59 protein-coding genes (2 of these 59 cut by a window edge) are annotated in these 57,671 nt (G+C 36.9%); 30 read left to right on the forward strand and 29 right to left on the reverse strand.

Annotated elements, in window-relative coordinates; translation table 11 throughout:
* The 7 genes from ACXAGJ_RS02550 to ACXAGJ_RS02580 all read right to left on the reverse strand — a co-directional run.
* Window positions 1-2,290, reverse strand: the 5' portion of a protein-coding gene (locus ACXAGJ_RS02550; RefSeq protein ID WP_474836830.1) for a glycoside hydrolase family 31 protein. The gene continues 113 nt to the left of window position 1, outside the view; the window shows 2,290 of its 2,403 coding nt (coding positions 1-2,290); the start codon lies at window positions 2,288-2,290; the stop codon falls past the left edge of the window.
* 186 nt (window positions 2,291-2,476) lie between these two features.
* On the reverse strand, window positions 2,477-4,387 hold the full coding sequence (gene glgB / locus ACXAGJ_RS02555) for a 1,4-alpha-glucan branching protein GlgB (RefSeq protein WP_474836831.1): 1,911 nt from the start codon (window positions 4,385-4,387) through the stop codon (window positions 2,477-2,479).
* A 53-nt stretch (window positions 4,388-4,440) separates the two neighbouring features.
* Window positions 4,441-5,718, reverse strand: a complete 1,278-nt coding sequence (locus ACXAGJ_RS02560) for a glucose-1-phosphate adenylyltransferase (RefSeq protein ID WP_474836833.1) — start codon at window positions 5,716-5,718, stop codon at window positions 4,441-4,443.
* Window positions 5,715-7,130, reverse strand: coding sequence for a glycogen synthase (locus tag ACXAGJ_RS02565; RefSeq protein WP_474836835.1), 1,416 nt, complete (start codon window positions 7,128-7,130; stop codon window positions 5,715-5,717). The genes ACXAGJ_RS02560 and ACXAGJ_RS02565 overlap by 4 nt, the downstream gene beginning before the upstream one ends.
* A 347-nt stretch (window positions 7,131-7,477) precedes the next feature.
* Window positions 7,478-7,798 carry a hypothetical protein gene (locus tag ACXAGJ_RS02570; protein ID WP_139241905.1) on the reverse strand — a complete coding sequence of 107 codons (321 nt, stop codon included), beginning with the start codon at window positions 7,796-7,798 and terminating at the stop codon, window positions 7,478-7,480.
* A 129-nt stretch (window positions 7,799-7,927) separates the two neighbouring features.
* Window positions 7,928-8,632 (reverse strand): helix-turn-helix transcriptional regulator, encoded by a 705-nt coding sequence (locus ACXAGJ_RS02575; RefSeq protein ID WP_073313930.1) that lies wholly within the window; start codon window positions 8,630-8,632, stop codon window positions 7,928-7,930.
* Window positions 8,632-9,951, reverse strand: coding sequence for a cation:proton antiporter domain-containing protein (locus tag ACXAGJ_RS02580; protein WP_474836838.1), 1,320 nt, complete (start codon window positions 9,949-9,951; stop codon window positions 8,632-8,634). Before ACXAGJ_RS02580 ends, ACXAGJ_RS02575 begins: the two co-directional genes overlap by 1 nt.
* Window positions 9,952-10,151: 200 nt before the next feature.
* On the opposite strand from ACXAGJ_RS02580, the gene ACXAGJ_RS02585 reads away from it, so the two are divergent.
* Window positions 10,152-11,030, forward strand: coding sequence for a pirin family protein (locus ACXAGJ_RS02585; protein WP_474836839.1), 879 nt, complete (start codon window positions 10,152-10,154; stop codon window positions 11,028-11,030).
* Between the two features lie 7 nt (window positions 11,031-11,037).
* Here the strand turns inward: ACXAGJ_RS02585 and ACXAGJ_RS02590 are convergent, their stop codons facing one another.
* Window positions 11,038-11,604 (reverse strand): hypothetical protein, encoded by a 567-nt coding sequence (locus ACXAGJ_RS02590; protein ID WP_474836841.1) that lies wholly within the window; start codon window positions 11,602-11,604, stop codon window positions 11,038-11,040.
* Between the two features lie 297 nt (window positions 11,605-11,901).
* Complete coding sequence (locus ACXAGJ_RS02595) at window positions 11,902-12,813, reverse strand: DUF6268 family outer membrane beta-barrel protein (protein ID WP_474836843.1); 912 nt, start codon at window positions 12,811-12,813, stop codon at window positions 11,902-11,904.
* 167 nt (window positions 12,814-12,980) lie between these two features.
* Between ACXAGJ_RS02595 and ACXAGJ_RS02600 the strand changes: the two genes are divergently transcribed.
* The 3 genes from ACXAGJ_RS02600 (at window position 12,981) to ACXAGJ_RS02610 (ending at window position 15,807) form a co-directional block, all read left to right on the forward strand.
* The gene (locus tag ACXAGJ_RS02600; RefSeq protein ID WP_474836845.1) at window positions 12,981-13,856 is read left to right on the forward strand and encodes a LamG-like jellyroll fold domain-containing protein; all 876 of its coding nucleotides are present in this window, start codon (window positions 12,981-12,983) and stop codon (window positions 13,854-13,856) included.
* 47 nt (window positions 13,857-13,903) lie between these two features.
* Complete coding sequence (locus tag ACXAGJ_RS02605) at window positions 13,904-14,992, forward strand: adenylate/guanylate cyclase domain-containing protein (RefSeq protein ID WP_474836847.1); 1,089 nt, start codon at window positions 13,904-13,906, stop codon at window positions 14,990-14,992.
* A 140-nt stretch (window positions 14,993-15,132) separates the two neighbouring features.
* Window positions 15,133-15,807, forward strand: a complete 675-nt coding sequence (locus ACXAGJ_RS02610; protein WP_474836849.1) for a DUF4494 domain-containing protein — start codon at window positions 15,133-15,135, stop codon at window positions 15,805-15,807.
* A gap of 52 nt (window positions 15,808-15,859) precedes the next feature.
* On the opposite strand, the gene ACXAGJ_RS02615 is transcribed toward ACXAGJ_RS02610, so the two are convergent.
* Window positions 15,860-16,009, reverse strand: coding sequence for a hypothetical protein (locus tag ACXAGJ_RS02615; RefSeq protein ID WP_474836850.1), 150 nt, complete (start codon window positions 16,007-16,009; stop codon window positions 15,860-15,862).
* Between the two features lie 5 nt (window positions 16,010-16,014).
* Window positions 16,015-16,236 (reverse strand): (4Fe-4S)-binding protein, encoded by a 222-nt coding sequence (locus tag ACXAGJ_RS02620; protein WP_474836852.1) that lies wholly within the window; start codon window positions 16,234-16,236, stop codon window positions 16,015-16,017.
* A gap of 106 nt (window positions 16,237-16,342) precedes the next feature.
* On the opposite strand from ACXAGJ_RS02620, the gene ACXAGJ_RS02625 reads away from it, so the two are divergent.
* A complete protein-coding gene (locus tag ACXAGJ_RS02625; RefSeq protein ID WP_474836854.1) occupies window positions 16,343-17,698 on the forward strand; it encodes a glycoside hydrolase family 113 in 1,356 nt (451 codons plus the stop codon).
* A 118-nt stretch (window positions 17,699-17,816) separates the two neighbouring features.
* On the opposite strand, the gene ACXAGJ_RS02630 is transcribed toward ACXAGJ_RS02625, so the two are convergent.
* Window positions 17,817-18,140, reverse strand: coding sequence for a GIY-YIG nuclease family protein (locus ACXAGJ_RS02630; protein WP_474836856.1), 324 nt, complete (start codon window positions 18,138-18,140; stop codon window positions 17,817-17,819).
* Window positions 18,141-18,506: 366 nt separating this feature from the next.
* Here ACXAGJ_RS02630 and ACXAGJ_RS02635 point away from each other — a divergent pair, with 366 nt between their 5' ends.
* From ACXAGJ_RS02635 to ACXAGJ_RS02650, 4 genes are all read left to right on the forward strand, one after another.
* Window positions 18,507-18,929 carry a hypothetical protein gene (locus ACXAGJ_RS02635; RefSeq protein WP_474836858.1) on the forward strand — a complete coding sequence of 141 codons (423 nt, stop codon included), beginning with the start codon at window positions 18,507-18,509 and terminating at the stop codon, window positions 18,927-18,929.
* 660 nt (window positions 18,930-19,589) lie between these two features.
* A complete protein-coding gene (locus ACXAGJ_RS02640; RefSeq protein ID WP_474836860.1) occupies window positions 19,590-21,434 on the forward strand; it encodes a cystathionine beta-synthase in 1,845 nt (614 codons plus the stop codon).
* A 615-nt stretch (window positions 21,435-22,049) separates the two neighbouring features.
* On the forward strand, window positions 22,050-22,448 hold the full coding sequence (locus ACXAGJ_RS02645) for an alkyl hydroperoxide reductase (protein ID WP_474836862.1): 399 nt from the start codon (window positions 22,050-22,052) through the stop codon (window positions 22,446-22,448).
* The gene (locus tag ACXAGJ_RS02650) at window positions 22,439-22,816 is read left to right on the forward strand and encodes a DoxX family protein (RefSeq protein WP_474836864.1); all 378 of its coding nucleotides are present in this window, start codon (window positions 22,439-22,441) and stop codon (window positions 22,814-22,816) included. Before ACXAGJ_RS02645 ends, ACXAGJ_RS02650 begins: the two co-directional genes overlap by 10 nt.
* A gap of 79 nt (window positions 22,817-22,895) precedes the next feature.
* Here ACXAGJ_RS02650 and ACXAGJ_RS02655 read toward each other — a convergent pair whose 3' ends face one another.
* Together ACXAGJ_RS02655 and ACXAGJ_RS02660 are read right to left on the reverse strand one after the other, a co-directional pair.
* Window positions 22,896-24,455, reverse strand: a complete 1,560-nt coding sequence (locus ACXAGJ_RS02655; protein WP_474836866.1) for a hypothetical protein — start codon at window positions 24,453-24,455, stop codon at window positions 22,896-22,898.
* Window positions 24,456-24,676: 221 nt separating this feature from the next.
* Entirely contained in the window at window positions 24,677-25,516 is an 840-nt protein-coding gene (locus ACXAGJ_RS02660; protein ID WP_474836868.1) for a hypothetical protein, read from the reverse strand.
* Window positions 25,517-26,080: 564 nt separating this feature from the next.
* On the opposite strand from ACXAGJ_RS02660, the gene ACXAGJ_RS02665 reads away from it, so the two are divergent.
* The 13 genes from ACXAGJ_RS02665 (at window position 26,081) to ACXAGJ_RS02725 (ending at window position 34,518) form a co-directional block, all read left to right on the forward strand.
* Complete coding sequence (locus ACXAGJ_RS02665; protein ID WP_474836870.1) at window positions 26,081-27,904, forward strand: tetratricopeptide repeat-containing sensor histidine kinase; 1,824 nt, start codon at window positions 26,081-26,083, stop codon at window positions 27,902-27,904.
* Window positions 27,905-27,916: 12 nt separating this feature from the next.
* Window positions 27,917-28,585: a DNA-binding response regulator gene (locus ACXAGJ_RS02670; RefSeq protein WP_474836872.1), complete on the forward strand. Its 669-nt coding sequence runs from the start codon at window positions 27,917-27,919 to the stop codon at window positions 28,583-28,585.
* Between the two features lie 106 nt (window positions 28,586-28,691).
* Window positions 28,692-28,874 carry a YegP family protein gene (locus ACXAGJ_RS02675; protein ID WP_474836874.1) on the forward strand — a complete coding sequence of 61 codons (183 nt, stop codon included), beginning with the start codon at window positions 28,692-28,694 and terminating at the stop codon, window positions 28,872-28,874.
* A gap of 186 nt (window positions 28,875-29,060) precedes the next feature.
* Window positions 29,061-29,216: a YegP family protein gene (locus ACXAGJ_RS02680; RefSeq protein ID WP_474836876.1), complete on the forward strand. Its 156-nt coding sequence runs from the start codon at window positions 29,061-29,063 to the stop codon at window positions 29,214-29,216.
* A 74-nt stretch (window positions 29,217-29,290) separates the two neighbouring features.
* On the forward strand, window positions 29,291-30,067 hold the full coding sequence (locus tag ACXAGJ_RS02685; RefSeq protein ID WP_474836878.1) for an ion transporter: 777 nt from the start codon (window positions 29,291-29,293) through the stop codon (window positions 30,065-30,067).
* 4 nt (window positions 30,068-30,071) lie between these two features.
* Window positions 30,072-30,323 (forward strand): DUF4236 domain-containing protein, encoded by a 252-nt coding sequence (locus tag ACXAGJ_RS02690; RefSeq protein ID WP_474836880.1) that lies wholly within the window; start codon window positions 30,072-30,074, stop codon window positions 30,321-30,323.
* Window positions 30,324-30,335: 12 nt separating this feature from the next.
* Complete coding sequence (locus ACXAGJ_RS02695) at window positions 30,336-30,680, forward strand: excalibur calcium-binding domain-containing protein (protein ID WP_474836882.1); 345 nt, start codon at window positions 30,336-30,338, stop codon at window positions 30,678-30,680.
* 23 nt (window positions 30,681-30,703) lie between these two features.
* Window positions 30,704-31,111, forward strand: coding sequence for a hypothetical protein (locus tag ACXAGJ_RS02700; RefSeq protein ID WP_474836884.1), 408 nt, complete (start codon window positions 30,704-30,706; stop codon window positions 31,109-31,111).
* A 3-nt stretch (window positions 31,112-31,114) separates the two neighbouring features.
* Window positions 31,115-32,377, forward strand: a complete 1,263-nt coding sequence (locus ACXAGJ_RS02705) for an ABC transporter permease (RefSeq protein WP_474836886.1) — start codon at window positions 31,115-31,117, stop codon at window positions 32,375-32,377.
* 4 nt (window positions 32,378-32,381) lie between these two features.
* Complete coding sequence (locus tag ACXAGJ_RS02710) at window positions 32,382-33,290, forward strand: hypothetical protein (protein WP_474836888.1); 909 nt, start codon at window positions 32,382-32,384, stop codon at window positions 33,288-33,290.
* Window positions 33,287-33,670: a hypothetical protein gene (locus tag ACXAGJ_RS02715; protein ID WP_474836890.1), complete on the forward strand. Its 384-nt coding sequence runs from the start codon at window positions 33,287-33,289 to the stop codon at window positions 33,668-33,670. Before ACXAGJ_RS02710 ends, ACXAGJ_RS02715 begins: the two co-directional genes overlap by 4 nt.
* A gap of 42 nt (window positions 33,671-33,712) precedes the next feature.
* Window positions 33,713-34,222, forward strand: a complete 510-nt coding sequence (locus tag ACXAGJ_RS02720; RefSeq protein ID WP_474836892.1) for a thermonuclease family protein — start codon at window positions 33,713-33,715, stop codon at window positions 34,220-34,222.
* A 26-nt stretch (window positions 34,223-34,248) separates the two neighbouring features.
* Complete coding sequence (locus ACXAGJ_RS02725) at window positions 34,249-34,518, forward strand: hypothetical protein (protein ID WP_474836894.1); 270 nt, start codon at window positions 34,249-34,251, stop codon at window positions 34,516-34,518.
* Window positions 34,519-34,680: 162 nt separating this feature from the next.
* On the opposite strand, the gene ACXAGJ_RS02730 is transcribed toward ACXAGJ_RS02725, so the two are convergent.
* The 3 genes from ACXAGJ_RS02730 to ACXAGJ_RS02740 all read right to left on the reverse strand — a co-directional run bounded on the left by ACXAGJ_RS02730 (window position 34,681) and on the right by ACXAGJ_RS02740 (window position 38,723).
* The gene (locus ACXAGJ_RS02730; RefSeq protein WP_474836896.1) at window positions 34,681-35,235 is read right to left on the reverse strand and encodes a hypothetical protein; all 555 of its coding nucleotides are present in this window, start codon (window positions 35,233-35,235) and stop codon (window positions 34,681-34,683) included.
* Window positions 35,236-35,933: 698 nt separating this feature from the next.
* Window positions 35,934-37,379: a glycosyltransferase family 2 protein gene (locus tag ACXAGJ_RS02735; RefSeq protein WP_474836898.1), complete on the reverse strand. Its 1,446-nt coding sequence runs from the start codon at window positions 37,377-37,379 to the stop codon at window positions 35,934-35,936.
* A gap of 897 nt (window positions 37,380-38,276) precedes the next feature.
* Window positions 38,277-38,723 carry a hypothetical protein gene (locus ACXAGJ_RS02740; protein ID WP_474836900.1) on the reverse strand — a complete coding sequence of 149 codons (447 nt, stop codon included), beginning with the start codon at window positions 38,721-38,723 and terminating at the stop codon, window positions 38,277-38,279.
* A gap of 182 nt (window positions 38,724-38,905) precedes the next feature.
* On the opposite strand from ACXAGJ_RS02740, the gene ACXAGJ_RS02745 reads away from it, so the two are divergent.
* Together ACXAGJ_RS02745 and ACXAGJ_RS02750 are read left to right on the forward strand one after the other, a co-directional pair.
* A complete protein-coding gene (locus ACXAGJ_RS02745) occupies window positions 38,906-39,577 on the forward strand; it encodes a hypothetical protein (RefSeq protein WP_474836902.1) in 672 nt (223 codons plus the stop codon).
* A 96-nt stretch (window positions 39,578-39,673) separates the two neighbouring features.
* Window positions 39,674-40,807 (forward strand): PQQ-dependent sugar dehydrogenase, encoded by a 1,134-nt coding sequence (locus tag ACXAGJ_RS02750; RefSeq protein WP_474836904.1) that lies wholly within the window; start codon window positions 39,674-39,676, stop codon window positions 40,805-40,807.
* Window positions 40,808-40,809: 2 nt separating this feature from the next.
* Here ACXAGJ_RS02750 and ACXAGJ_RS02755 read toward each other — a convergent pair whose 3' ends face one another.
* The 4 genes from ACXAGJ_RS02755 to ACXAGJ_RS02770 all read right to left on the reverse strand — a co-directional run bounded on the left by ACXAGJ_RS02755 (window position 40,810) and on the right by ACXAGJ_RS02770 (window position 46,371).
* On the reverse strand, window positions 40,810-42,411 hold the full coding sequence (locus tag ACXAGJ_RS02755) for an FAD-binding protein (RefSeq protein WP_474836906.1): 1,602 nt from the start codon (window positions 42,409-42,411) through the stop codon (window positions 40,810-40,812).
* A 7-nt stretch (window positions 42,412-42,418) separates the two neighbouring features.
* Window positions 42,419-42,781, reverse strand: coding sequence for a hypothetical protein (locus ACXAGJ_RS02760; RefSeq protein ID WP_139241906.1), 363 nt, complete (start codon window positions 42,779-42,781; stop codon window positions 42,419-42,421).
* 183 nt (window positions 42,782-42,964) lie between these two features.
* Window positions 42,965-44,395: a Si-specific NAD(P)(+) transhydrogenase gene (gene sthA, locus ACXAGJ_RS02765; protein WP_474836908.1), complete on the reverse strand. Its 1,431-nt coding sequence runs from the start codon at window positions 44,393-44,395 to the stop codon at window positions 42,965-42,967.
* An 8-nt stretch (window positions 44,396-44,403) separates the two neighbouring features.
* On the reverse strand, window positions 44,404-46,371 hold the full coding sequence (locus tag ACXAGJ_RS02770) for an adenylate/guanylate cyclase domain-containing protein (RefSeq protein ID WP_474836910.1): 1,968 nt from the start codon (window positions 46,369-46,371) through the stop codon (window positions 44,404-44,406).
* A gap of 161 nt (window positions 46,372-46,532) precedes the next feature.
* Here ACXAGJ_RS02770 and ACXAGJ_RS02775 point away from each other — a divergent pair, with 161 nt between their 5' ends.
* The gene (locus tag ACXAGJ_RS02775) at window positions 46,533-46,823 is read left to right on the forward strand and encodes a hypothetical protein (RefSeq protein WP_474837125.1); all 291 of its coding nucleotides are present in this window, start codon (window positions 46,533-46,535) and stop codon (window positions 46,821-46,823) included.
* A 185-nt stretch (window positions 46,824-47,008) separates the two neighbouring features.
* Window positions 47,009-47,260, forward strand: coding sequence for a hypothetical protein (locus ACXAGJ_RS02780; protein ID WP_073313983.1), 252 nt, complete (start codon window positions 47,009-47,011; stop codon window positions 47,258-47,260).
* Window positions 47,261-47,263: 3 nt separating this feature from the next.
* Here the strand turns inward: ACXAGJ_RS02780 and ACXAGJ_RS02785 are convergent, their stop codons facing one another.
* The 3 genes from ACXAGJ_RS02785 to ACXAGJ_RS02795 form a co-directional block, all read right to left on the reverse strand.
* On the reverse strand, window positions 47,264-48,097 hold the full coding sequence (locus tag ACXAGJ_RS02785) for a DMT family transporter (protein WP_474836912.1): 834 nt from the start codon (window positions 48,095-48,097) through the stop codon (window positions 47,264-47,266).
* Window positions 48,098-48,159: 62 nt separating this feature from the next.
* Window positions 48,160-49,446, reverse strand: a complete 1,287-nt coding sequence (locus ACXAGJ_RS02790; RefSeq protein ID WP_474836914.1) for a type II toxin-antitoxin system HipA family toxin — start codon at window positions 49,444-49,446, stop codon at window positions 48,160-48,162.
* Window positions 49,440-49,763, reverse strand: coding sequence for a helix-turn-helix domain-containing protein (locus ACXAGJ_RS02795; protein WP_170864545.1), 324 nt, complete (start codon window positions 49,761-49,763; stop codon window positions 49,440-49,442). Before ACXAGJ_RS02795 ends, ACXAGJ_RS02790 begins: the two co-directional genes overlap by 7 nt.
* Before the next feature lie 382 nt (window positions 49,764-50,145).
* Between ACXAGJ_RS02795 and ACXAGJ_RS02800 the strand changes: the two genes are divergently transcribed.
* The gene (locus tag ACXAGJ_RS02800) at window positions 50,146-51,114 is read left to right on the forward strand and encodes a carboxypeptidase-like regulatory domain-containing protein (RefSeq protein WP_474836916.1); all 969 of its coding nucleotides are present in this window, start codon (window positions 50,146-50,148) and stop codon (window positions 51,112-51,114) included.
* A gap of 12 nt (window positions 51,115-51,126) precedes the next feature.
* Here the strand turns inward: ACXAGJ_RS02800 and ACXAGJ_RS02805 are convergent, their stop codons facing one another.
* On the reverse strand, window positions 51,127-52,860 hold the full coding sequence (locus tag ACXAGJ_RS02805; protein WP_474837127.1) for a SulP family inorganic anion transporter: 1,734 nt from the start codon (window positions 52,858-52,860) through the stop codon (window positions 51,127-51,129).
* Between the two features lie 154 nt (window positions 52,861-53,014).
* Here ACXAGJ_RS02805 and ACXAGJ_RS02810 point away from each other — a divergent pair, with 154 nt between their 5' ends.
* From ACXAGJ_RS02810 to ACXAGJ_RS02820, 3 genes are all read left to right on the forward strand, one after another.
* The gene (locus ACXAGJ_RS02810; protein WP_474836918.1) at window positions 53,015-53,770 is read left to right on the forward strand and encodes a sulfite exporter TauE/SafE family protein; all 756 of its coding nucleotides are present in this window, start codon (window positions 53,015-53,017) and stop codon (window positions 53,768-53,770) included.
* A gap of 139 nt (window positions 53,771-53,909) precedes the next feature.
* A complete protein-coding gene (locus ACXAGJ_RS02815) occupies window positions 53,910-54,710 on the forward strand; it encodes an MBL fold metallo-hydrolase (RefSeq protein ID WP_474836920.1) in 801 nt (266 codons plus the stop codon).
* Between the two features lie 91 nt (window positions 54,711-54,801).
* Window positions 54,802-55,404: a pseudouridine synthase gene (locus ACXAGJ_RS02820; protein WP_474836922.1), complete on the forward strand. Its 603-nt coding sequence runs from the start codon at window positions 54,802-54,804 to the stop codon at window positions 55,402-55,404.
* Window positions 55,405-55,533: 129 nt separating this feature from the next.
* Here the strand turns inward: ACXAGJ_RS02820 and ACXAGJ_RS02825 are convergent, their stop codons facing one another.
* The 4 genes from ACXAGJ_RS02825 to ettA all read right to left on the reverse strand — a co-directional run.
* Window positions 55,534-56,016 (reverse strand): hypothetical protein, encoded by a 483-nt coding sequence (locus ACXAGJ_RS02825; protein WP_474836924.1) that lies wholly within the window; start codon window positions 56,014-56,016, stop codon window positions 55,534-55,536.
* A 13-nt stretch (window positions 56,017-56,029) separates the two neighbouring features.
* The gene (locus tag ACXAGJ_RS02830; protein WP_474836926.1) at window positions 56,030-56,659 is read right to left on the reverse strand and encodes a CatA-like O-acetyltransferase; all 630 of its coding nucleotides are present in this window, start codon (window positions 56,657-56,659) and stop codon (window positions 56,030-56,032) included.
* A gap of 74 nt (window positions 56,660-56,733) precedes the next feature.
* Window positions 56,734-57,426 carry an HAD family hydrolase gene (locus tag ACXAGJ_RS02835; RefSeq protein WP_474836928.1) on the reverse strand — a complete coding sequence of 231 codons (693 nt, stop codon included), beginning with the start codon at window positions 57,424-57,426 and terminating at the stop codon, window positions 56,734-56,736.
* Between the two features lie 11 nt (window positions 57,427-57,437).
* A protein-coding gene (gene ettA / locus ACXAGJ_RS02840) for an energy-dependent translational throttle protein EttA (protein WP_073314006.1) crosses the window boundary here: on the reverse strand, window positions 57,438-57,671 show its final stretch. It continues 1,458 nt past the right edge of the window; the window shows 234 of its 1,692 coding nt (coding positions 1,459-1,692); the start codon falls outside the window, past its right edge — the gene reads right to left on this strand; it ends in the stop codon at window positions 57,438-57,440.

Genomic DNA, 57,671 nt, shown 5'->3' on the forward strand with positions numbered 1-57,671 from the left:
TGATTTTGAAAGGAAGTCCCACAAACTCAATTTTGATGGTTTCATATTCGGTAATAAAACTACCGGTTTTATGATGCTGTATAATGGCTTCGTTTTCTTTTCCGGTAAATGAGAAGCTTCTCAGGCTAAATCGACCTTTTGCATAATCGTAACCGTCTTGAGCGTCTTCATAGACTTTGGACTCTTCTTTATTACCCAATTTGTAATATACTTCCAGTTTCAGCTGATCGATTTTCTTTTCACCAACATACTGTTGTATAGGATATTTAGGAATAATAGCACCTTCTTTTACAAATAAAGGAATAATATCCAACTCCGCATCTACCCACTGTTCCATTCCTCCTTTTACATACTCTCGAGTCCAGTAATTATACCAATTCCCTCTAGGGATATACATACGTCTCCCTTTAGAATTAGGTTCCTGTACTGGGCAAACCAAAATTTGGTTTCCGAAAATAAATTCGTCGGTTCTATAATGTGTTTGCGGATCGTTTTGATCGTATAGCACCAATGGTTTCAGCATGGGGATACCCTCTTCGGCATACTCCCAAAACATAGTATACAAATACGGCAATAATTGATAGCGCAGCTCAACAAACTTTCGGGTTACATCAACTACCTCATCTCCAAAAGTCCAAGGTTCTTGATTACCGTGATCTCCAGAAGAGTGCGTACGACAGAACGGATGAAAAACTCCTAACTGTATCCATCGAGCATATAACTCTCCGGTAGGATGTTCTGCAAAACCACCAATATCACTTCCTGTAAATGACATCCCGCTCATACTCATACGTTGCGCCTGAATATTCGCGATCCATAAATGCTCCCAGGTAGCTACATTATCCCCTGTCCAGGAAGATGTATAGCGTTGCGCTCCAGAATAAGCAGATCTGGTAATAATAAAAGGTCGTTTTGGATAAGCAAACTTCTTAACTCCCTCGTAGGTAGCTCGTGCCATTTGAGTTCCGTAGATGTTATGAGCCTTTCTATGACTACAAGGGTTACCATCGTAATTATGACGTACATCGTTTGGGAATGTTTTTCCTGGCACTTCCATCACGGCAGGCTCATTCATATCATTCCAAACTCCTTTTACTCCTATTTCTGCGATAATTTCTTTAAACAATTCTGACCACCATTCTCTTACCTTTGGATTTGTAAAATCCGGGAAAAAACATTCTCCTGGCCATACTTTTCCTCTCATATAGGGGCCGTCGGCACGTTTACAGAAATAATCCTTTTCCATAGCCTCTTGATACACCCAATAATCATCATCGATCTTTATCCCTGGGTCAATAATCACTACAGTTTTAAAACCATCTTCGGCCAACTCTTCGACCATACGTTTTGGTTCCGGGAAATATTCTTTGCTCCACGTAAAACAACGGAATCCTTCCATATAATCAATATCCAGATAAATAGCATCACAAGGGATTTGCAATTCTCTAAACTTGCTCGTCACCTCTTTTACTTTACTCTCTGGATAGTAACTCCATTTACACTGGTGATACCCCAACGCCCATAGGGGTGGTAATTCAGGTTTACCGGTAAGGTCCGTATATCTAGTAATCACATTCTGCATATTTGGACCATAGAAAAAGTAATAGTTCATTTCTCCTCCTTGCGCCCAAAAACTGGTTACATTTCTCCGCTCATTGCAAAAATCAAAAAATGTTCTGAAGGTATTATCAAAAAAGATTCCATACGCTCTCTCTTCGTACATACCAATATAGAAAGGAACACTCTTATATAGTGGGTCCTGGTCTTTACCAAAGGCATACTGATCAGTAGCCCAGTTTTCAATTCGTTTTCCTTTTAGATTCAAATGCATCGGCTTATCACCCAAACCGTAGTAGCACTCTCCCTGAGGAGCAGCTTTGCTCATTTTTACAATGTTTCCACCATATTCATAGCTCTGCTCCCAATGAAACCCCCAATCATCTTTACAAATTACATTACCTTCTAAATCAAAAATGGTAGTCTTTAGATCATTCTTGTTGATATGCAATTGAATTCTAGCTGTGATGACCTCATAATGTGTATCTTTCTCTTCTACTTCTAATTTGCTGTATCCTCTCGCTCCATCTTCGCTAATAGCATATGAAAAATCATTTTCGAAATTATTATCCGTGGCATATCGAAAACGAATAACACTCCCCCGAATAATGGTGAGTTGTAAAATAACGCCATTTTCGGTAGTGAAGTTTAATTTGTCAACATTTTGAGAGAAGGAAACTATCTTGCCAGGAAACAAATTTCCTTTATGCTCTAATTCAGTATTGGTGATCATATGTATCTCTTTTGTATTGGACTTGGGATTATAAAAAAACGATATCTAAATCAAATTCGGAATCATTTTTACCACTATTTATTAAGAAAATTTTACGAAAACGTTTGAAACGAAAATTATTAACACTTGTTTAAAATGCTAACGGTTCCAAATTGTACTTTTGGGATAATCAACTACAATTGTTTTCTATGTAATAATCTCAAAAATCACTGCTCCCAATGGTGGAATTGTGATCTCTGCGGAGTGTTCACGATAGTGCCATTGTTTATTTTCAATTTTGATTTCTTTGGTATTAGAAACTCCTCCGCCTCCATAGCTTCTTGCGTCACTATTAAACAGTTCTTTTAGCTTCCCTTTTTTGGGTAGTCCTATTCTATAATTTGTTCTGGGAATTGGTGTAAAGTTACAAACCGTAACGAGCAGGTCTTCTTCCCTATTTCCTTTTCGGATATAGGCAATTACAGAATTTTCATGATCATCGTAGGTGATCCATTCAAATCCAGATATGTCAAACTGTCGATCATATAGCGCAGGATAGTTTCTATATAGACCATTAAGATCGGTCACAATTTGCTTGATCCCTTTATGGAAATCATATTCTAGAATATACCAGTCCAGGCTTTCCTGAAAGTTCCATTCTGCATGTTGCCCAAACTCGGCTCCCATAAACAGTAAATTGGTACCCGGATGCGTAAACATATAACTATAGAGTAACCTGAGATTAGCAAACTGCTGCCACTCATCTCCTGGCATTCTACCGATGATACTTCGTTTACCATACACCACCTCATCATGCGATAGTGGAAGCATAAAGTTTTCGGTAAAGGCATAGGTCATACTAAACGTAAGGTCGTTTTGGTGATGTTTGCGATAGATAGGTTCCTTACCTATATACTGTAGTGTATCGTGCATCCAACCCATCATCCATTTCATTCCAAAACCTAATCCACCTACATAGGTTGGTTTTGACACCATTGGGAAAGAGGTGGATTCTTCTGCGATTGTCTGTACATCAGGAAAACTGGCATAGATCTCCTGATTCAGATCTTTCATAAACGAAATGGCATCCAGATTTTCTCTTCCTCCATACATATTAGGTTCCCACTCTCCGTCTTCGCGAGAGTAATCCAGAAATAACATCGAAGCTACCGCATCAACCCGTAACCCATCAGCATGGTATTGATCCAACCAAAAGATAGCATTACTAATCAAGAAACTACGCACTTCATTTCTTCCATAATTAAAGATCAGACTTTTCCAGTCAGGGTGATACCCTTTTCTTCTATCGGGATGTTCATACAGATGAGATCCATCAAAAAACCCTAATCCGTGGCCATCTTCAGGAAAATGCGAAGGCACCCAATCCAGGATGATTCCAATATCATTTTGATGTAATTTATCTACCAAGAGTTTGAACTCTTCTGGATATCCAAAACGAGAAGTCGGCGCAAAATACCCAGTGATTTGATACCCCCATGACGGATCATAAGGAAACTCCATTACTGGCATTAACTCTACATGGGTAAACTGCATTTCTTTGACATAGGCAACTAGCTCATCTGCCATTTCGGTATATGAAAGGGACCTGTTCTCTTGTTCTTTTCGTCTCCAGGAACCTAAATGCACCTCATATACCGAAAAAGGAGCATTGATCGCATTATGCTTTTTACGTTTCTGCATCCACTCTTCGTCTTTCCAGGTATAGGTATTATCCCATACCACCGAAGCTGTTTTTGGTGGATGCTCACAACGTCTGGCATATGGATCTGCCTTTTCGGTTACGATACCATCGTTGTGAGAGTGTATTTTGTATTTGTACACGCTTCCTTTTCCCGCTCCGGGAATAAAACCTTCCCAAATTCCGGAAGCATCCCATCGAACATTCAATTGATGTTCTCCTTCTGTCCAATAATTAAAATCGCCTATCACCGACACCGATTTTGCAGAAGGTGCCCAAACGGCAAAATAAGTTCCTTCTACACCATTTAAGGTGAGGATATGAGAACCAAATTTTTCGTAAAGTCGATAATGTTTACCGGATTTAAAAAGGTCAATATCAAAATCTGAAAAGAGGCTATGTACAATTACTTTATTCATTAATATGGTTAGTGTTGTTCTTGTATCGTTTTATTGGGTTCTAAAAAGAGTTGTTACTTGATCACAAATCCATCAGGAATCACCGATCTGCTTTTGATCACGACTACTCCTTCTTTGATCACATAGGTCTCTTCTTCTCTATTTTCAAGATGTTCACCACCTTCGATATGTACATTGTTTCCAATTCGGGCATCCTTATCGATAATAGTATTTGAGATAAAACAACCATCACCAACGCCAATTGCAGGAATCCCTTCATCTTTATTTTTGGTTAATTCTGCTATGTCCTGGTAGGAATTACTACCAATCATATAGGTGCTTTTGATCACCGTATCTTTTCCGATTCTAGATCGAATCCCTATCACCGAACGCTCTATTTCTTTGGCGTTGATAATGCAACCCTCAGCAATCATAGAACGATTTAAAGAAGTTCCCGATATTTTTGAAGGCGGAAGAATTCTAGGGCGCGTCAACACATTGTCTGTACTACTAAACAAATCAAATTCCGGCACCTCGTCCGTCAAGTTAATATTAGCTTCAAAAAAGGCGCCTACATTTCCGATATCCGTCCAATATCCTTCATACTGATAGGCCAACACCTTATGCTTGTCGATAGACTGTGGAATAATTTCCTTTCCGAAATCAATAGCATCTGGGTTAGATAATAAAAGATCGATCAACAGTTGCTTGTTGAATATATAAATCCCCATTGAAGCTAGGTAGTGTCTACCTTCATTTTTCATTTCGTCACTTACCTCTGATTCTAGACCTGGTAACTTATCCGCACCAGGTTTCTCGATAAAAGATGAAATAAATTTTTGCTCATCCGTCTTTAGGATTCCAAATTCTGTAGCTTCTTTAGCTTTTACGGGTAATGTAGCAATAGAAATCTCCGCTCCTTTGGTAATGTGATCATTGAGCATATCATCAAAATCCATTCGATACAATTGATCTCCAGAGAGAATCAACGCATATTCAAACTCATGATTCAACAAATGATGAATAGACTGTCTCACCGCATCTGCAGTTCCCTGAAACCAGGTTTTGTTATCGGGAGTTTGCTCAGCAGCTAAAATATCAACAAATGCATCACTAAAAGAACTAAATCGATAGGTGTTTTTAATATGTCGATTTAAAGAGGCAGAATTAAACTGCGTTAATACAAACATTCTTTTAATATCACAATGGATGCAATTAGAAATAGGAATATCCACCAATCGATATTTACCAGCGATAGAAACTGCGGGTTTAGAACGTTTTTCGGTTAGTGGAAACAGACGAGTACCTTGCCCTCCTCCCAATATAATTGCTAAGACTTTTTTGTTGATCATTTTTGTGTAATTAGGGTTTTATAAATAGTCATATATTCTGTTGCAGACTGCGTCCACGAGTGGTCAATCTTCATAATCCGTTTTTGTATATCACGGTATCGTTCCTGATCTTTATATAGCTTCGCTCCTCTTTCTATTGAGTAGCACACATCCCATACAATGGCTTGATTATGGCAAATTCCGAATCCGTCCTCTCCTATATCAATAACGGTGTCTTTGAGTCCACCTGTTCTTCGTACGATCGGTATTGCTCCATAGCGCAATGCATACATCTGATTCAATCCACAAGGTTCTACCCGAGATGGCATCAGTAAAAAATCGGTTCCTGCATAGATGATATGAGATAGTTTCTCACTATACCCGATATACACATTATACCTACCAGCGAATTCTTCCTTTAATGCATTGAGTTGGTATTCTACCTCATCATGTCCCGAACCTAATATCAATATATTCACATCCATATGCTGCAAGGTATCTCGAATGATACCAGGCAAGAGGTCGGCGCCTTTTTCTCCTACCAACCTACCGATAAAACTAAATAGCGGTAAGTCTTTATCCAGATTAAACTCTGTACACAACCAATTTTTATGTTCTTTTCGACCCGAAACAACATTGCTTACCTTATAATTCTTAAGAAGCATGGGGTCCGTCTCCGGATTCCAGGTTTCGGTATCGATACCATTGAGCACTCCAAAACACTTCGCCTTTTCGTGTCGTAACAATCCTTCTAGTCCACTAGCTTGTTCTTGCAACTCCTCCATATAACTTGGCGAAACCGTGGTTACTCTCCAGGCACACTTAATCCCAGTGGCTAATGGATTGATTTGACTGCCCCAATCCAACAACCCGATATGATTTTTGTCAAAATCAGGTAAATAATGCAATTTATCATATGGGATCTGTCCTTGATACTGGGCATTATGGATCGTAAATATGCTTGGAACCCTATTTAATCGATGATAGTCAAAGGCATACTGCATCATAAAAGGAATTAATCCAGTATGATGATCATGACAATGTACCACATCGGGTAACTGCTCCAAAGTATTCATCCAATGAATAGCCGCTAACTGAAAACTCAAAAACCGTTCTTCATTGTCTGGGTGATCATATATTTCTTTGCGATCTAAAAGATGTTCTATATAGATCAGAAATACAGTAAACCCAAGATCTGGAGTGACAACTTTTCGTACTTCGTACTCCTTATTCTCATTACCAAAGCGTATTGATCCTTTATGGATGATTTCAAGTTCGGCATCATCAGTAAAACTGTTGCTGTAATATGGGACTATGGCATCAACAGTATGATCTAGGTTTTGTTGATATTTGGGTAAAGCTCCTACAACATCGGCTAAGCCTCCAGCTTTTGCAATAGGATAACATTCGAAACTTATGTGAGTAATATGCATTAAAATTAAGCGTATTAATGTTGCATGAAAAGCGATTTTTAAAATCGATTAAAGCTATGAAAAACCACTTAAAAACGTGTTGTAATTATCATAAAAAGAAGCGGGATTAATAATTAAATAATAAAAATTTAACTCAAAAAATGCCTTTTTGTCATTGAAACTTAAAAATACGTTTAAATATCCTCAACGATCTGGCTTTTCCATCTTAAAACCAACGTTACCCGTGCATGACCGATATTGTCTTTTTTCAGGAAACATATTCTTGATTAAGAGTTAACTATAAAAAAAAGATGCTATCATCGCATTTGGTTGATAGCATCTTCCTTTTCATGAAGTTGATTAGGAATTTACTCCTCGAATTCATTAAAAGCATCAAAGTGATACATTTGTACCGATTCTGGTTTGATCACTTCAAAAGCTTTGGCTGCTTTTTGATTTTGCATCACATCGGCAGCAGCATCTTTGGCCGATTTCATATCTGTCCAATACACAATATCCACATACTTTCCGTCTCCGTTATATGCTGTAGTACGTTTTACAAATCCGTAGTATAGTTTCACTACATCATTAAGCGATGATAGTGCTTTTTCGACATCTTGTGGACTATATCCTGGATTCGCTTCAAATAAAACGACTTCTACTACATTTGGTTCTTGGAGGGTTTGCATAGATCTTGAATTAGGTTTAGTGGTACAATTAAATAATAGATTTACCATGATGATAAGAATTAACTTGTTCATATGAATACTTTCACCAAAACTAAATCAGGAGAATGACAACCCTATGTCAGTAGAATTTTAAGAAGAAGAATTATTTGTTCGATATTGCTGTAAACGGCGATTATAGTAGTCTTCAAGAGTAAAACGCTGCGAAGTGAAAATCTCATGACACTCTACCAAGCTTTCGATTCTATCCGTTCTAAATTCTCTATAATCTTTTCGCAATTTACAATACGCAATTACGATCCATGTATTATTGGTAAAATACACCCCGAGAGGTTCTATACGCCGTTTACTAGCCTCTTTATTCATATTGGTATATGAAATCTCCAACACTCTAAAATCTGTAATGGCTTGCTGTATTACGGATAGCGTATTGCTTGGATGTGCAGCTCTTCTATTATAGGTAAACACCCTTTGATCCAACAACTCTAATTTTTGCTTTTGCGAGGTTTTGAGTACCGCAATTACCTTGTCGATAGCTTCATGATATGCATCGATCAAAGATTGATCGTTATTGGTTTTGATAATCTTTGAGGCTGTTAATAGGGCATTAGCCTCCTTTTCGGTAAACATTACCGGAGGTAAAGAATATCCATCTACCAAAAAATAGCCTGTGCCCGCTTCTGCTCCTATAGGTACACCTGCATCTGTGAGTGCCTGCATATCTCTATAAATAGTTCTAAGGCTCACTTCGAACTTATCTGCAAGTTCTGATGCTTGAACAATCTTCTTGGATTGTAGTTTTACTAATATTGCCGTAAGCCGATGCAAACGTTTCATTATTCCCCTGTATTTTCCGGATTAGCGGTACTACCTCCATCAATATCACTTAGGTCGGTTGCGTTATTGATAAAAAACTCGGCCTCACCAGTAGCTTCTTCCAATTGTTCATCTTCTTCTGCTACAAGTTGTGGATTCTGTTTTTTATCTCGTATCATTCCCCAAGTCATGATCAGACTGGTACCTATAATTACAAATAATAATACTCCTGGTTCAAAACCTTCTACCATCGCTTCAGCAGGTATTGCATAAAACAAGAGTACGGTAATTAACCCTCTTGGTGCAATAAACAACTGTGGGAAGATATCTTTTCCTAAGAAAAGTCGTAACAATCCATATCGAATGGCATATATCGATACCAAAATCAAGATACTGATCAAGGTTACCTTCAAACTCAATAAAGAGGATAGTACAATAGTGATCCCAAAAATGACAAAGAATAGGGTACGAACTACAAAAGCAGTTTCTGCAGTGATTACATGCAATTCGTGATAGATATGTTTGGCTTTTTCTACATTCAAGTACTCTTTAAGAGGCCCTTGAAAGAACAACTTCATATTAGCGATCACCAATCCAAAGATTAGAATGATGATCAACGAAGACATATGTAATTTCTTGCCAATAGCATACAACAATAACAATACGGCAATCAAAAGAAACAGTTTTACCTGGCTTTTGATCTTTTGAAAAATTAGAATAATCGCATAACTTGCTACGATTGAAATCACAATGGTCAAGATCAGATTCAAAAAGAATCCTCCTACTCCACCACTTTCTGCAGGATTTAATGTGCCGGCCAGGAAATAGAATAACATAATCCCTAAAATATCAGAGAAGGTACTCTCATAAATATGAAATTCCTTTTTGGCTTCTGACAAACCTGAAACACTAGGAATAATAATAGCGCTCGATAGTATAGACAAAGGTGTAGCATACAACCAAGCCGACTGCATACTCATATCCTTTACTAATGCTTTTAAAATTACCGCGGCAATAAAGGTCGAAGCGACTAATCCTATCAAAGCAATGGCCAGAGATTTGAGAATTGGCATTAACTTATCTCGTTTCAATTCTAATTCTAGCGCCGCTTCCAGTACAATCATAATCAACCCCACAATCCCCAATACCTCTAGCATGGGTAGGAAATTAATGGTATCCCCACCTACGGCTTTCAAAATGTATTGTAGAATAATCCCCAATACAATAAGCATTAATACCGCTGGGATATTAGTACGTTTGGCCACACCATTAAAAATGAATGACAAAATAATAGTCAAAGAGATTCCAATAATGACATTGTATGAAGAAAAAATTTCCATGCGTAGGTTTTTGGTTGTTGTTAGTTTGTTTAAACGATTGAAAAGATAGTAAATTATTTTAAGTAAAACCGATCCGCTGGGCTTTCTCTGTATCTTGCTAAAACCTAGCATCAAACATCTTTTTTGACCTTAATATTTATTTAACGGATTGTTATTTTAAAAGCTATATTTTTAGGATATCGACAAAAAAACAAAGTAACATGTCCAACGAATCCTTAATCATTCCAGAAAGAAGTAGAGATATTGGTGACTTTTTGGTAGGTAGACTTATTCCTTTTAGAAAAAAACGAATGGTAGGTCCTTTTATATTTATAGATCATATGGGCCCCACAGAACTCAAAGATGGGCATTATATGGATGTTGACCAACACCCACATATTGGTTTATCTACCCTTACTTATATGCTAGAAGGTGAACTAATGCACAAGGATAGCATAGGTACCGAGCAACGTATCTCTCCAGGCTCTGTGAATTGGATGGTTGCAGGTAGCGGGGTGACCCATACCGAGCGTACTCCAGATGATCTGCGAGGAACTAACTTTACCGCACATGGTTATCAGATTTGGGTAGCATTGCCTGCAGACCAGGAAGAAATTACTCCAGAGTTTCATCATATAGATGGCAACGAACTTCCTTTTTGGAAAGACGGCACTACCGAATTTAGACTTGTAGCGGGGCAAGGGTATGGTAAATCATCACCACTACCTGTGCATTCTGATTTGTTTATGGTAGAGGTAACAACTACAGATTCGTACGAACTTGCTATCAAAGGAGAGCTACAAGGGGAAATAGGGATTTGTATCATAAAAGGTAGTATTACCGCTTGTGATGATACTATTGAAGCCGGAAACATGCTGATTTCAAAAACTGAAGATAGTTGTACCATCTCCTTACACCCCAACACCCATGTACTGTTGTTTGGTGGGGAACCTTTTCCTGAAGAACGACATATCTTTTGGAACTTCGTTTCCGCCAGCAAAGAAAAGATCGAGGTTGCCAAGGAGCGATGGAGAAACAAAGCATTTCCCAAAGTTCCTGGAGATGACTCGTATGTGGTGATGCCAGAGCCTAAGTTTTAAACAACGGTTATAACTCTCTTCGCAGTTCGTTGAGAGAGATATTGCTATTGATCAATCTAGTCACTACTTCCTCTCGGAACTCATCCAAATCCTCATAGTCATAATACTTAGCCCATTTGTGGGTTTCCAAAAGGTTCTTGATTTGTTTGATCAACTTTCGGGTAGCATCTGCAGACCGCAGCACTGCGACTTCATCATAATCAGGATTGTCTTTGTGCTTATAGCTTACCTTTTTGATTTCGAAATCCACAGAAATGTAATAAGCATCAACTTCGGGATCTAGATTCTCTCTGAAATCTGCCCAATCTGCATATCCTAATCGCAAATCATCGATCTCTGCCGGAAAATCAGATACCAAACGCCATTGGCACTTGGCGATCCTTCCCCAATGATTAGACATGCGATATACCCCATGCTTGGTATAATAGTATGTACTTCCCGATTCGCTGCGGTAATTCGGTTTTCTTCTGGTGATCTCACGTAGCGTCGCTCCTCTAAAAACGCAATACGTTTTATTAAAGAAATTATACCGCGTATAGGCTTTCTTTTGCTCTTGTTCTACTTGCTGTTCCAATGAATATGTTTTTCCCAGCCGCAAATAAATCACAAATTTTTGAAAATGTAAAGGCGAGTTTTTAACAAAATATCACCAATGCACGATGATGCTATGAATATTTATGCAATTGACTCAAAAAGGGGATTTTACCTGTATAGAATTGGTTATTACACTCTTTTTCAAAATGTTACCATCACATATTTTTGTAACACTTTCCATAAAATTTAGAGTTAATTTTAGCCAATCTAAAAAGCATCTTGCACTACAATTACAAGATGCTTTTTTGATCATTATCCTATACTTTGATTATAATGACTAGGACTTATTCAAATGAAATCGATAGGTCAGTCCTAATTTTACAAAGATGTTTCCTGTCATTTCGGGATTGAGTAATGTACGTCCGTCCCCAAATTCGAATGCTGAAAGGCGAAAAGGTAAGGTATCCCCTTCTTCAAAAACCTCGTACGATGCTGTAGAATATCCAGTTTGTAGTTTTATCAACAGACTTTCATCCAAAAGCGCATACTGTAGATATGGACCGATTTCAATATTTGCCATTTGCGTGTATAACTCTGGTGCATTGTCCTGTCGCTCCAGACTAAAGGTTCTTACAAATGCCTGAAACGCTAATCCTGCTTTAAACTTTCCTGCTAAACGTCGGTTGATATCTGCATTGATCGGCAAGGTCGCCGATACTTCCCATTTTTGATCTTCGCTTTGATAATACAATCCAAGAATGGGAGTAAAAAAGGTTCCAAAGCCCTCGCTACTGGCATAGGCTCCAAAACGATATTGCAAGCGTTCTGTTTTTTGATATTTCAACAAGGCCAAACCACCGAAGAAGAAATGATCTCCATCGGTATGTAAATCCTGACTCGCAACTTTGGGTAATAGCACATAGGTTCCAGACCATTTTTCGCCATGTTTGATATTCAATCCAGCTTTCAGCGTAAGGTTATTCAAAGAAATTTGATCTCCGTTAGGTACCAAATCCAATTGATGCTGTACATAATCCACACCCGTTATAATGGCGATCTTTTCATTCAGTTTTATGGGATACGTAAGACTCACATCCAACTGCGGCACATTAGTAGTGGCATCACTATTCTCGAATCCAGCATCGAGAATAGACCCATAACTTACTTTTACAATGTCTATATAATCTTGTGCTGTAATTGAGGATGAGCATATTACAAAAAATAATAAGAAGTATAATCGGTATTTCATAAAACGGGTTACAGTGATTTTTTATTCAATAGGCAAACAAGTATACAATATTTCTTTTGAATGTTGCCAAGTCATATCCCTTCAAAAAATCTTAAAATTAAGTAAATCATAGGCTACACCAATCCATATAACTGTATATTTAACACCAATAACTACAAACACAAATCATGTCACAACATCATAGATTTTACACATTCTTTACAGCAATCACCATCATCGCTTTAAGTTTCAGCTCTTGCGCAACAGATACCACACAACAGGATCTAAAAGCCGCACTTACCTTTTATGCTTCGTTTGATCAAGGAACTGATGCTGATTTTGCTTTAGGTGATAAGCAATTATATACCGTACCTTCGCGCCAAGCCAGGGACTCTGCAAAAGCGGGATTACACAAACCGGATATCAAAGTAGACAAAGGCAATGGTCGTTTTGGAGATGGTTTGTTCTTTACAGAAAGAAGCAAAGGATACATCTACTACCCTAGTGAAAAGAATATCGCTTATAATACCAAGGATTGGAGCGGTGCTATATCGTTCTGGATGAAATTAGATCCTAACAAGGATTTGGAGCCAGGCTATTGCGATCCCATACAGATTACTGATGTAAGCTATAACGACGCCTCGATCTGGGTAGATTTCACTAAAGAAAACCCGAGAGACTTCCGTTTGGGAGTTATCGGTGATCGAGCGGTTTGGAATCCAAACCCCGAAGGTCCAGATAATGAAAACCCCATATTTATGGAGAAACTGACCGGAGTAAAAAATCCTCCTTTCTATAGTGATCAGTGGACACATATTTTGATTAATTTCTCGAACCTAAATACTCCAAATGGTAAAGCGAGTTTGTACCTGAATGGAGAGCACAAAGGAACACGCTCTGATATTGCTACGCCTTTTACCTGGGATTTACCCTTATCTAACATTTATTTAGGATTGGGATATATCGGTCGTATGGATGAATTATCTATTTACAACAGAACTCTTACCGACAAAGAAATCAATACCTTATACCAATTAGAAAACGGAGTGCATTCCTTATTATAAAGTAGAAAAACTACTACATTTGTAGGCAACAACCACTAGTTATAACGATGATGAAACGTAGTATGCAACAATACCTACAACTGCTTTGGCAATCTGTATTGTTTTGGTCTATAGCTATGGCTATGTATTCTATTTTTAGATACTACGGTATCGATGAGGAAGAAGGTTTTACCGTGATTCGGGAGTATAGTGGGACTCAGGGTACGATAAGAGGACTTATGGGCTTTGGAGCTATAGGAGCATTGGTGGGGGTTCTATATGCCACCATCGATTTTATATTCGACAAATACCTATCCAATCGAATACTGTTATTTTATGACGTGCTCTTCAGAACCCTGTTATACTTCATCACTAGTGTGATTGTGTTTACGATCATTATGAATATTTTTTCTGAATTGTATGGTCTTAATCTAGATACACAACCGGGTTGGTGGCAACATAACAAATCCTTTTGGGCCAGTATTCTCTATATGGTCTTGGTGTCCTTTGTGTTTACATTTATCAATATTGCTAAAGAGAAGTTTGGAAAAGGAGTATTCCTTAAGATGTTGATGGGAAAATACAGAACCCCAAAAGAGGAAAAACGCATTTTTATGTTTCTGGATTTGAAGGACTCTACAACGATTGCAGAAAATCTGGGGCATTTTAAATACAGTCAGTTCATCCAGGATTGCTTCTATGATTTGAATGAAGTTGTGCCGAAGCATGATGCCGAAATATATCAATATGTAGGTGATGAAGCAGTGTTGAGCTGGTCGTACAAAAAGGGATTGGCCAATAACAACTGTGTGGATCTGTTTTTTGCATTTCAGCAGAAAAAACAGCGCAAATCCCAATATTATATGGATAAGTATGGTGTGGTTCCCGAATTTAAAGCGGGACTACATGGAGGTAAACTTATGGTGACCGAAGTTGGGGTGATCAAAAAGGAAATTGCCTACCATGGGGATGTAATCAATACTTCTGCTCGTATACAAGCCCAATGTAATAAACACAAAGTGCGGTTCTTGATTTCAGAAAAATTACTACAAGATTTAAAAATCAAAACACATCTCACTACGGAGTTTTTAGGAAGTGTGCTCCTGAAAGGAAAACAGGAAGAAGTAAAAATTCATACCATCAATAAGGTAAGATAATCCATCATCTTTTCTATTAAAATACTGATTCTGAATTCGATACTACTACCCTATTAAAAATGTGAATATCTATTGCTATAAATTACATTGTCGATAGTTGATATCCAGTATATTTGCCGCCCTAACAAATACAAAAAGAAATGAGTGCAACCTGGTATGAATGCAAGATAAAGTATAGAAAAATAGATGAGTCTGGAGCTCAAAAAATGACAACAGAACCTTATTTGGTAGATGCCATCTCCTATACAGAGGCCGAATCGAGAATCAATGAAGAAATGTCGGCTTACATCAGTGATGAGTTTAAAATTACTAATATTAAAGTAGCCAACTTTGCAGAGATACATCCTTTTGAAAATTCGGATCGTTGGTTCAAATCCAAAGTATCGTTAATCGCTTATGATGAAGAGAGTGGTAAGGAACGTAAATCAAACATATACCTACTGATCCAAGCCAATGACGTAAAAGAAGCTTTTGACAATACCAATGTGGCCATGAAGAATACTATGGGAGATTATACCATCCCAGCCATTGCAGAGTCACCGATTATGGATGTATTCCCTTATTTTTCTGGCGAAGAAGAAGATTTAGGAAAGATCGAACGATTTAACGCGATCAAAAACTCTGTTCCAGAAGTTGAAGAAGAGGTTGTTGAAGAAGTTAATGAAGTAACTGAAGAGCTGGTAGTAGAAGGAATTCAAGAAGCAACTATAACAGAAGAAACAGACGAAGCCGTCGAATCAGAAGAGACTCCATTTATCGAAGAAGAAGAAGAAGAAACCGAATTTGTACCGGTAGCTTTTGACGAAGAAGAGTAAGCAATACAACACATACAAAAAAAGAGGGCTTAATAAGGCCCTCTTTTTTATGCTATCTACGGTCGATCATACCGTCTTCTATATTTTTTCTCCGTTGTTCAAGATCGGCTTCTACCGTCTGACCTCCTGTAACTTTTCTAGCGGCTATGGATTTGAGCGCAAATTGGTCAAATCCTTTTAAACCCTTTTGTTGATGTTTCATGTGTGTTAGTTTTTATAATAACTCAATGCTCCAGACGGACACTGATCAATTTGATTCATTAATGCTTCACTACTTGCGTTTTCTGGAGTGATCCATGGTTTTGCTTTGGGGTCATACACTTTTGGTAAAGTCTTAACACATACCCCAGCATGAATACATTTCCCAGGTTTCCAAACAACGGTAATTTCACCGTTGCTATATTCTTTTCTAATTTCGCTTTCAGCCATAACAATAAGAATAAGAGATTGATTTGTATAAATATACAGTTTATTTTGATCAATATCAATGTAACATTTTACGCTTTACTTCTTCTAATACACAAACTACCAGCACATGTTCAAAAAAAGGGAACTCATTATTGCATTACGGATCTACATCCTCCTTTGGGTGCTCGTTATGGGATTTTTATCCATCTACCTATTGCGATTCTCATCCTTTACAGAGACCAAAGATTCGTTAGCAGAACTCCTTACCGATGCTCCTTTTTTGATGGTCATGCAAATACTCTTTGTATTGGTGTATTTATGCTTTCTATTGGTACGTTACTTTATACGAATCTATCGTTCTCGAGGTACACAATATATAGGCAAGCGATTGATATTGGGTGTTATTCTTCCTGTTGTACTGATCATAGGAGTTTTAAAAACCATTATTTATATCAATGGTAATGAGGACTTTGATTATACCTGGGATCACACCGTTGAAAATAATACTGGTATTGCCACCAATAAGTATCAAGCCGATGGAAAACATCGCGGAATGAGTGTATTTGGCTGGAGCAAGAATAATGAAGGGAGAATCGATCCTCTGATCCAAAACAATATTGAATGGATAGCGGTAATTCCTTTTTTATATCAAAAAGATGAACGCACCGTAGCGATGCGTACTCCAGAAGCTATTGGTCAATGGTCTCGTAGAGATTCTGTTTTTCTATCTACCATAACAGAACTACATGATAAAGGATTGCGCGTGCAGCTTAAACCCCATTTATGGACCAGAGACGGTTGGCGATCCAATATCAATCAACAATCAGATGAGGATTGGGACCTATGGTTTGATAGTTATCGCAAAAACATGTTGCATTATGCTACCATGGCCCAACAAACCGGAGTAGAATTACTGTGTATAGGCACGGAGTTGCGTACCTCCTTAAAGCACCAACCCGATCGTTGGAAAGAACTCGTAAAAGAAATAAAAGCAATCTATAGTGGTAAACTCACCTATGCTGCCAATTGGGATGGGGAGTATGAATTGATCGATTTTTGGGATCAATTGGATTATATCGGTCTGCAAGCTTATTTCCCACTTACCCAAAAGACCAATCCCGATTTAGCAACACTACAAAAAGGTTGGGAGGAACATATCCCTATGCTCAAATCCTTATCACAACAACATAACAAACCCATTTTGTTTACGGAAGTAGGCTATAAAAGCGAAGCCGCTGCAGCCATCAAACCTTGGGAATGGGGATCGTATCTAAGCATCTTTTACCAAAAGAAATCTGATCGCACTCAGCAACTGGCCTACCAAGCCCTATTTGATCAGTTATGGAAAGAAGATTGGTTTGCTGGTATGTACATCTGGCAATGGAACACCCGCACCGATCCATCCGATGCCAAAAACAGTCTTAATTTCTCTCCGAGATTTAAACCTGCACAGAATACGATTGCTAAGGAGTATGGGAGGTAGTCCTTCGGCAAGCTCAGGAACCTCCTTTTCGACCCCTTCGGCTCCGCTCAGGGTCCGAATTCACGACGGGTTGCCCTTCGGCGAAGCTCAGGAGTCACAGAGTCGAAGTCCGGTATAGTTAGGAACATGAATCGAAGACTGAATATCTTTGTAAACAGTGTGATTCATTCTTGCATTCAGAAAGTTGATGTAACTCCTCCAAATCCCCACGCATTAACGCTTCTTTTTTGGCTCTGCTCCATCCTTTTATCTGTTTTTCTCTATAGAAAGCGGTATCCATGCGAGAGTACTTTTCGTAATACAACAATTTAACAGGTAGTCTTCTTTTGGTATGGTTGGCTCCTTCTCCATTTTGGTGTTGGGTTAATCGTCTCTTTAGGTTTTTAGTACTTCCGGTATAATAACTTCCATCACTGCATTCTAAAATATATAGGTATCCCATTGGTGTATTGGTTTTTGCAATATTAGGTGGTAGGAGTTTTATTTTTTGGAACTCCCCTTCGGCGAGCTCAGGGACCTTACTTAAGCGAGCTCAGCCCACGCCCTCGAACCCTGAGACGCTGCACTGAGCTTGCCGAAGTGGAAGTCGAAGGGTGAACTATATACTGACATTGTCGGGCTTCGAGAGCCTCAGCCCTCGTGAAATTTTTACCCTAATCATCTTAGGGGTTCCTGAGCCTGCCGAAGGAGCCCCCCGAAAACAGGGTATATTTTTTTCACGGAATATAGTGTTCTCTCGCCTGTAGGAATGCTACATCTTTGTATCAGTAAATAATTATAAAAACAACTAATCGCTAAAAATCATATCATGAAAAGATCTATTTTACATTTCGCACTTATCTTATTAATAGGGTTCTCTTTCTCTTGTAAGGATAACAACGCTGCAAAAGCAGAAGAAACTGCTACTGAAGAAACAACCACCAAAGAAGAACCGAAAAAAGAAGAAACAAAAGCAGAAACTACATCTGATAGTGGTACTCCATCTTTTGGAGATGCCAAAGTACAAGAGTATGTAGACGCTTATGAAGCCTATATCGCAGACTATAGAAAAGCAGTAGAGAGCAAAGACATGACTGCTTTTGCAACATTAGGTCAAAAAGGACAAGAACTAGGAACCAAAGCCCAAGAATTATCAAGTAGTATCTCGGCTTCTGACGCTGAAAAGCTAAACGCTTATATGCTAAAGAAGAGTGAGGAAATTCAGGAATTATCTCAAAAGTTAATGCAATAATCGTTAGTAATAAATAGTTAGTTAGTTTAGGTTGCATTATTGTGTTGCTTAATGAAAACACCTCGTGAATGGGCATGAGGTGTTTTTTTTTGTTATGATAAACGAGAACCACCCTTCGAGAGCCTCAGGGTTCGTATTCGAGGGCTGCCCTTCGGTTTACTCAGGAGCCGCGGAGTCGAAACCCGGAATACACCCTTCGGCTCCCACTTCGGCAAGCTCAGTGCAGCGTCTCAGGGTTCGAGAGCGTGGGCTGAGCGGAGTCGAAGTCCAAATAATGCGAGTTACTATGTTCCGATCCTTCTACCCTTCGAGTACCACTTAGGCAAGCTCACCCTTCGACCCTTCGAGTACCATCACCCTTCGAGAACCTCAGGGTTCGTATTAGAGGGCTGTACTTCAGCAAGCTCAGCACACATCTCGAAGCCGGACGTTCAGGGTTCGAAACGCTATCGAGGGTTGAGCGGAGTCGAAACCCGGAATACACCCTTCGGCTCCGCTCAGGGTTCGGTAGCGCGGACTGAGCGGAGTCGAAGTCCTACGCTCAGGGTTCGGGAAACACGCACTGCCAAACCTTTCTTAAGAATTTCTAAAAACATCATATTACATTTTTAAAATACATCGAATTGATGTATACTAGCGGCCTATCAAAAGGTAATCGCAATGGAAGACAATAAAATGCTCAAGTATATTGACAAGGTATTAGAAAATATGCCCAATGACTGGTTGAATCTAACTACCCATCGACTAGATATTTATGATGAAAAATTGGCCAAAGTTCAATTCTTAGAGCAGTTTGAAAACTTGTTTAATAATAATACTTCTGAGTCATCGGCACTAAGTGAATTACCTACGGCTTTTGACTATATTCGATTAGGGCATCCATTGTCTTGTGTACTAGAATGGGTAATTGCGCATTCAAACAACCTACCACCGGATAATGTGATCAGTTTTGGATCGAAAACGGTTCCTATCTTGGCCGTTTTACGAAAAAATTTATTAGACAATAAAAACACTCAGATCGTTTATACCGATGAGTTACCAGAATCTTTTGATGCTAAAATGCTAAGGAACGTTTATGGGTATACATTCGAACTGAAACCTATTGAAGAAGCATCTTCGGTTGCGGCCTTCGACGGAAGTACGATTTTTGTTTCACAGCAAGATGAAATTGGTACCATTGATTTCAACCCAAATATTGACTTTTATATCAATACTTATGAGGGTTTAGGAAGTCTTATATTGGTGAATGGCAAACAAAATGAAAGCTATATTTCAGAGATTCAGCATGTTCGAAGAAGAGAGACTGTTGCAATGACACCTGCCAATTGTTTTACCGCTTTAAAGCTTTTGATAGACAAGTCATATACCGAACCCCGTAGAAGCGATCTTGAAACGAACAAAACAAAGGTTTTGGATGCAATTGCGACGGTTACCGGCACAAATACAAAAGCATTGGTAGGTTCTAGCGGGTTATCGATTCAATATGCCATTTTGATGGGACTCGTGGACTATGCCCTGGAAAACCATACTGGAAAAGATATCAAAATTATAGTGCCTCCAAATTGTTATGGTGGAACAAATGACCAGGCAAGACGTGTTGCTGCCTGTATTGATAATGTAGAAATCGTGGATTTACCCGTAGATAGTGGTAATGATATGGTGGAAAGTATTGATTCGGTTTTGGCAAAAATTGCCCATCAAGATGCTGTCCCCTATATCATTGCAGAAATCCCAACCAACCCGAGAGTTGAAGTTCCTGATCTTCTAAAATTAAAAGAGGTATTAAGTGCTGTGCGTACAACTGCAAGTGGTACTACTGCTGTAGATCCTGTTTTTCTCCTAGATCAAACCTTCTGTCCTAATGTACAATTTTTGGGCGAAGGAGAAATACTCTCAACTATTAGAACCATTTCTTTTTCTAGTGGTTCAAAATTTCCAAGTGGTGGACTATGTACTGCCGGATATTGTGTAGGAAATACAAAAACAGACGCTTTGATGCATAAGATAGAAATGCATCTAGGGCTTTGTGATAATGAGGCTACACCTCTTCAATATGAAATATTGGCAAAACAATTGCCTTCTATGAATCAGAGAATTCATGATGCTTATAAAAATACTCGTGAATTTGTAAACTTTATCCATAATACCTTGCCCGAAGCAAAAATCAATTTTGTTTCAGAAGCATTGGCTAGCAAAGGTTTTACACCATCTGTTTTTTCATTAGACCTTCCGACCAAAGGAGCTACTGACGAAGAAAAGGAAACGTACAAAAGAGCACTTAATCATAAATTAATCAATTTAATGATTACCGAAATCCCAAACGAAAGTAAGTACTGTGTGAGCTATGGACAATTAAAAGGATGTTACTGGACGATCCCTGCTACATCAACCCAAGGAACGACCAAAGAAGGCGACAAAGATTATATTGCTCGTGTAGCCCTTTCTCCTAATATGAACCTTGAACGTCATAAAGAGGTGTTTGCGAATTTTGTGGAGGGGATTTGACCCTTCGACTCCGCTCAGGGTTCGGTGGCGAGGGTTGAGCGGAGTCGAAGTCCAGATAATGCGAGTTACTATATTTCTCGACTCTTCGATCACCACTTCGACTACGCTCAGTGCGGCGGCTCAGGGTGCTCAGGGTTCGAATGAAAAAAAGGTACTTCCGAAGTACCCCTCCCCCTGTTCGATAATAGGTGTGACTTGTGTACAACAGAAGTGTTTCCTGTGTTGAACATAAGTGTCACTTCTGTTTGGACATAGTTGTTCCTCTGTTTGAAGTACCCCTATCCTGTGTTTGTAGTACCCCTTACGGGGTTATAACACTAATCGACCCACTGTGATAAGTACCTCCAGCGACAGTTTTCACTTAAACTACCCACTTATAGAAGTACCCCTAGGTAGGAATCGAAGTGGGTTATGGTGGTTTTTGAGTAATTTTTCTTAAAAAACATCAAATTTTATGATGCTGAATACGTATCCTCGCTTTCAAAAAAAAGATGGTGATTCGCATAACTATAAGTAACTCTCCCACTCGATTTTAAAGAAAAATTATAATTTGATTAATCCGCAGCACAACACATTTTATATACCTTGGTTCAAAATATTATATAATCATCCTATATGAGTAATCAACAAATGTCTACCGTTTTGAGAGTCGCCGCGATTTATAATCTACTATGGGGAGCTTGGGTGGTATTGTTTCCTAACCATTTTTTTGAATTGGTCGGTATGGAACCCCCTACACACCCTATGATTTGGCAAGGTATGGGGATGGTGATTGGCGTATATGGTTTAGGCTATTGGTGGGCTGCTCAGGACCCTACTACCCATTGGCCTATTGTAATGGTTGGGTTTTTGGGTAAACTATTTGGTCCTTTAGGTTTTCTGTTTAATTATGCCATGGAGAAAGTCCCACTAGAATTTTTCTACACCCTTATTACCAATGACTTTATTTGGTGGATTCCGTTCTTTTTGATCCTAAGAAAAACCTATCAACAGAAAAAAATAAAATGGGTATAAAACGTCTTTTGTTATACACATTCTCAGGTTTCTTCTTCATCGCAGGTATCAATCACTTTATCAATCCTGATTTCTATCTACCATTGATTCCTAAGTATTTGAGCTATCCTAAATTTATCAATTACAGTAGCGGTGTGATAGAAGTACTACTTAGTATTGGGTTACTTTTGAATAGTACCCGAAAAATCACAGCTTATTTGATTATAGGGTTATTAATCGCCTTTATCCCATCCCATGTTTATTTTATAACAATTGGCAGTTGTATACCCGGTGGTTTATGCATTCCTGAATGGGTAGCGTGGTTACGATTGTTTGTTATTCATCCGTTGTTTATGTGGTGGGCTTGGTATGTGAGGGTCTGTAAATAGATTAGATGTAAACCCAATACTTTAATTAAAAAATATATCCTCACCCCAATGTTACGATAGGGTGAGGAAGTTTTTAAAACTAAATCTTTTTACTAATATTAATTGGCAATCCTACTTTGAAACCTATTCTTAGGTCTTTATCCTCACCATTTGGAGCCTTATTAAGATCTTGTCGATCCATAAATAGTTGTAAGGTCAAAATGTTCTTTTCTTCATCTTTAGATTTTAAGTTAAGTAACAACCCTAGTCGTATCGGGAATCGTTCTACATCTTTTACCCCAGAATCCTCAGCAAATCCAAGTTTGTTGTATCCTACATTACCAAACATACCTATGTATTTTATAAAACTATAATACACTTCAAGATCGTAACTTTGTTTAAAACCATAGGTATACGCTGCATCCCCAATATACCCTTTTTTACTATTCGCTATAGTTACCGGAACTCCATCAATTACATCTCCAGTTGGAGTATTTACAGTAATCGTTTGTTGTTTAAACTGGCTGATATTAGAACTTCTAGATGCAGATGCCAAGCCTCTGAAAATTAAATACTTTTGCCCCTTTCGTTGCCATATATAATTAAATGATGCTGTAGCCCCATATACATCGCCCGTAATCTCTTCAAATAATTTGTTAAATGGGGTGTTTTCTCGAAATTCATATAATGTGGTACTCTCCCGTTGATAGAAAGGTGAAAAACCAAAGAATGCTATTTTTTTGGAAGTCCAGGATTCTTGAGCAATTGCTATTTCTTTGTCCTTAGTATTTTCTACAATATTATCTAGTGCTTCTTTTGCTTTTTTATAATCTTCTAGAAGCTTGTATACATTTATATCCCCTGGCAAGTTTTGTACATAGTGCTTCTTTTTGTTCTCATCTTCCTCTTTTTCATCAGTAACTTTTAAGGTTCTATCTGCTGCTTTAATGGTTAGTTTATATTTGGAGGCATCTACTTTAATAAAATGAGTTATATCGATCTTAATCACATCTTCATATTCCTTAATCTTTTCGATTCTTTTATTGTAGTATGAATCTATATCTGAACACTCTTTATCCTTGCAGATGATATCTGTAAGATTATTTTGTTTAATATACTCTACGAACCCCTTGAACCGATAAAAATATGTGGGTACAGAATCTGCCAAATACAAATTCTTTTTTATAAAGGCCATACGTGTATTGTATTTATTGCTTAGATATTTTCTTTTCTTGTGATCATCCTTTTTAGCCCCTATTGTTTCTTTACCCCCGTTCATAGAGTAAAAACTTCGCTTTGCACTACCTATTCCGATATACGTATTAAAAGTAAACTTTGATTTTTTACTTCCCTCATTTTCATCAAAGAAATACACTCCGTTATCTACGGCAAACTCCCCATCAATTGTGAAGAAACTATAGTTCTTATTTCCCAAATAACCACTAGCTTCTATTGTGGTATTATCATCATTTAACTCAAAGGCCAACCCTTGTTGCGGAGCAGCATCCCCTAGAATCATAAAGTTTAAGTCCTGAAAGACTAATTTGTTAAAAGCACCAGGAGTTACCAACTGGTTACTCTTGTCGGTAAGATTTGTGGGTTGTTGTGCATAAAACAAAGCACAAAAAAATAGGAATACAATACTAGTAATTTTTCTCATGATATATCAATTAGTTGTTAATTACAAACTTGGCAGAAGCATACTCTTCCCTACTCTTTTCTATAAAAGAGTGCTTTAATGACGAGTGATATGTTTACGTTTGTGAGGTGTAAGGTATGTGATAGTAATTGGGGAGTACATACCCGGTAGTGGGGATATTTTATACCCGAATTTTAAAAATACATAACTGAAGTAGTATTATCCGAAGTTTATGCTTTTTTTTATTCTTCTCCAAACACATATTTACGAATAATAGGTTCTGTAACCGGTTTTAGCTTTTTACCATTAGTTGGATGATTTCCGGACATATTAAAGAACTCTATATTTCCTCCCGTTTTATCATACCATACTTTAGCAATTCCATTATCATCAAAGAAAACATAACTAGTATCTACAGTTATTTTCTTGAATTCATTTAAAAGTTCTTTATCAACAAGAATAATATTTGGAGTATTGCTTTTAGGGCAGGAAGCTAATTCATAATGATCCTCTTTCCATGTCATACATTCTTTTTGTTGCCAATCAATACCAAAATAAAGTAATATCGCTGATGTAATGGTTATGCTAATTGTGATAGCTATCTTAATTCGATCCCAAATTGGTTTAAAATCTGGTGGAGGATAGCTTACATAGAATTTTGTTTTGTTTTCACCTGGTTTGCCAGGTCCTGGTGTTGGTAAACCGTTTGTCGATTTACCATTATTTGTTCTAAACAGCTGATAAGGTCTCGGTTGAAAATCCAATAGCCAAGCGGCAAATTCTACAACATTCTCACCTGGCTTTTTAGTTGTTTCTTCTAGAAATTGTAAAACAGGAATAAATTTATCCGCATTTATAGTATTCAATAACTTCAAGAAATTCTTATCTGTCGCTACCTTAAAATAACTAGATAAAGTTAGAATATCCTGAGTATCATTTTTCCTTTCAAAAACAACCTTGCTAGCTGCTTTAATTTTTCCGGGTGTAATCTCAAATAAGAAACGATTTATTTCAAAATTCTCATCTCCTTTAAGTCTACTGTAGTGTTTAATTATACCCCTTTTGTAATCTTCAAATGTCATCACAGGCATCTTTTTATTAAAATTTAAAATCGAATTTGACCTAATAATCCGAATTCATCCGAATGATCCGAATCACTTGCCTGTAGTGGGGTAACGTGGTTATATCTTGCGAAAGAATTTAGTTTAAGTCGCGATTAGATATCAAGACAAATGTATACAATCTAATTCAAAACCGGAAATACAAGACAGAATCAGGTAACTGAAACTGGGAAGTACGATTAGCTTTTTCTGTTCTTGTCTTTCCTAAACATACTTCCCAAAACGAAGAGGCGCCTCTTCTCATTTAACCGTGTTGTTGACGGCCATTAATCTCTGGATTCATAACCCGGACAGCAACACTATTGTTCAATTTTTAAAAACAAAAAAAGATGAGAAGATCACTTTTAATAATCGCAATAGTTATGTTTAATATGTCATTATTTTCATGTACAACTTCAGACCTTGCTGAAGAAATCGGTATCGAAGAATTTGCTACTGAAGGTGAAGATGGTGAAATTCTTCCAGAAGAGGAGGATGAAGACTAATTGTTGATTGAAATATTATCAGTTTTATTAATTTAGAGGGATGAAACAGTTAATTGTTACATTCCTCTTTTTTAGTTTTTTTATTTTATGCTCACAAGAACATATTCCAAATGATTTAACTAAAACTAACCTCAAGAGCATTTCAAAAAAAAGCTCCTTCTTCCGTAAACGAAATAATTTGGATAGCGCAATATATTATGCTAAAAGGCTTTTGAAAAAATCAGAGTCTGTAAATGATACTATTTACATTACGAAAGCCTATAAAAAACTAGCCCTGTACCACAAATTGGATAACAAGCCAGTTGAAGCGGTCAGATTTTACAACTATTTGAGTGAATTATCACTTTATATGAAAGACACCTTGACTGCTGTCGATGCGATCAGACATATAACAAGTATTCAAAAAAAAATAGGAGACCTTAGTTCAAGTGAAAGTAAAGCAATAGAAGGTCTAAATTTGGTTGAATCATTGCCTTATTCCTCAAGAAAAAAACACCAATTAGGATTACTAAACCATCTTGGAATAACTACTAAAGAACTAAAAAATTATAAGGACTCTAAAAGATGGTATTTAAAAGCTTTGGAACTTGTCGAGGATTCTATTAATATCGTAAAAATTAATAACAATATTAGTGTTGTTGATTTAAAACAAGGGAATTATAAGGAAGGACTGGACAGATTGTTAAGACTTAATGAAACTTTTGCTCTATCCTCATTTCCTATTATGGAAGCAAAAGTATTGGATAATATAGCTTTAGCAAAGTCAAAACTTAAAGACCCAACCGCAGAAAAAGAATTATTACTTGCTTTAGAATGCAGAAAGGACCTCCAAGATCTTTCTGGACAATTTGCTAGTCATATTCATCTTACTGAGTATTATAAAAATAAAAACCTTAATAACAAAGCAATAACTCATGCTAATCAAGCTTATCGAATTGCGGCAAAAATGCAAAGTAAAACTTCAGAACTAGAAGCTCTATCCTATCTTATGGATCTTGAGAGTAATCCAGAATCTGTCGCATCCAAATTCAAAAAGCTAATTGATAGCATTTATTCTGCTAGAGAGCAAGCCAGAGGTGAATTTGCTAAAATAAAGTATGAAACAGATAAAACAAGAGCTCAAAATCTAATTCTGAAAACTGAGGTAACTGAAAAAGACTTAAAACTTACAGAAGAAACCTCCAAGAGAAACATTTTTATCCTCTTGTCCGCCCTCCTACTAATTAGTGTTGGGTTTATTTTGTTTAATTGGCAACAACGAATAAAATTCGCTCGTATTCAAGAGCGCCATCATACCAATAAAAGACTTTCGAAAAAACTTCACGACGAAGTGGGCAATGATCTCTATTACCTTTTGTTACAATTAGAAAAGGTGTCTGGTTTTGAGAATAATCAAGAAAATCTTAAGATCCTCAAAGGATTTGATCAAGTGTATCATAAAGTAAGAGATTTCTCAAGGGATCATAAAATAGAAACTGGAGAGGAATATAGTGATGAACTCTTATCCCTTCTTGATTCTTATGGAGACGAAAAAACTAAAGTAATTACCAGTGAATTGGAGCCTGACTTTTGGTCCGAAATCGCTCCGGTAAAAAAAGAAGAACTGTATTGGGTTCTTAAGGAACTACTTACCAATATGAAACGGCATAGTCAAGCCAACATAGTTGCCATCACTTTTGCCAAAGAGAAGAGAAAAATAAAAGTAAATTATATTGATGATGGTATCGGTATGAATTTCAGTAAATCCGCTTCAAAAAACGGCCTGGTTAATGTGGAAACCCGCATGAAAGACATTGGAGGAACTATTACTTTTGATTCAAAACCGGAAGAAGGTTTTAAAGCAACAATTGTTTTTAGCCCCTAATTTGAAGAACCTATGTTTACAAAAATTTTGATTGCAGAAGATGAAGACAGCGATAACTTAGGTATTGTTTCTGCTATAAAAGATTTCACCCAAGCACAAATTGACACCGCACAATTTTGCGATAAAACATTACTCAAAATAAAGGAAGCTCTACGAAATAACACTCCATATCAGTTACTCATCAGCGATCTTTCTTTTGCTTTAGACTATAGAAGCCACAAAATAACCACAGGTAAAGAGCTTATCAAAGAAGTAAAAAAGATACAACCTGAAATTAAGATTATTGTGTTTACTGGCGAAAAGAAGCCTGCTGTTATTAGGTCTTTTTTTACTAATCAAAAGATCGACGGATATGTTTGCAAAGGACTGTATGGTCTAAAAGAATTATCCAAAGCAATTACATCAGTAAACGATGGTAATACATATACTTGCCCTGTTTCTAAAGATGCCTTACATCAAAAAAATGTACTACAGCTGAATCAATACGAGATACAATTATTAAAACTACTGACACAGGGATATAAACAAGATGAAATAAGCCTTCATTTTATTGAACACAACATCACTCCAAATAGCAGACGCTCTGTAGAAGATAAAATACGAAAACTACGAGAAGACTTCAATGCCAAAACGAATATACAATTAGTCTATTTGGTGAATCAGTTAGGGTTAATTGATTGATCTACCAATGTTTTTAATTTAACACTCTGCCCTTGTGATTTTCCACAGGGGATTTTTGTTTGATCAAGGTAATTTTGAGGTATTATTAATCTTAAATCAAAAAATAATGGCAGATCCAAAATTTAAAATTCATAAAAGTAGTAATGATCAGTTTTATTTCAATCTACATGCTGGTAATGGTCAAGTTATTGCGTCTAGTGAAATGTATACTTCCAAACAAAATTGTGAAACCGGAATCGAATCTGTAAAAGAAAATGCTCCAAAAGCAGAAATAGAAGATCTCACCTAAAAACTTATTTGGAATTCGCATAAAGCTTGTTATGGGGTAACGGGCTTTTATATTCAGACCTGTCAGATTCTAAGAATCTAGCAGGTCTTTTGTTTTATAAAATAATTATGGTCTGTGGAAATCCACAAGGTATTGGTTATCAATGGTTATAAGTTTGGATTGTATTAATCTTAAAACTTTAATATCATGAATGATAAATGGGAATTCTATAAAGATGCTAGTGGTAAATGGAGATGGAGACGAATAGCTAGAAATGGTGAAATCGTTGGAGCCTCTGCGCAAGGGTATGTTAATAAATCTGATTGCGTTGAAAATGCTAGACGCCACGGTTATAGTGGATAAATGAATCTAAAAAAAAACGAACTCACCACAGTGAATGAGTTCGTTTTTTATTAGCAAATGATAATGAAGTATTCATGAAACAAAAATTACATAATATAATTAACCAAGATGAGAAATTTACTCGACTGATATATGGTCTTATAATTCTAAATGTCATTTGTTTAATTTTAGAGTCTTACAAGTCCTTGTATACTAATTATATTATAATATTTGATATAGTGGAGTATACATCTGTAATAATCTTCACATTAGAATACATTACAAGAATATGGGTTTCAGACCTAGATTCTAAGAAAAGGGATAGAAAATACTCAAGTAAACTTCGATATACTTTTTCAACCTACGGAATCATTGATTTAATTGCCATATTACCTTTCTATCTACCAATGTTTATCCCATTTGATTTGAGAGTAATACGGATTTTAAGACTCGTTAGATTAGTAAGAATTTTAAAACTTGGTAGATATTCGAAATCTATTAAAACAATTGGAGTAATAATTAAAGAATCGAAACCAGAACTTACAATAACTTTTTTCGTAGCATTTATTTTACTAACCCTCTCTTCCACATTAATTTTTCATGTAGAAAATCAAGCGCAGCCAGATAAGTTCGCAAATATAGGTGAAGCATTTTGGTGGTCTGTAGCTACATTAACAACGGTAGGTTACGGAGATGTTTACCCAATAACCGGATTTGGTAAGTTTCTCAGCGCCGTAATTGCTTTAACAGGTATAGGTTTCATTGCTTTGCCAACAGGAATTATTAGCTCTGCTTTTATTGATAAAGTTAAAACGGACAAAAAGGAAAATAAATGTACATGTCCCAATTGTGGTGCAAATGTAAATTATTAATAACATGGGATTCAAATACAACAAACGAATAAAACTTGGTAAAGGTTTTGGAGTGAATATCAGTAAATCTGGAATTACTCCAAGTTATCGAACCAAACGAGGGTCTCTAAGTTCTAAGGGGTATTCTATAAGAACTGGAATCCCAGGATTAACGTATCGAAAGAGCTTTAAAAAATCTAAAGGAAGTGGATGTGTTATTCTTTTATTCATATTACTATCCTCAACTTCTTTTTTACTCATCACTCTAATAAACTAATACAATAAAGAAATGAAAAGTATCAAAACAATAGTCTATGGTTTTTTATTTATCGCAACACTAATCTCTTGTTCTGAAAGTGAAGAAGTACCTATTGATATTTCATCTAACTGTAGAGATACTAACTGTGCAAATTACACTTCACAATCCGCTGCTCAAGCTGCATTTGAAGCAGATCCAGAATGTCGAAATGACTTGGATAGAGATAATGACGGTATAGCATGTGAAGAACCTGGAAACAGTGTAAGGACATGTGCCACAACATCAAATTGTGGATGCTCAAATAAAAGAAAAGCCGAATGCGAAAATGATCCATGCTGTAAGTGGGTTGTAGGTTCAGGTTGTGAGTGCAGTTAAACGATAATCTTTAAACTACTAATATGGAAAACTATACAATCTCAGCCGAGCTTAAAAGTCACTTTCTAAGGCTTTATAGGATGGCACTTTCAGATGATGATTTTGATGTGCTGGAACTAAACATGTTATATCATTTTGCTGAAGAAAGAGGAATACCCAAGGAAGAACTTGAAAAATTACTACTTAATCCAATTGATCATGAATCAGCCATTCCTGAAAGCTTAGATAAACGTATTGAATATCTCTATGATTTAGCAAAGATGATTTGGGCAGATGAAAAAATCACTGAAGATGAAAGAAATACATTAAAAAAGTATTGTAAAAAGTTTGAGTTTTTGGACGAAAACGTGGAAGAGCTTACTAAGTACCTCTTAACCTGTGCTCAAAAGGGAGTCAAAGTGGAAGAAATTATCAACCAAATAAATGCTTAACCTATGGAATCTATAAAAAAGCTATTTACTCTCAAAAAAACAGAATTAAAATCCCAAATATTTAATACCGATGAAGACGACAGAGAAAGAATTAGAATCACATATTATCAAAGTGGGTATGGCGCCTCTAAAAAGGCATCTGGAAATCCTGTTGTATTAAAAACTGGACTTCATAACTTATACAATAGCTTTGAGGATCAATGTAGAAAACAACTCGCAGAGCAAGAACGTCTAAAACAACCATATAAAGAAGAGCAAGAACGTCAAAGAACCGAACTCAAGAAAAGAGAAACTGCTATCTCCATCTATAATGAGCAAGAAAAAAGCATTGACGCCAATATTGAAACTAAAAAATTTGAAATGGTTGACGTAAAGCAGAATCCCGATAATTACGGAATTGATGTTGACAAAAGGCCCAAAGCACAGTTCTATATTGGTTTATTGTTATTGGTTCCAATAACTATTTATTTATTCGTTTTTTATATTTCCGCTTCCTATTCGGGTTTCTTTAAGGATTTTGAAAGTGATAGCGTAGCAGCTGCTATTTTTGACGCAAATGCCTTAAGTAAGGCAATTTCTGATGGATTATTAGAAGCAGTTTTTGTAGGTACCCTACCCTTCGTATTTATGGGATTAGGTTATTTGATTCACATGTTCCAAAAAAACAAAAACAGATTATCATTTTTGAAGATTGGTGCCTTGTTTCTTTTAACCTTTGTATTTGATGTTATCCTGGCATATTTAATCGAAAGAAAGATATTTTTATATGACGCTGTATTGGGTGAAAAATTCACTCCAGAATTAGCAATCAAAAGCGTCAATTTCTGGGGAATCATCTTCGCTGGTTTTGTTGTATATATCATTTGGGGATTGGTATTTGATTTTGTTATGCACGAATATGAAAACCTAGATAAAATCAAATCCTTTATTCGAATTAAAAAGGAAGAACTTAAAAATCTATTACATAAAAGAACTGAACTTCATGATAGTATTGATAAGATAAAACATCAAATAACAGCCGTAAAAGGAAAAATTACAGAGTTACAATCAAAAATAGATGGGTTCGTATTCCCAGTTAAAGAATATCTGCATTATCATTATCAGTACAAAGAAGGCTGGTATCAGGCAATTAGTGCAGAACTAGCATTACCACATAAAGAAAAAGATGAATTATTAAATAGATGTGAGGAAGTGTCAAACACGCATCTTTCGGAACATAATCTTAATGAAATGGATTTCCAACATCTATTATTTACAAAAAACTAGAATCATGAAACATTTCTATAAATATGTAACGCTTGCCCCATTTCTTTTTTTACTATTCGCATGTGTAAGTGAGTCAAAAGAAGAAAAGGTGGTTACTAAAATAACTACTGAACAAATAAAGGCATCCGAAAATCTTAATATTAGTTTTTTACTTGATCTCTCAGATCGCATAGATCCCCAAAAATACCCAAATCCATCAATGGATTATTATAAAAGAGATGCTGCTTATATAAAATCCGTTGCAGAAGCTTTTAAACAACATTTGCAAACAAAAAAAGTAAGGCAAATGAATGATAAAATTCAACTTTACTTTGATCCTGAACCACTTAATACAGAAATTAATTCAATTTCAACTAATCTAAAATTCCATATTAGAAAAAAGAATGCATCCATTGAACTTTTGGAAAAAATTAGTGAAGAATATTCAACACAGCCTGAAAAAATCTATAGTTTAGCAATTAAGGATAATAAATATATTGGTTCTGATACTTGGCGTTTCTTTAAAAATAAGATTACGGATTATTGTATTGAAGATGGTTTCAGGAACATATTAGTCATCCTAACAGATGGATATATTTATCACAAAAACACAAAGATAAGACAGGATAACTTTACTACTTATATTACTCCTCAAGATATACGAAGTTTTAAATTGACTTCTTCAAATTGGAAAACCAAAATTGAGAATGAGGGTTTTGGTTTTATTCCAGCAACTAATGACCTATCCAATCTAGAAATTTTAGTATTAGGTATTAATCCAGATAAAAAGAATCCATACGAAGAAGACATTATCAAGACCTATTGGAGCAATTGGTTTGAGTCTATGAATGTAAAACGATTTGAAATCAGAAATGCAGATTTGCCATCCGATATGGATAAACTTATTAAAAACTTTATTCTACAAAAGAGATGAAAAAACTAATACCCCTATTCCTACTAATCATTGCATCTTACCAATGCAACTCACAAAGTGTAGAGGCAAGTCTTTACCTAAGAGAAGAATTAGTAAAACAAAGAGATGATCTATTAACAAAGGCTCAAGAACTACAAGTTCGAATTGATGCTATTGATAAAAAGTTAGGTAATCAACCAGCATCTACACATACGGTTCAATACTTAACCAAAAGTGCTACACACAACGATGGTAGTTATACAAGATCAATAGAGAAGCAAAGCAATAAACAGTATAAATCTAGATCTACAAGAACCTATCATCGAGGTCCTCGTGGTGGTTGCTACTATATAAATTCTAATGGTAATAAAACCTATGTAGCCAGAAGCATGTGTAACTAATTACTTAAAATCAATATCTTTAAGTATCCTAAAATCAACTATATGACCAAAAACTACTTTGTCTACTTATTAGTTCTAATCATATGTTTCTCCTTTACCTCTAGCGATAAACTCCCTAACGAATTCTTCGCCAAAGTTATCGGAATAAAAGACGGAGATACTATAGAAGTTTTATTTAAAAAAGACCCCATTATCATTAGATTAGAGCATATTGATTGCCCAGAGAAAAAACAACCATTTGGTCAGAAGGCCAAACAATTTACGTCAGACTTTTGTTTTGCTAAAAAAGTAAAAGTGATTAATAAAGGAAAGTATGATCGGTATAGACGACTCATTGCCACTATAGAATATGAGGGGAAAATATTAAACAAAGAATTAGTCAGTAATGGATATGGGTTACACTTTAAGAAATACTCAAAAGATTCCTCCTATACAATTCTTGAAGAGCGGGCAAAGCTTCAGAAAAAAGGAATGTGGTCACAGGAGAAACTAATTGAGCCATGGTTATACAGAAAAAGAAAAAAAACAAAAAATAAAAAAACACTGCAGTAATTATATGATTCTAAAACTACGTCAAAATGAAAATAACACTACTAATTTTAATAATCTTTTCCTCTTTTTCTGTTTATGGTCAAAATAATACTACAGACCAACAAAAAAAGGAACAAAAAGTATACATCTGCAATAGTACAACGAGTAAAAAGTATCATTATTCAAAGGATTGTAAAGCATTGACAAAATGTAATGATACTGTTGTCTCAATTAACCTAAGAAAAGCCAAATATGTTTTTGGAAGAACTATATGCGGTTTCGAAACACATAAGGAAACTTCAAAAAAGCAAAACTAAATTTTAGCATAAAAAACACCCCCAACAGTTGTTTGTAACTGTTGGGGGTGTTTTGGTGTAATTGGCATTCGACCAGTCAAAAATATCACCCTTCGAGAGCCACTTCGGTAGGCTCAGTGCGACGCTCAGGGTTCGGTACTACCGAGGGCTGAGTCCTTCGGCCTACTCAGGAACCACGGAGTCGAAGTCCGTTTCGCTATTAGTGGTATCACCACCACCCTGATCATTCGTATCATCCGTAGTCTCATCGGCACTAGCATTACCGGCATTGGCAAAACGTTCTTTTAATCTACTATGTAAAGCTTCTGCTCCGGGTACACCACTATTGGCGGCTACACCAAACATTTTGTAGGCCAGTAACGAGGTACTATAGGCTTCGGATCCGGCAAGGATACGGGTATCGTTTACTTTTTCGGATAACTCTGCCAGTTCTAAGGCTAGTATCTTCAAATCGTTGTATAACGAATAGTCTTTCTCTACTTCTTCTACCTTAATAAAATTAGGAACAATCTCTCCGTTTTGTCGGAGGCTGTTTAAGGTATCTTCTACAAAGACCTTATTACTACGATTGATCTTGGGTAGCTTTTTACGCTCATCTTTGGTTAATCCTGTTAAGAAAGGTAATAGCGTATTGATCTCGTCGATTTTTGTTTTTACTTCATTGATCACTTGTGGATCTACGGTAACCGATAATCGGTTGTTTAATACATTACTCATACTTTTTTGTTTTTAAATTCAACAATTGTTTGAGCAGGTATACGGTCAATTACAATACCGACATCCAAAAAATCCACTACTATTGATGATAATGTTCTGTTAAACTAAAATCCCAAATCCTTAACTATCAAATACTTGAAAAACTCAATTCACGATGACAAGAATATCAAAACACCCTACTGTCATGCTGACGGGCTGTAGTTCAAGGATTTATCACCACTTATCAACGATTTCTTGATCAAGACAAACGCTTTTATTTTTCAGGAATACGGATCCTCATTCAATGGATACTGACAAGGGATAACTAGTGGTATGGCGTTGTGTCACCTTAGTTACCTTACTAGGGCTGTACTTCGACAGGCTCAGCACACGTCTCGAAGCCCAGATAATGTTAGTTACTATGTTCGACCCTTCGACTACCACTTCGGCAGGCTCAGTGCGACGCTCAGGGTCCGATTTCACGAGGGCTGTACTTCGACAGGTTCAGCACACATCTCAAAGCCCAACGAGCTGATCATCAATAACGCTACCGAGGGTTGAGCGGAGTCGAAACCCGGATACTAATTCAAATCAACATTCAAGTTCTAAATTCACCCTTCGACTACCACTTCGGCAAGCTCAGTGCGACGGCTCAGGGTTCGGGGGCGTGGACTGTACTTCGACAGGCTCAGCACACGTCTCGAAGTCCGATTATATTATCAAGACCCAGCAGCAACAGCCACCACCTGCGGTTGTGGTTGAGGTTGTGCGTTAGTTTCTTTTATGGATTCTTTTGGGAGTTCTCTTGTTAACCAACCACTTCTTCCTGCGGTGGCGATGGCGTATGGTGTGATCCAAAACAATGTGAATGCAAAGAACAAACTATATGGATATGCCCATAGAGATTCTGCTGCATTGTGTTTCTTGGCATAAAACAAGGCCTGGATACTTGAGAATATTAATATACTGGCAAATGTAGACGTAAAGAATAATAAAGGATATGTGAGTATAAAAAAGAACATCAATAATAATGCAGGGTATGCCATTACCATTTTTAACCATTGATTCAATAGTAAAATTCTAGCTCCTACTTTTGATCCTTCTCTAAAATCGGTAAACGCAAAACGACTCATGGCGATGTTCTCGCGAATATTACTTCGCTCCCATCGGATGAACATCTTGTATAGATTCTTGTACTTTTCTGGAGTGTTGGTATATACCAAGGCATTGCGCTGAAAGAACACCTTATACCCTTGTTTTAAGATCATATTGGTCATCGCACGGTCCTCTCCTATTTTTGAGACTTGTCCCAAAAAAGTCTGGGTGATCCATTGTTCTAAACAATTAAAAACAGCTTCTCTGCGGTAAGCAGAAAGTGCTCCTGGGGTACATAACACAGAGCCTATGGTACTTTGTGCAGAACGGATAAACTCAAAACTAAAGGCAAAACTCACGTTCAACATACGTGGAATGAGGGCTTTTTCTTTGTTCAACACGCGTACATTTCCTGCTACGGCTCCACATTTCTCGTTCTTTACAAAAGGTGTAGTCATTACCCGTAGCGTATCCTCATCTACTATAGAATCACTATCCACAGTGATAAACACATCGCCACTACCTAATTTGAATCCGCGATATAGGGCATGTCTTTTCCCCATGTTTTTGGGTTGTTGGTAGATTGCCACTCGATCTCCTAACTCGGCTTTGGCTTTACACATCCATTGCCAGGTATCATCCTTACTACCATCATCGATAGAGATAATTTGCAGTTTTTCTACCGGGTAGTCGCTGGCTACCAAGCTCTTTAGGGTTTTATATACCAATTCTCCTTCGTTGTAGGCTGGGACGATTACCGTACAAGAAGGCAGCTCTTCATCAGATACCGAGTTCATGGGTCTGTATCTAAGGTATAATCTGAAAATGAAGATCAAGAAAGCGACTTTGAGAGTAAGTAGTGTTAATCCAAGGATCATCAAAGCAATACCTGATGGGGTGTTCATTCTTTCCAGGCGAATGGCTTCAAAATAAGGATGTAAGAAATAAAATAAAGAAACGGCTCCAAAAAGTAATACAAAAGTACCTAGCAGTAGGAAGTTCGGAGAAGCAGTTGAAACAAATTTAATGATACGGTTGGTTAATCTAGTTGCATTTGGTTTTGATCCCATGATGTGTGTTTTGGTTATTTCCTCCACAGCAAGACCAATATTGATACCATTTTACCGTATCCTTGAAAAACAAGGGATTATGAATTATGCCTTTTTCAAAAGTGTTGATATTTTACACACATTAGGTGTAATTTCCCCACTTTTTTGGGGACACTTCCACTTCCACTTCGGCAAGCTCAGTGTGCAGCTCAGTGTTCGTTTCATACTCGTACGCTGAGCGGAGCCGAAGTGTACGTTTTTCCCGGATCACTTCGGCTTTCATTTCGACTCCGCTCAATGTGCAGCCCAATGTGCATTTCCTACTCGTACACTGAGCGTAGTCGAAGTGTACATTTCCCACATAAAAAAAGAGACAATCATAATAATCATCTCCTTTTTCTGGCATTGCACCATGACCTATGTACTTTAACTATGCGTTGTATGTTGATGGCTACTGGGGTATGTAGCACATCTTTTTTTAGGGGTTACTACTTTATAAACTTTATTCTTTTGCTATTTGCGCATGGCATATCTAGAAGCGCCGGGTAACTCACTTATGAAATTAAGAATGTTAGACATACTGATTCCGAAAATATTGTAAAAATTTCTCATGACGGTTTACTTTAAATTAATAATTATTTGCACTGACTGTATTATTTATTATAGGTATAATCTGGGGCATCTGGTGTTTGAACAATCAAACGAACTATACTTAACATACTTATTCCGAATATATTGTGAAAGTTTCTCATAACTACATCTTTTTTTGTTTCCTTGTAGTAAAGGTAGCACCAGAATACAGTTGTTTTTGTAGTTTTTCGACGAGTGGTTTTCTGAGCTAGTTAAATGGTAAGAAGGCTTAGATTAATGAATCCAACGATATTAAAAGCAATCAATAATCTCCTAAAAACGCTCAGATTATGCGCTTTTACCGTTAGATTTGCTTTCGGTAGTATTGGTGATTTCTTTGGCCCAGGCAATCGCCTCTTCCAAATTATCAAAACTTTGGAAGGTACTACGCATAAAGAGTTTTTCGATCAAAGAAGTGATAAATCCTTTTCGAGAATAGGTAACAATAGCATATCCTTTTAACTTATAATCACTTTTGAAGAATTTAATCCAGTCGCTGGGTTTTACCGAATACGAATGTACTCGATTGGCAATAAGTACCAGGTTCTCCCCTTTTTGATCATACAACTCACTTAGCTCCTTGACCACGGGAGCAGCATGGTCATCCCAGGTGTAGACCACTCCTTCTTTAATTTCAGAAACAATGTAAGTGCTAAACATGTAATAATCCCCCCAGGGGTATTCTAATATTTGTATAGCGTCGTGATAAAAAGAAGAGTCTTTTACAAATCCCATAGTACAATCATTATATCATTCAAAACATGGTTCAAAGCCTTTGAACTACAGAGAAGAATTCGTTGGCTTCAAAATTACTGATTAATTCTTTCTAAAACCAAGGAAAAAGCCCCATTTCTCTATCTTAATTTTTCAGTAATAATCTGTTTATTTGTACTATAGAACCAAACAACAGTTGATCAATGATGCAAAAACACCACAACCAAAAATGGTTTACTTTTATTGTAATGTGTACCGTTTGCTTTTTTTCTTCCTGTTCACAAAACAAGAGTTCTTTTTCCAAAGAAGATATAGAAGCGCAACAGGCCTTTATTGATCTTATTGATTTGACGCACCATACAATTGATAAGACTGTACTTATTGATTCGATACGCACTATGAAACTCCCTGCAAAAGAGCAAGTCGTTACATCTTATGAAACTGGGGGTTATGTAGACAAACACATTACGATTAGTGAAGAAGAACGACGTATCTACATGTATCATGACATCATTGCGCTTATTAATGTAAAAGCAAAACAGTGTTTTCTACCCTCGGTAGATCATAATTTTAATGCAGGAGATTTTATCTATAATATAGAACATTGCCTAGGTGGATTGTATCCAAAAATAAAAGATGATTTTTGGGCCAAATTTACCAAAGGGTATCCCATTGATAGTAGGATATTTTCTGAAATAAACACACTACTGGCTCCACATGGTTCAGAAATGGGGATTGTACATCTGTATGATGATCAGTTTTATTTTATCTTTTTTGAAACCAAAAACAAACCAAAAGTATATGCTAGTTTTGATCGTCTAGGTCTTCAAATCGGAGATCAAAACACGTTTTTTGAAGATTTTAAAAGAGACTAACACCTTTTTCTATGATCTTTCTTCCTCTTTCATAAAATAAATCTTGAAAGAATTGGTTATCAATATATAGGAGTTCACAACCAAATCTAAGAAACTATGAATAAGCTATTCACTTTTTTAGGTATTGTTCTTATCACTTCCATGTTATTGTACTGTTCTAGTGACGACAACGCTACCCCAAACCCAGATCCCGATCCAAATCCAACCGATGCTACCACAACCTTGATTAGTACCCTAAGTGTGCCTTGGGAAATCCTATGGGGACCCGATAATTTTCTTTGGGTAACCGAGCGTAACGGACGCATTAGTAGAATTAATCCTGATACCGGCGAGCAAATAGAACTCATTCGTATTGCTGCAGTAGAACAAGTGCAGGAAAGTGGACTGTTAGGTATGGTATTGCACCCCAACTTTGATTCGAATCCTTTTGTATATGCAGTATACACCTATCAAAGTGGTAATAACTTGTTAGAACGTTTGGTACGTTTTACCTATGCCAATAATACATTGTCTGATGAAACTACCCTACTCGATAATATTCCTGCAGCAGGAATTCATAACGGATCACGATTGATGATCACCAATGATCTACATCTTTTGATGACTACCGGTGATGCTGGAAATACTAGTTTATCTCAAAACTTAAATTCTCTAGCCGGTAAGATCCTAAGAATTAGCCTAGACGGAAGTATCCCTGCTGATAATCCTTTTACCAACAGTTATGTATATAGTCTAGGACATAGAAACCCTCAAGGCCTGGTACGACATCCTAACGGAAATATCTATAGCTCAGAGCACGGTCCACAAAATGATGATGAAATCAATAGAATTGTTGCAGGAGCCAATTATGGCTGGCCAGAAGTAATGGGTGTTATCAATACTCCAGCCGAAGAAGCCTTTGCGGCAAGCACCACGGTGACCGAATCTATTTTTAACTGGACACCGACCATAGCGCCATCAGATCTTGCATTTTATACGGGAACTGCAATCCCGCAGTGGACCAACAAGTTTTTGATGACTGTTCTAAAAGATCAAAAAATTGTTGCCCTTACACTAAGCGATGATGGCAATACGATCACAGAGGAAGAATCCTTTTTTACAGGAACCTTTGGAAGGCTACGAGATATCGCCATATCACCCGGCGGTAGAATTTTTATTGCCACCAACGGAGATTCTTATGGAGATACCAGCGCTACTCATCGTATTATCGAGATCAATAGTATTCCTTAATGTCATACAATAGGTGCAGGACCACCACCTGTAGGAGGTGATATTTTTGATAAACCGATATCCTTTAAAAATTTATTAGAAAATAGCACTGCCATCTCTGGTGATAGCAAACGAGCACGTTGTTGCTCCCATTCTTTGGCTTTGCTACCAAACATATGATCCACTAGCCCAGGAAATGTCCAGGCCGCGTTCTTACCCCAATGTATGGTAAACGGAATATTGTTCTGTTTCAACACCTGTATCATTCGAGCAGAGAACTCTTTTAAACTCATCAGCTTATTGCTTTTTTTCCATAGTACACCATCAATCTCTATCACACAAGTAATAGGAAATTTGGTAAACGCCAGGGTCGCCTCCGATTTTTTTACGAATCGCATTGCAAAGATTCCAGGTATTGGTCCTTCGTTTTTAGTTAGATCCGTTAGGATTTTTAATGCTTTGGAAGAATGTTTATGATCTACTCCAAAAGAACAGGCAAAAGCCGGACCTTGATAGGGTGCATCCCAAAAAGTTTCATAAAGGGTCCCTGTGGTTTCTTCGTTCACATCGGGTAAAATGGCATTTTCGAGTCGTTTAATAAACCACGGAATAGCCTTTGGGAATCGTTCGCTGATTCGTATCAACAGATAGATCAAATCTCTATAAATCGATTTCTCTATGGTCGTAAAAGGATCTGGATACGGTGTTCGATATGGTTTTTTATACATCGCCTCTACCACATATTGATTGTCATTTACATAGGGATTGATAAAAACCTTGTAATGATACGGACGAAGTGGTTTGCCCGCTTGATCTACTTCCCCATCAATCTTGAAGGTAGAGTTTTTAAAATCCATGGTATCGGATAGCTTCAATGCAGTCTGTTTATCTATTTTACGTACATAACGCTTCAACAAAAAACGATTTTCGGCTTCTATCAATACGCCATGTATAAAACCAAAAGAGCCTAACCCCACAATGGCGGCATTAAACAAGGCATCATCCCGAATCACCCGAGCCTTGATTTTTTGAGCGAAACTATCCTTGAGCGCAGGCTTTGTTTTTCTTTCCAGATACACGATATCGGTATCCTTTGGCCCTACAATCAAGTTTAATCCTACTACATAATCTTGGATTGATCCCACATCCAAAGCCGAACCGTGAACACCCGTTGCTATACAACCGGCAATAGTTTGCCCGTTACTCGCCCCACTAGTCTTTAAAGATTTACCATGTGCCCCTAGCGCTTTTGATATTTCTTTGATAGTATTTCCACACTGAAAAAAGAACAAATTACTAGGATCATATGGACTGCTCGAATGCACCTCGCCTGGTTGCACAGGCAAGTCGATATTCATATGACTATTAAAATGCATTCGATCTTTTTGATGTGCGATGCTAGACATGGACCAACGTGATCCATAGGGTCTAAAACCGTGACCATTATTGTGAGCTTCGGTGATTAATCGCTGAATTTCTTTGGCAGCATCATTATATCGATCTAAAGAAGAAGGCATATTGGCCTTACCTTCTAGTTCTGTAACTTGTAATAATTTGAGTGGAAATGGACCATTGCGGTGTAATGTATCCCATTGTGTTTTCTGAAAGTCTTTTGTTGTAGCCATGGTGAATTTAGTTTTCGGTTTTTGCACATACATATTTGATCCTTACTTTACGCTTACTCCCAAAAGTGACAAGGTATAATAAGGATCCTCCAAAAGTGTTTTTATACTCTACGGAATGTAGCTCCCCAGAGGCACAACCCTCTCTTTGTGTTTTGAGACCTATTCCATCCGTAATTACTCCCGACTTAACAATGGTATCCAGAACAATTACGCGTTGGTTGCGATATCCATCATCACTATCATTATTCGGATCTGGATTGGGTACACTATTTACCCCTACTATCTTTACCGAATAGCATGAAAAACATAAAAATAGAAGTGCAGCTGCCAGAAACATCGGTAGCCTTTTTGAAGCTTTTGACGGTGTCATATACATGGTTATTTAGTTTTAAAAACAACGAACTATCCCCTCTTCTCAAAGAAAGGTGCATATGACGATTATAAATGCGGAGTATCGTTGATAAAAATAACAAGAAATCAAATCATATAAAAAGGGGAAACACCCCTAATTCTTAAATTTTTCATCGAGAGATTAGGGTATAAAAAGAAAAGATCACTCTTTGATCAATTCTCCAGCTTTTTTGATTTTCTTCCCTGCCAGATTTCCTAGACCATCATAACTAGCGTACTTATACAGATTATGTAGCGTAGGATAATTAAATACCGTACTGATGATATTATCCAACGTCTTCTTTTCTCGCACCAATTCCATCCCATAGTGGATGAGCTCTGTTGCGATATAACCAATAATGTGTACGCCGAGGATAACTTTGGTATTTCGATCAAAAATCAGTTTAAGATACCCGTTATCGGTATCTCCCATAATCATTCCTCTTGCCGTATCTCTAAAAAAACTATAACCTACACTATATTCTATTTTTTGTGCAATCGCTTGTTCTTCGGTAACACCTACCATAGAAACTTCAGGCACGGTATATATACCATAAGGAAATACATCGGTTAATGAAGGTAAATCTGCAGTATCAAACATATGGGTAATCGCTATCCTACCCTGCTCCATACTCGTACTGGCCAATGCAGGAAAGCCAATGACATCTCCAACCGCATAGATATTTGGAATGTTGGTTTGAAATTTATCATTTACCAAAATGGTTTCTCTTTTCCCTGTTTTAAGACCAATTCGATCGCAATTCAGGCCTTTGATACGTCCGCTCCTTCCTGCAGCAAACAGAAACATATCTACATTCAGAATCTCGCCAGACTTCAAGGTTAAACGCAAGGGTTTTTCATCATCATCGGGTATTTCATAATCTACAATCGAATTATTAAACAAGATCTTGATATCGTTTTTCCGCATCTGATCCACTAATGACTCTGAAACTTCAGCATCCAGGAACCCTAAGATTTTATTTCTATCATTAACGATAAAGGTTTTGACTCCCATAGCTCCAAAGATGGTGGCATATTCGCAACCGATTACCCCGGCTCCCAAAACACAGATAGACTTTGGGAAATGCTTGATGTTTAATACCGTATCCGAATCCAAAATACGCTTGTTGTCAAATGGAATATTTTCTGGATGATAAGGATAGGATCCAGTGGCTACCAGAATAAACTTTCCGTAGATGATTTCTTCTATAGCTCCTGATATTTTAATATGATTTTGATCTTGAAAACTTCCGTACCCTTCAAACACCTGTATTCCATGCTTTTCCAAATTGTGTCCTACCGTTTTGTGCATATGATTGGTCACCACATTTTTACGGTACAAAAAGTCATGAACTCCAGTTTCTCGACCTACTTCCTTATCCACACCAAACACTCCTTTTTGATAAATCCCGGAAAGGTAGAGTGCTGTTTCTTTCAAAGTTTTTGAGGGCAAGGTTCCTGTTTGTACACCTGCTCCTCCGTATTTTATCTCTTTTTCGATTAGGGCTACTTTGTATCCAAAATAGGCAGCTTTTGCAGCTGCTTTTTCTCCGGCAGGCCCAGAACCGATAACAACAAGGTCAAACTTTTTCATATCGCGATTTATTTGGTAATCATATTTGTAATTTCATCCCAAGAGGGGGTGTCTCTATTGATGTAATTATTGCATTTCTCATAGAAGATTCTGGCTGCTCCATCATCTGGATTTTGCTCTAGTATCTTTGCAAACAAGGCAGTGGCTTCCTTTATTTTACTTTGTTCGATTAACTGTACTGCTTGATTGTACTCCTCCAGATAAGCTATTTTTTTGGTTTCAGAAGGAGATAAAAACTCATAAACCGACAAGGTCTTGGTTTTTCCTTTTACCCGTACTTTATCCAAAAATCGATACTGAAATGCTTCAGGTTTTTTTAGCTTCGAAATGGTAGCTTCGGTACCAATAGTTTTTGCATGATAGAATTTGGTTAACCCTTCTACCCGAGAAGCTGTGTTTACTGCATCAGAAATAACCGTCGTTTCCAAACGGTGATCATGTCCTATCGTTCCCAAAATCAAGTTCCCTGTATGTATACCCGTACCAATCTGGATGGCGGGTTTGTTTTCTTTTTTCAGCTTAAGGTTAAAATCCTTGAGGAAAGCATCAAATTCGAATACTGTTTTGATAGCATTGTCGGGATTTTTGGGAAATAAGGCCATTACCGAGTCCCCAATAAACTTATCAATAAAACCACCATTGGATCTGATGATGGGCACTACTCCGTTAAGATAAGCATTAATAAAGTCAAAATTCTCTTGCGGACTTAGGCTTTCCGAGATTTTGGTAAACTCACGGATATCTGAAAAAACGATGGTCATTTCTCGTTCCACCTGGTCTCCCAGCATGACTTCTTCTATACTCTTTCTACCTAAGTTATTCAGGAACTCCTGGGGTACAAAACGACTATTGGCTTCACTTAGTCGTAACAATCTTTTATTGGCATTGGCCAGTTCCTCGGTACGTTCGTCTACTTTTTGCTTAAAAAATTTCAATCTTGAAATCACTTCATCCTTCAAAAAAGAGAAGTTACGGGTTAATTTACCGATTTCGTCTTCTGTACGCACCATTGGATGTTCAGACTCGAGTGTAAATTTACTATCTACAAACCGAGTGATGTGATTGGTAAGTTCGGTGAGTGGTCGGGTTATCTTTTTCGAAATGTAGGTACTAATGAAAACGCTACCTCCTACCAAAACCAAGGTGATAATGATAAAATACCAGGTGAGGCGTCTAAATTCGTTTTGTTCCCATTGTTTGGTAAGGTCAATAATATAGTTGAAGTTAATTTCTGCTACATTTATTTCATTATCCAACAGCTCTTTAAGTCCTGAATTATCCCTAATCCCTATACGTTCGTCCAGATCTACTAATTGCAAGAACTTGCGCTGGTAACTATCCAAATAAAACAGAATTTCTTCTTTTCGTTTCCTAGAAATTGGGCGTTGGGAAATTCGTGTTCGAATATCTCTTATTCTTCTTCTGAATCTGGATACATAACTTTTCTCATTTCTGATGATATAATCCTTTTCATGCCGTCTAAGATAGAGTACGTCTTTGGTGGGAATTTCTGGTGCACGTTCGAGCCAATGTGCGTCTCTTCGCATAGAACCTTCCAGATTATGATCCTTATATCCTCTGGCTTGAATTTGAACAATAAGATCCAAGAAAATAGAATCTATCCGAGTGATATCTGATTTTATTTCGCCGATGACCTGATTTAACTCATGCTCTTTTGAAAAATCAATTTGTTCTAAACCATATCGGGTGCTGTCTAGTAGTTTCAAGTAATAATTCAGGTATTCACTATCCCCTGTTCTAAAAAACCTTTGACTTTTGGTCTCATAACTAAAAAAATCCTGTTGTGCCTTCACACTTTTAAGCAACAATGCATAGGAGCGTTCAATTTCTTTGGTACGCGAAAGGATTTGTTCTCTTTTGTTGATATACGTAAATGACAACGTTATTATCAGCAAACTAAAGGTGATAAAAACCAGAAACCAAAATAACAAACGATGTCTAAAGGTTCGAAACATAGTAAACCGTCATTTATGTTTTATGTAATCATAATCCCTAATTATTTCAGCATTGATTAGGTTATCAGATCCGATATTGGTATCTTTTGATTATGAATTTTGGTCTATTATTAGTGGCTCATTGGATGGGGGATTATGTATTTCAGTCCTCAAAAATGGCTATGGGTAAAAGTCAGCACCTAAAATGGCTCTCTATTCATACTCTGGTGTATACTGCTGTTCTTCTTTTTTTCTGCATCTGGATCTTCGACATCAAAACAGCAATTCTCTACACATTGGTCAATGGAGTACTCCATGGGATCACCGATTTTTTTACTAGTAAATTAGCCGCAAAATACAGTGAAAAACCCAGGATTTTCTTTCCAATACTGGGCATGGATCAACTGATCCACACGGCAATTTTATATTTTACCTTCCTCCACATAGATTTTCTGACTTCCTTAAGCCTTTAGAACTACATAAATCTAACGAATAATCCTCCCTTAAGCAAACTTATCACGAGGTTTCTATGTTAAGTTTTTACAAGCTAAGTGACTTTTATTCAATAAAATATTGTTAAGAATTCTATAAAATTGATTTGGATTTTTTACGGTTTTTCCGTAATTTCATCATCCCTTAAATCAAAATATACCTGCTTATGCAAAAAATTACTCTTGAGCAACAGTTCAATGCTCGACATTTAGACGTTAAATACAAAGACATTTGGGATAGAGGAATCCATCTATTCACGATCAACGATCGCAACCGCGACTTTTATTACAGTATTTTTTATGTAGACCTCTTATTTGCTGAAGTTATTTATAACAAGCTTAACGGAGAGATTATGACTATAAAAAGCTTTAGTGATAAGTCCAAGATGCTATTTTACCTAAGAGAAGACTTCTCTTAACCCTTAGTTCTTTTTCCTGTACCAAATATTAAGTATAAGTCCGGTAACCACCAATAGGGTTCCTACCAGACTTAGAACCGGATATTGGTCTCCGAACCAAAAAACTCCGGCTACCATTGTAAAAAGTACCTCTACGTACTTTAGAGATACTACTTTATTGGTTGCCTGGGACTGGAATGCCTTTGTCATAAACAACTGTCCGAAGTATCCAAAAACCCCTAAGCTTAACAGTAACACCCATTCAATACCTTTTGGTGTCGTCCAATCAAAAATGGATAATACCCCTCCTACCAAGACCGAGATCCACATAAAGTAATTAACAATAACCACAGGGTGATCTCTTTGTCCTATTTTACTGATCAGCACATATACAATTCCACTAAAAAACGCTGAAATCATAATCAATACAAACCCGAAAGAATCGATATTAGGGTCAAAGCCCTTGATCATTAGCACTCCCGAAAACGCCATTAAGAAAAATAGCCATTGCACATGCTTTACGTGCTCTTTTAAGAAAATAACTGCAAGAATTGTAGCGAAGATTGGCGATAAGTACCGCAAAGATACTGCAGAACCAATAGGAAGGTAATTTACCGACATAAAAAACAACCCCATAGAAGTAACCCCGGCAAGTCCTCGTGATATCAATAACACCTTTTGATTTCCCAGAATGGGTATTTTATGCCATAACAGATAGCTCATCGTAAAAAAGAGGGACCCAAAGGCCCTAAATAACACTAGCTGTCCACTACCGTAGTGTGCTAAGTATTTTACGAACAAATTCATTACTGTAAAAGACACAGCGCTGAGGAGCATAAAATAGATAGCTTTCTTCATACGGGAAGTAAAAATACACCTTCAAAAAAGATTATACCTGCTTTTTGGGTAGATTTTATGGTTTACAAATCAAGCCTAAACACCTTTTTCAATCTATTCGCCTGGTTCTCAGGAATCCCAGCTTTTTCGGCATACTCATTCCATCGTGATATCACCTCTTTGATTTGTGCAATTGCTTCTCTGCTTCCTTTATAGCTTATCTTATCCCCTACAGCGATAAGATCTTCCAAAACAAAATCATCTCTTTTACCATTGATGGACATTTGGTGCATACTTGTCCAGATTCCAACAGGATTATAAGAATAGGTGATATCATATGCCGGTGAGAGTCGCCATGTACCTTCCTGATCCATTAGAAAGGATATGTTCTTGGTATGATCATCTTGATTACGGGCTATAACATTAAACAGCATTCTTTTATACAGTTGAATAGCATCCGTATGAGGTAATCGTAATTGACGCATGATCTCAAAAGCATTTTCGTAAGAATATGCCCCAGGAGACTTATAATCAAAATGTGCTAAAGAGCATAAGGTCTGCATATGCATCTTTTGATCATTCCCTACACGATCAAATCGTCTGGTCATAAAGTGTGCACGGTCGTTTTCTTCAAAAAGCAGAGATTTTTCCATCTCTATACCGCAATCTAGTGCCATCAAGTAGTATGCATACTCTATTCTACCATATCCTTGAGGATCTCCCAAGGCGGCATCGTTTACTCCATCAAACTTAAATATATAGTGTTCAAAACCATCCGGTGCTTTGGTTTGCCCCGATCGTATTTCATTAGTTTTATCATTGAAAGCAATAATCGCCTTGGCACGTTGTCCTCCAGCAGATGTACCTACTTTGATCAACTCATTAAGATGTTCGGTTTCTGACAGGTTGAGTTGTAGCTTTTCTCTGGTATTTAATATTTTTTCTGCCAGACCCGTTAATTTATCAACTTCCAGCACCGTTGTCTTCGCTTTACCAATATTTTTTGCCGGTTGAAACTCCAAAGCTCCCATTCCTCTTGTACCGATATAACACAAACGATCCAAAGGGGTAAACTCTGATTTTGGAATATTATTCAATGCCAACCATTGGTCAATTAACCGATTTCCGAAGTCGTCTGGTAATACATCAGACAACATTCCCGGCAAACCGCGATAGGTTTCCTGGTTTAGGTTGGGAAAACTGTATATTCTATTTGTAGAGGTTTGTAAAGGCATATGTATGGGCGAAACATCTAAGTTTTTCGACAAAAACGAAGGAAAAAACTCAAAAGATCCAAAGTTTCTGGTTTTATCCCAGCTTAATGCGCCTAATTCATTTCCCCATAAGGTGATCTTAATAACATCTACCATGATGTATCGTCATTTTTAGGTTTATTACTTCGAGAAGCTCTTTCTCGCTCTTTGCCCTTTAGTTTTAACAACTCAATTGGGCTAACACCTGGAACGGGGAGTAACTTATTTAAGGCTTCCAAATCTCCAAAGGCACGCAATATTTGAACAAAGGTAAGTAGCGTAGTAGTCTTTCCAGATTCAAAATTTTTGATGGTCTGCACATGAACACCTGCTCTTTTTGAAAGCTCATCTTGGGTGATATTAAGATTTAATCGTTTCTGTTTTATACGTTGAGTAAGCTCTATTAACACCTGCTCATCTGATAAATTATTCATATTCATAACAACTCAATAAAATATACCATAATATACAATACAATCAATTTTAAACTTCAAAGTATAAAAAAATATACTTTAGACAAAAGTTCAATACAAATATAACAAAGTATAACTAAATATATTTTAAAATAACATTAAATTATTAATGTATACCAAAATATACCTTAAAAACATAATTAAAATGAAATATTATAATCATATGCTAACAAACGCAAATAAAATACCTATCAAAACACTTTAAATAAGAACACACAATATATTGTTTATCATTATTTTATATAAATTACAGTTATAACAAAAACAGTATATAAACAAGCAACATTTAACGGTTATCATAATATTTATTACCTTCGCTACTGTAATCCCCCGAATCACTATTATGAAAAAGCTGATTGTTATTCTGCTGCTTTTTTTGACTCCTATTCTCACCTATTCCCAAATCCATAAAGTTTTGGATTCGGAGCAGAGCTCCCCTATTTCGTATGCCACGATATCTTTTGGAAATGGTAACGGTACTTTTGCTGATGCGAATGGTAATTTCATGTTTTCTAAAAAATGGTATCCAGATATCGATTCTTTATATATCTCTGCCATGGGATATAAAGAACTAGCGCTTTCTACCAACAACATGCCCAAAAAGATATTTCTGACACAAGATGTATCTGAGTTGAAGGAAGTCGTTGTGGTTGCCGAGAGAAAAAGAAAATACAAAACCAAAAAGATCAGTGCTGAGGTGCATAAAGACTACTTTAGATGTTGGCTGCCTACGGTAGAATCAGAAATTGCTGTGTTTTTCCCGAGAAATCCAGAAAAATCCACAAAAATAGCTTCGGTATACCTGCCGGTTAAAGTAGAATCTTCGAATAAAAATGCTACCAGAAATCAACGGTTTTCTACTTTGTTCAAAATGCAGTTTTATGCCAATGATAACGGTGTACCTGGTAAGCACCTTACCTATGAAGACATTATCTTTAGGGTAACTGACCAAGATAAACCTAATTTTGAACTGAACATTTCAGAATATAAAATTTATATCCCTAAGGATGGTATCTTCATTTCTATTCAAGTTTTAGGGTATACCGATAAAGAAGGCATTTTGCAACAGACTAAGAAATATCACGAGGTTGAAACGCGCAAAGGAATGGTAAAGGTTTCTACTACGTTTAGACCGTTACTTCCATTTACCGACAAAATTGAAGGATATAAAACATTTACCAGAAGGATATTTTACAAAAACCGCACTTGGCAACGATTCGATGAAAAGTACAGCGCTAATAATAATCTGATCAAAAATAATGATATGAATTATGGAATGGGGCTTAAACTGCATCTCTACGAAGATGAGTAGTATACATTGAAGCTAATCTAGAAACGACCTTCTTTTCTCATTAAATTGCACCGCTACTTCCCTACTCTTTTCCTGTAATGTTCTATGCTCTGCATGAGCTACGGCATCAGATATGTTTAAGTAATGATGATTCTTACCCAATTTATCGGTAAATCCAGATCTTTTCAAAAAGTCTCGCACAGGACCGATTGTTCCAGCTATTAATAATTGAATCCCCTGCCCTTCGAGATATTCATGAATATCCTCAAACACATGTAATCCTGTACTATCCATATCATGCATATTGGTATTGTCCAAAATCAAAAATTTGGGCATAACATCCCTTTTGGAAACATAAGACTGAATTGCATCTTTAAAAAACCCAGCATTTCCAAAATATAGTTGATTATCAAATCGTATGATCATATATTCTTCTGAACGTTTTGCCTCAGGAAATCGATTTACGTTGCGATAATAAGTGGTGCCAGGGATATTTACCAACTCTGCTATATGAGGCCTAGAGCTGTAATACTGCAGAAAAACAAAAGAAAGGATCACTCCTATAAAAATCCCGTTTTCTACACCAAATACCAAAGTACCCACAAAAGTGATCATCATTACAAAAAAGTCTCTCCTCTTAACCTGATATAAATACTTAGCTTCGCTAACATTGATCAAACCAAAAACCGAAACCAAAATAATGGCGGCCAATACGGATTTTGGAATGTAGTAAAAGAATTGCGTAAGAAACAATAGCGATAGCACCACCATCAATGCAGCTATCATCGAGGAAATCGTAGTTTTAGCTCCGGCTTCGTCATTAATTGCAGTTCTACTATAACTCCCAGAAGAAGGTACCGCAAGAAAAAAAGCGCCGATCACCTTAGCCATTCCCAAAGCAAAAAGTTCTTGATTGGGTCGTACTACATGATCTCTATTCTTCATCTCCATAGATTTGGCAATCCCTATACTCCCTACATACCCAATAAAAGTAACAGTCAAGACACTAGGAATTAGTGCCATCATATCTTCATAACTCATAGGAGGAATTTGAAATGAAGGCAATCCACTGGGGACCTCTTTGATTACTGAAACTCCTTTGTCATGCAATCCTAAAAAATAGGTCGCCAAAGTAGTAATCAAAAGCATCAATAAAGCTCCGGGAAAGGATCTCTTCCATTTTTTAAGTAACATAATCGCCAGAATCGAAAATAAGCACATTCCGAAGGTGATCCACTCTATTTCGCTCAGGTGTACTAAAGCATAACTTACGGTTTGATACGTATGTTTTACATCAGGAATAGACATCCCTAGACTTTCTTCTAATTGTGATACGATAATTATTATGGCTGCAGCCGAGATAAAGCCAGAAATCACAGGTTGGGAAATCAAGTTAACCAAAAATCCCATTCGCAGTAGACTCATCAGTATCTGGGTAATCCCTATTAAAAGCCCTAGAAAAAGAACTAGACTTACAAAGTGTTCTGAAAAAGGCTCTGCCAGCTCGCTTACTCCGCTCATTACCAAAATTGCAGTAACTGCAACAGGACCAATACTTAGCTGTTTAGAAGTTCCTAATAACGCATAGATGATTAACGGCACCAAACAGGCATACAACCCATAGATTGGTGGCACTCCCATCAACAATGCATAAGCAATCGCTTGAGGAATCAAAACTACACCTACCGTTATTCCGGCAATAGCATCAGATCGAAAAATTGCAGATTTGTATTGACCGTTTTTAAAGGTTTGAAGAAATGGAATTATTTTGTGTAAAGCTTTAACTGTAGTACGTGTTTATTGATATGGTAAATCTACAACAGTTAAGAATTTATCACAAAGATTTTCTTTTGGTTCTCACATTTTTTTGAAATAGCTATTTTTGGAAATATCTAACACACCAAACATTCTTCATTTCCTTATGAACGACACACTTTTACTTTTTCTCTTAGCTGGTATTGGTTTTGTTGCCGGAGTGATCAACACCATTGCTGGTGGAGGGTCCTTACTAACCCTACCTATGTTAATCTTTATGGGGCTCCCTCCTGCTGTTGCTAATGGGACCAATCGTATCGGGATATTTATTCAATGTATAACTTCGATGGCAGGATTTAAAAGTAAGGGCATCAAACCTTCTCTTTTTGGAGTATACCTTGGTCTTTCTGCATTAATAGGTTCTATTATTGGAGCGCAAATAGCTATAGATATCAAAGGTGATGTGTTTAATAAGATTCTAGCCATTGTGATGGTTTTTGTAGTTGTTTTTATGGTTTTTAAACCCAAAGTAAAGACTGAAGACCTTATAGATAGAATCCAAGGAAAACATTTATGGCTTTCGGTTTTAGCTTTCTTTTTTATTGGGATCTATGGAGGATTTATACAAGCTGGAGTTGGTATATTTATTTTATTGGCATTGAGTTCAATCAATCATCTAAGTCTTGTGAAATCAAACGCCATTAAGGTACTGGTCGTTTCTATATACACCATCGGAGCTTTGGCTATATTCATTTATAACCAACAAATTGATTTTCTATATGGATTTATTTTGGCAATTGGGAATGCAATAGGTGGTTGGGTGGCAAGTAGATGGGCTGTAAACAAAGGTGATGGCTTGGTCAAAGTATTTTTGATCATTATGGTGATTGCCATGGCTATAAAGCTTTGGATAGACAGTTAAACTCTATTAAATTTCATTTTTTTATAGATCTCATTGTCTATAAAGTTCTCCCTTTTACCTTGTCTAACAAGAAGGAGTTTCTTTGTTTTAGCACTCTTTATACGTATCTTATACTCGTAATACACAAAATCGTCTTAAAATGAAAACTTTATGTCAATGCATAATTATTTGCCTTGTAATTATAAGTTGTAAATCTCAAAAAAATGAAGATACTGAAGTTGTAAATGACAGTGATTTTCAGGAAGCCCCTACTCAAGAACCTGTAAAAAAAGAGAGTGACATCAAAATAGATCCTATAGGACATGCCACTGCTATTTTGGAATGGAAAGGCAAGACTATCTACATCGATCCTAATGGTGGACCTAAAGCTTTTGAAGGAAAAAAGACAGCGGATATTGTGTTGATTACTGATATACATGAAGATCACATGAATATTGATACCCTGGATAGCCTGGATCTTTCTACAACTGAAATGGTCGTTCCACAGGCTGTTGGTGAACGTCTCCCTGCAGAATATACCGATAGATTGATCATATTGAATAACGGAGAAACCAAAGAAGTGCAAGGGATTCCTATTGAAGCCATCCCTATGTATAATTTGAGACAAGAAGCCCTAAAGTTCCACCCCAAAGGAAGAGGTAACGGATATATCATTACGTTGGGTAAAGAACGGGTGTATTTTTCTGGTGACACTGAAGATATCCCAGAGATGAGGGCTCTAAGGTTTATAGACAAAGCTTTTGTTTGTATGAATCTCCCCTACACCATGACTGTAGAAAGCGCTGCAGATGCCGTGTTAGAATTCAAACCTAAAGAAGTGTACCCTTACCATTATCGCGGCGCAAACGGCTTTAGTGATGTCAATAAGTTCATCTCTCTTGTATCCAAAGATCCGGATATAGAAATTGTACAATTAGATTGGTATCCTGAGCAGGATTGAATATAAAATTGTCTATTTGATAAGAATGATTTTCTTTGCACAAAGTTTTTCTCTCTAATTGTGCGAAAACTTCTAGTAACAAAAACAATCAATGGATATCAATTCCGGAATAGAACAACACTTCCATTTTGCGATATACAAACCTTTTGGATATCTAAGTCAGTTTGTGAATAACGGACAAAAACAGAACAGCAAAAAGCTATTAGGAGAGTTACACGATTTCCCACTTGGCACCATGGCCATAGGCAGACTTGACGAAAAATCTGAAGGTTTACTATTACTAACTACTGATGGCAAAGTCTCTAACGCTATCTGTAGCGGAAATGTTGAAAAGGAGTACTATGCACAGGTAAATGGAGACATTACAAAAGAGGCTATCCAACAATTACAAAAAGGTGTAGAAATAGGTTTCAATGGTAAAAAATACATAACAAAACCCTGTAAAGCCTTTAAACTATTTGATATTCCTAATTTCCCAGAACGTTCCAAAAAAATAAGAGATGATAGACATGGACCAACGAGCTGGGTAAGTATTACCCTTACTGAAGGAAAATTTAGACAAGTACGAAAAATGACGTCGGCTGTCGGATATCCTACATTAAGGCTGGTACGAATTCGAGTTGGAGATATTTATCTAAACGATATGGGCATTGGAGAAGTAAAACAAATGGAAGATTTACCCTCTTATATATGATCTAGTGAACCGTATACTATTGATCATCTCTTTGACACACATTAACAAGACGGATACAGACATTTTTTTTCCTAAAAAACAACCTTGTACTATGCTATAAAAATCCTAAATACTAGAAATGGTAAAAACTTAACAAAAATGCTCCCGGAAATGTGCTTTGATTACATTTAACTGTGATCTACTGATTTGTTTGTTTACCGTAAGAGATAAAGTGATTTTGGTAAACAAAGGCGTCATAAAATTGAAGCTAATCCAACCAACACAAGAATTCGTATTCTGAAATCGGTTTGACGCTTCTTCTTCTTCATTGGGATTAGGTTTGAATTCATCTGTATCCTCTATGATTATTCCAGGAAAATGATCAGCATCCGGATCAAAAACTGCTATTGGAAAATTCAACTCCTCGATGAGATGTAACATCACTCCCTCTAATTTTGGCAGTACTTCCTCTAATTTCTGCTCAAAAGGTTTATCTGCTTCTTTAAAATAGTTGGCAATATAGTGAGGATCTTCTTCGGGGTTTGGGGGCATCGCAATGCTTACGGTCATCCCGGAAGAATAAAAAATCCTAAAATAGGTAGATGATGCTCCTGCTCCCGCCTCTCCACTCATAGGTGATTAACTTTTAATCGTTTAACAGACGTTGAAACTCTTCCAGATATTCCCCTAGATGATATCCATCCATTAACCCATGATGCACATTTACTGCTATGGGTAGAATCATTTCACCATGCTTCTTGGTATACTTTCCAAATGAGATCTTTGGAACGCTATCCTTATATTTAAAGTGTCGAGCATGCGTAAGCCCTGTAAAATTGTACCAAGGTATAGAGGAATAATGAATTGCATCCATTCTCTTAGTTGAATCAATATGCCGTAACCCTTTACTATTCTGTACCTCAGTAATCTCTAGTTTTGCCATTTCCACAAAACGATCAAAATCTTTAGTATACTCCAAAAATGAGAACCCAAACGTATGATCCTCTCGTCCTATCGTAGGAGATGCATGTATGGTATCATACAAAACCACCTGGTTTTCTTCTATTCGATATCGAAAGGGTTCGATGGCATTTGCAGCCTGCAATGATTTATGTAAATAGAATAAAAAATAAGGGTATCCAAAATCCTTGATCTTTTGGTATCCTTTGGTAAAATCTACTGTTGTAGTAATCCCGAAAAATGGCTCATCAAAACCATTAAAGAATTCAAAATGTTCTTTTCGGTTCCATTGGTCGAGATCGATTACCTTTTTCATTGGTTGTATTGGTTTTCAAAGGAATTCATTGTACGCTATTTCAGTAGATGGCACTTCAGAAATAAACGTTACCACTACAATATTTCTAACAGTTCTGTGGCTTTTACAAAACTTCTAAAATTAGGGTGTTTTACTTCCTCATCTACCATTTCATGCACCCAAGTGGTGTGAAAAGGGATATGAAAAGCGTGCGCCCCAATATTCAATACCGGTAAAATATCTGATTTCAAAGAATTTCCTACCATCAAAAACTCCTCTTCCTTTATATCCAGCTGTTTTACCAATTTACGATATTGCTTTTCTGTCTTATCAGATACAATTTCAATATGGTGGAAATACTTTTCTAATCCAGATTTAATCAGCTTACGTTCCTGATCCAGTAAATCACCTTTGGTGGCCATGACCAACTTATACTTTTTCGACAATTCCTCCAAAGTTCGATCAATACCATCAATTAGTTCTACAGGCTCCTGGAGCATTTTTTTCCCCATATTAATCAAAGCTTCCAACAAATCCGTATGCAGATTACCATCTGTTATTTTTATAGCAGCTTCTATAAGGGATAGTGTAAAAGGCTTGATCCCATAACCATACAATGGAAGGTTTTGCATTTCTACCTCAAAAAGTAGTTTATGCGCTTCTTTTCGTGGTAAATAAGCCTCCAAAAGATCACAAAACTCCTCTTCTGCTCGTCTGAAAAAAGTCTCATTCACCCAAAGGGTATCATCAGCATCAAAAGCAATTACTTTTATGTTATGTAATGACATTTTTTCCTCTATTATCGTACTAATTTTTTGTATTTAATTCGTTTTGGCATCAGGTCTCCACCCAGTCGTTTTTTCTTATTTTCTTCGTAGTCAGAGAAACTACCTTCAAAGAAATACACCTGAGAATCGCCTTCAAAAGCTAAAATATGTGTACAGATTCTATCCAAGAACCATCTATCGTGAGAGATCACTACGGCACATCCTGCAAAGTTCTCCAAACCTTCTTCCAAAGCTCTTAAAGTGTT

It is taken from the genome of Aquimarina sp. AWH4_224, assembly GCF_056160245.1.

Bases quoted from the DNA above. Each gene is read 5' to 3' on its own strand.
- ACXAGJ_RS02580 (WP_474836838.1), bottom strand. From the start codon at position 9,951: ATGGAAATTTTTTCTTCATACAATGTCATTATTGGAATCTCTTTGACT.
- ACXAGJ_RS02655 (WP_474836866.1), bottom strand. From the start codon at position 24,455: ATGAGAAAAATTACTAGTATTGTATTCCTATTTTTTTGTGCTTTGTTT.
- ACXAGJ_RS02775 (WP_474837125.1), top strand. From the start codon at position 46,533: ATGGGTAAAAGTCAGCACCTAAAATGGCTCTCTATTCATACTCTGGTG.
- ACXAGJ_RS02640 (WP_474836860.1), top strand. From the start codon at position 19,590: ATGGAAGACAATAAAATGCTCAAGTATATTGACAAGGTATTAGAAAAT.
- ACXAGJ_RS02830 (WP_474836926.1), bottom strand. From the start codon at position 56,659: ATGAAAAAGGTAATCGATCTCGACCAATGGAACCGAAAAGAACATTTT.
- ACXAGJ_RS02615 (WP_474836850.1), bottom strand. From the start codon at position 16,009: ATGAAACATCAACAAAAGGGTTTAAAAGGATTTGACCAATTTGCGCTC.
- ACXAGJ_RS02585 (WP_474836839.1), top strand. From the start codon at position 10,152: ATGTCCAACGAATCCTTAATCATTCCAGAAAGAAGTAGAGATATTGGT.
- ACXAGJ_RS02745 (WP_474836902.1), top strand. From the start codon at position 38,906: ATGATGCAAAAACACCACAACCAAAAATGGTTTACTTTTATTGTAATG.
- ACXAGJ_RS02570 (WP_139241905.1), bottom strand. From the start codon at position 7,798: ATGCAAACCCTCCAAGAACCAAATGTAGTAGAAGTCGTTTTATTTGAA.
- ACXAGJ_RS02720 (WP_474836892.1), top strand. From the start codon at position 33,713: ATGACCAAAAACTACTTTGTCTACTTATTAGTTCTAATCATATGTTTC.
- glgB (WP_474836831.1), bottom strand. From the start codon at position 4,387: ATGAATAAAGTAATTGTACATAGCCTCTTTTCAGATTTTGATATTGAC.
- ACXAGJ_RS02815 (WP_474836920.1), top strand. From the start codon at position 53,910: ATGAAAACTTTATGTCAATGCATAATTATTTGCCTTGTAATTATAAGT.
- ACXAGJ_RS02620 (WP_474836852.1), bottom strand. From the start codon at position 16,236: ATGGCTGAAAGCGAAATTAGAAAAGAATATAGCAACGGTGAAATTACC.
- ACXAGJ_RS02685 (WP_474836878.1), top strand. From the start codon at position 29,291: ATGAAACAAAAATTACATAATATAATTAACCAAGATGAGAAATTTACT.
- ACXAGJ_RS02560 (WP_474836833.1), bottom strand. From the start codon at position 5,718: ATGATCAACAAAAAAGTCTTAGCAATTATATTGGGAGGAGGGCAAGGT.
- ACXAGJ_RS02730 (WP_474836896.1), bottom strand. From the start codon at position 35,235: ATGAGTAATGTATTAAACAACCGATTATCGGTTACCGTAGATCCACAA.
- ACXAGJ_RS02810 (WP_474836918.1), top strand. From the start codon at position 53,015: ATGAACGACACACTTTTACTTTTTCTCTTAGCTGGTATTGGTTTTGTT.
- ACXAGJ_RS02700 (WP_474836884.1), top strand. From the start codon at position 30,704: ATGGAAAACTATACAATCTCAGCCGAGCTTAAAAGTCACTTTCTAAGG.
- ACXAGJ_RS02610 (WP_474836849.1), top strand. From the start codon at position 15,133: ATGAGTGCAACCTGGTATGAATGCAAGATAAAGTATAGAAAAATAGAT.
- ACXAGJ_RS02820 (WP_474836922.1), top strand. From the start codon at position 54,802: ATGGATATCAATTCCGGAATAGAACAACACTTCCATTTTGCGATATAC.
- ACXAGJ_RS02790 (WP_474836914.1), bottom strand. From the start codon at position 49,446: ATGGTAGATGTTATTAAGATCACCTTATGGGGAAATGAATTAGGCGCA.
- ACXAGJ_RS02740 (WP_474836900.1), bottom strand. From the start codon at position 38,723: ATGGGATTTGTAAAAGACTCTTCTTTTTATCACGACGCTATACAAATA.
- ACXAGJ_RS02710 (WP_474836888.1), top strand. From the start codon at position 32,382: ATGAAACATTTCTATAAATATGTAACGCTTGCCCCATTTCTTTTTTTA.
- ACXAGJ_RS02735 (WP_474836898.1), bottom strand. From the start codon at position 37,379: ATGGGATCAAAACCAAATGCAACTAGATTAACCAACCGTATCATTAAA.
- ACXAGJ_RS02630 (WP_474836856.1), bottom strand. From the start codon at position 18,140: ATGGGATACCTATATATTTTAGAATGCAGTGATGGAAGTTATTATACC.
- ACXAGJ_RS02825 (WP_474836924.1), bottom strand. From the start codon at position 56,016: ATGAGTGGAGAGGCGGGAGCAGGAGCATCATCTACCTATTTTAGGATT.
- ACXAGJ_RS02800 (WP_474836916.1), top strand. From the start codon at position 50,146: ATGAAAAAGCTGATTGTTATTCTGCTGCTTTTTTTGACTCCTATTCTC.
- ACXAGJ_RS02675 (WP_474836874.1), top strand. From the start codon at position 28,692: ATGGCAGATCCAAAATTTAAAATTCATAAAAGTAGTAATGATCAGTTT.
- ACXAGJ_RS02565 (WP_474836835.1), bottom strand. From the start codon at position 7,130: ATGCATATTACTCACATAAGTTTCGAATGTTATCCTATTGCAAAAGCT.
- ACXAGJ_RS02690 (WP_474836880.1), top strand. From the start codon at position 30,072: ATGGGATTCAAATACAACAAACGAATAAAACTTGGTAAAGGTTTTGGA.
- ACXAGJ_RS02595 (WP_474836843.1), bottom strand. From the start codon at position 12,813: ATGAAATACCGATTATACTTCTTATTATTTTTTGTAATATGCTCATCC.
- ACXAGJ_RS02780 (WP_073313983.1), top strand. From the start codon at position 47,009: ATGCAAAAAATTACTCTTGAGCAACAGTTCAATGCTCGACATTTAGAC.
- ACXAGJ_RS02670 (WP_474836872.1), top strand. From the start codon at position 27,917: ATGTTTACAAAAATTTTGATTGCAGAAGATGAAGACAGCGATAACTTA.
- ACXAGJ_RS02660 (WP_474836868.1), bottom strand. From the start codon at position 25,516: ATGACATTTGAAGATTACAAAAGGGGTATAATTAAACACTACAGTAGA.
- ACXAGJ_RS02755 (WP_474836906.1), bottom strand. From the start codon at position 42,411: ATGGCTACAACAAAAGACTTTCAGAAAACACAATGGGATACATTACAC.
- ACXAGJ_RS02665 (WP_474836870.1), top strand. From the start codon at position 26,081: ATGAAACAGTTAATTGTTACATTCCTCTTTTTTAGTTTTTTTATTTTA.
- ACXAGJ_RS02635 (WP_474836858.1), top strand. From the start codon at position 18,507: ATGAAAAGATCTATTTTACATTTCGCACTTATCTTATTAATAGGGTTC.
- ACXAGJ_RS02645 (WP_474836862.1), top strand. From the start codon at position 22,050: ATGAGTAATCAACAAATGTCTACCGTTTTGAGAGTCGCCGCGATTTAT.
- ACXAGJ_RS02750 (WP_474836904.1), top strand. From the start codon at position 39,674: ATGAATAAGCTATTCACTTTTTTAGGTATTGTTCTTATCACTTCCATG.
- ACXAGJ_RS02625 (WP_474836854.1), top strand. From the start codon at position 16,343: ATGTTCAAAAAAAGGGAACTCATTATTGCATTACGGATCTACATCCTC.
- ACXAGJ_RS02715 (WP_474836890.1), top strand. From the start codon at position 33,287: ATGAAAAAACTAATACCCCTATTCCTACTAATCATTGCATCTTACCAA.
- ACXAGJ_RS02695 (WP_474836882.1), top strand. From the start codon at position 30,336: ATGAAAAGTATCAAAACAATAGTCTATGGTTTTTTATTTATCGCAACA.
- ACXAGJ_RS02795 (WP_170864545.1), bottom strand. From the start codon at position 49,763: ATGAATAATTTATCAGATGAGCAGGTGTTAATAGAGCTTACTCAACGT.
- ACXAGJ_RS02650 (WP_474836864.1), top strand. From the start codon at position 22,439: ATGGGTATAAAACGTCTTTTGTTATACACATTCTCAGGTTTCTTCTTC.
- ACXAGJ_RS02705 (WP_474836886.1), top strand. From the start codon at position 31,115: ATGGAATCTATAAAAAAGCTATTTACTCTCAAAAAAACAGAATTAAAA.
- sthA (WP_474836908.1), bottom strand. From the start codon at position 44,395: ATGAAAAAGTTTGACCTTGTTGTTATCGGTTCTGGGCCTGCCGGAGAA.
- ACXAGJ_RS02605 (WP_474836847.1), top strand. From the start codon at position 13,904: ATGATGAAACGTAGTATGCAACAATACCTACAACTGCTTTGGCAATCT.
- ACXAGJ_RS02835 (WP_474836928.1), bottom strand. From the start codon at position 57,426: ATGTCATTACATAACATAAAAGTAATTGCTTTTGATGCTGATGATACC.
- ACXAGJ_RS02725 (WP_474836894.1), top strand. From the start codon at position 34,249: ATGAAAATAACACTACTAATTTTAATAATCTTTTCCTCTTTTTCTGTT.
- ACXAGJ_RS02600 (WP_474836845.1), top strand. From the start codon at position 12,981: ATGTCACAACATCATAGATTTTACACATTCTTTACAGCAATCACCATC.
- ACXAGJ_RS02575 (WP_073313930.1), bottom strand. From the start codon at position 8,632: ATGAAACGTTTGCATCGGCTTACGGCAATATTAGTAAAACTACAATCC.
- ACXAGJ_RS02785 (WP_474836912.1), bottom strand. From the start codon at position 48,097: ATGAAGAAAGCTATCTATTTTATGCTCCTCAGCGCTGTGTCTTTTACA.
- ACXAGJ_RS02680 (WP_474836876.1), top strand. From the start codon at position 29,061: ATGAATGATAAATGGGAATTCTATAAAGATGCTAGTGGTAAATGGAGA.
- ACXAGJ_RS02770 (WP_474836910.1), bottom strand. From the start codon at position 46,371: ATGTTTCGAACCTTTAGACATCGTTTGTTATTTTGGTTTCTGGTTTTT.
- ACXAGJ_RS02760 (WP_139241906.1), bottom strand. From the start codon at position 42,781: ATGACACCGTCAAAAGCTTCAAAAAGGCTACCGATGTTTCTGGCAGCT.